Below are 57,671 nucleotides of genomic sequence, written 5' to 3' on the forward strand. Positions count from 1 at the left end.
GCCCCACGCGATCTCTGGGCGCAGGCAGAAGAGGCTGGCAAATTTACCGGGGCACCGGTTGATATTGCCGATGGCTATATCCATTTCTCCACCCATGAACAGGTGCGCGAAACAGCCGCCAAACATTTTGCCGGGCAAGCCGATCTGCTGCTGGTGAGCGTAGATGCTGGTGCTTTAGGCGACGCACTGAAATATGAAGTCTCGCGTGGCGGGGCGTTGTTTCCGCATCTTTATAACGTACTGCCAGTGTCGGCAGTGATAAAAGTCGAGCCATTGCTGCTCGACGACAATGGTCTCCATATCTTCCCGGAGCTTGAGGGTTAATGAGCGGATTTTTTGAAGCAATCGGTCGACGTGCATTGTTTACGCTCGACGCCGAGCAAGCGCATGGTCTGTCCATCGCCGGTCTGAAAACAGGCATCGTCACCTGTAGCCGCCCGCATGACCCGGCGCTGTCGGTGAAGATTGCTGGTTTGCAGTTTCCAAATCCGGTTGGCATGGCCGCTGGCTTTGACAAAAATGCCGAGGTGCCGGATGCGCTTTTGAAAATCGGCTTTGGCTTTACCGAAGTCGGCACCATCACGCCGCGTCCGCAGAGCGGTAATCCACGCCCGCGCATTTTCCGTCTGGTCGATGACCATGCCGTCATCAACCGCCTTGGTTTCAACAATGAAGGCCATGACGCAGCGTTCAAGCGCCTGTCGCAGCGCGCTGGCAAGACCGGCATCGTTGGTGTGAATATCGGCGCTAACAAAGATGCCGAAGACCGTATCGGCGATTATGTTGCTGGCATTCGCAAATTCTATCAGCTGGCGCGCTATTTCACGGTTAATATTTCATCGCCCAACACGCCAGGTCTGCGCAATCTGCAATCACGCGATGCGCTGCGCGAACTTCTCGCGCGTGTGCTTGCTGCGCGTGATGAAGAAGGCAAAATGTGCACGCTGAAGCGTCCGGTTTTCCTGAAAATCGCACCTGATCTTGCAGACGAAGAACTTGATGATATTGCAGCGGAAGCGCTTGAGCAGAAGCTTGACGGTATTATCGTTTCCAACACCACACTGTCGCGCAATGGCCTGAAAAGTGCTGATAATCGCGAAGAAACCGGTGGCCTTTCGGGTGCGCCGCTGTTTGAGCGTTCGACAATCATTCTGGCACGTATGCGTGAGCGCGTTGGTGCCGACATGCCGCTGATCGGTGTTGGTGGTATTGATAGCGCCGAAACAGCGCTTGCAAAAATCAGAGCCGGTGCTGATCTTATTCAGCTCTATACCGGCATGATCTATCGTGGTCCGGGCCTCGCATCCGACATCGTGCGTGGACTTTCCGATGCTGTGAAAGCGGCAGGGGTGGAAAGCATTGCTGATCTGCGCGACCGCGACACAAAGGATTGGGCAGCGCGCCGCTTGTTTGATTAAGGTTTAAAGAACTCAGCTTTATATCTGCGCGGCAACAACGCCAGAAGCGTGATGCCGCGGATCGACAGAAACAGATTGATTGCCAGCCAAAGCCCGTGATTTCCCATCACGGGCTTTACTGCATAAAGCACCGCCAAAAAGAATATCAGCGAGAAGAACATCATGTTGCGCATATCGCGCGACCATGTTGCGCCGATATAAACGCCATCCATATGGAATGCGAGCAGGCCAGTAAGCCCGGTTAATGCCGCCCATGGCAGGTATTTGATCGCCTCATCGCGGACATCGGAAGCCTTCGACAGAAGGCCGATAATCGCATCGCCAAAGACCAGCAAAATAAGTGCAATCGCACTTGCCATAACCAGCCCCCAGACGAAGGTAAGTTTGGCACCGCGCACAAAGGCGGGACTATAGCGCGCACCGACGGATCGACCGATGATCTGTTCGACGGCCGCGGCCATCCCATCAAGGAAAAAGCCGCAGATAAGAAAGAAGTTCAGCAGAACCGCATTTGCTGCGAGCGTTACCGGCCCAAGCTCTGACCCTGCGCGGGTGAAATAAGCAAAGGCTGTGAGCAGAAGGATCGAGCGGATCATAATATCGCGATTAAGCGCGATCATTCGCACAATGCCCGTCTTATCCATAATCTGCTTGATATCAGGATGCCGCCCGGTCTGCTTATGAAAATGTCGCATGACGAGGAATAGGCCGATGACTGCGGCCACCGTTTCACCCGTCACCGTTGCCCAAGCGACACCAGCGACACCCCAGCCGAGTTCCAGCCCGAGAATAATGCAGAGCACGATATTGATGCCATTGATCAGCACCTGAAGGCTGAGGCCCAGAATGCCCTGCCCGCGCCCAAGCAACAGGCCCAGCACCGAATAATTAATCAGCGCCACAGGCGCTGAAAGCATGCGGATCGAAACATAAGTGATCATCGCTTCCTGCGTGGCAGGGGTCGGATGAATGAAGTCCGATGCAATTTTTAAAGTCAGCGGCAGGCTCAGGATCATCAGGATGCCTGCGGCAATGGCAATGACGATTGCCCGCCAGAAGATCGCCTGTTCTTCCGCTTTATCGCCCGCGCCCATCGCCTGTGCGACGAGGCCGGTTGTGCCGGAACGCAGAAAGCTGAACATGGTCAGCAGGAAGTCAAACACCAGCGCACCAATAGCCAGCCCGCCAATTAGCTCCGCCTGCCCCATCTGACCAACCACGCCCATATCGACAAGCCCCAGCAATGGGGTGGTAATGGCAGCGAGCGTCATCGGCACGGCGATCATCATCACCATGCGATTGGTCACTTCAAATGGTCTGGAAACAATGCTCTGCTCGTGCAGCATCTGATCCCCGGCTTTCCCAAAATTCAAACAAGATAAGGGAAAGCTCTATTCTGGAATCATTCAAAACGACAGAGAATTCGGCCACCGCATTGTCGCAGCCCTGACAGCCTTATGTCAGGAGCGATGCGCGTTTAAGATATCTATAGGCCGAGCATCATCGCCCAATACAGGCGGCGCGGATTGTTTTCTGGCGTTGCCCATGCAAGCCCGTAATGGCTAAATGTCGGATCGAGCATGTTTTTGCGATGACCGGGTGATTTCATCCAGGCATCAAACACGGCCTGCGTGTTGGGCTGTCCGGCGGCAACATTTTCAGCCGCGGGGCCACGAATGCCAGCCTGCTTGAGGCGCGACACAAAACCATTGCCCCAACCGACCGAGTGGCCAATCTTGCCATGAGATGCCATACGGCGCGCCTGATAAAGTGCAGCCTTCTCAAGCTTGCTGTCCGTCGCCATAGACGACAGACCATTGGATTTGCGAATCTGATTAAACAGCGCCGTTGGATCAACATCGCCAGCAGCTGCTTCTGCAAAGCTTTTCGGCAAAGCTGCATAGGCCAGCGCGCCACCGGCGAGGATCAGAAAGCCGCGCCGGGAAAGAGTGAAGCCGCTATTCTGCTGCATATTACCAAATCCTAATCTTCTTAATTATTTCCGATAGCTCAGGATTCGGAGCAAAATAAAGACCGGAATGACAACCGCTGCACCGAGGATCAGATAATCCGCAAAACCGGCTATTGCCGAGAAGCCCATATTCCATAGGCGCAGGACAAAATCGCGGATACCATAGAGAATATCATAAGGCGTCCAGTGAAACGCGCTCATCACCACGCCAACCACAAGCGAGATCAGAATAAGCTTGATCAGCACACGCGCTGGCGTATCGCCAAGAAAACGGTTCACACCATCAGACATGCAAATCTCCTGCATTCAGCATCTGCCAAAGCGGCAGGTTCGATGCGGAAAATAAGAGGTCAGTGCAGGATTCGCAAGTAATCTAGAGCGTGTCGCGCCCATTTGCGCTTAATGCGCTCGCTCTAGCTTCTTTTTTCCGCATGTTGTTATCGGATCGAAGCGGGTTAAGAAATCAGTCCAGTGAACTGATTTCCCAGCGAAGGCGGCTCCCACTTTTCCGCAACATGCGCCCGACGTTCAATGTTCTTTGCGATAATCGCGTGGCGGCTTCTGCTTCTGGCGCACAAACGAGCGGTTCATGCTGCGCGTATCCGTAAAGCCGCTTGCAACAGCCACTTCGAGCAATGACAGCCCGGTTTCAGACAGCAGCTCCCGCGCTTTCTTAACCCGCAATTCTTCGCGCACCTCAAATGCTGTGCGGCCAATTGCCATGCGGAAACCGCGCTCCATCTGACGCACGGAAATGCCAAGCTTGCGCGCCACATCGATCATCGGCACCGGCTCTTCCAGCGTTTCTTCGAAAATACGGATTGCCTTGCGGATCATCGGCGAGCGAACACCGTTGAAGCTCAAGGCGGGTTGCTCCGAACGCACAAGCTCATACGGGATCATCAGGATGGACGCGCTTTTGCGTGCCAGTTCTTCCGAGATTTCATTCTGGATAATCGAGAGCGACAGCGACGCAGCACCCAGACCACCCGCGCAGGTGAAATGTCGTCCACTGCGGTGAAACAAGCTCGTGGTATCGGCTGAATAGCCATCGAAAAGATCGAGAAAATCGTCGCGGTGAAACCAGCTTACACAGCAGTTGCGATCATCGAGCAAACCGCCTTCAGCAAGCAAAAAAGCTGCCGTGCAAAGTCCAACCACGGTTTTTCCACGCTTGTCAGCGCGCTTAATGAGATCAATCAGCGCTTGCTGGCGCGGGCGATATTGTCCGAGAATACCGCCAACAACAGCCACATAATCGCAGTCGTCCAACTCGCCGATTGGCGCGGTTGGCTCGATCACCATGCCGGAGCTGGACGTAACCGGATCGCCTGACAGGGTGCAGATCTTCCATGCACATCTGATCTGGCGGCTTTTATCGCGGTCGTCGGCTGCCAGACGAAACGGATCAAGAAACAAGCTGAGTGCAGTCAGCGTAAATCCCGGCAATGCGACAATACCCACGGACAGACGACGCGCTGGCGTGTCTGTCGCGATTTCCCGCACCTCATCTTTCCCGTTTTTCACCAAAGCAATCCTCCACCTATTCCCTATTTTATAGAGACGGAACCGGGAAGAATGCAATCACCTGAAATGCTTGGAGAGCTTGAGCTGCTGCGCCTGATAGTTTGATCCAAGATCAAGGCCATAAAGCGCCTTCGGCCGTTTCAACATATGCTCATAAACAAGACGGCCGACAATCTGACCATGTTCGAGAATGAACGGGACTTCATGACTGCGCACTTCCAGAACCGCACGGCTCCCGGTTCCACCCGCAGCGGTGTGACCGAAGCCCGGATCAAAGAAGCCTGCATAATGCACACGGAATTCACCGACCAGCGGGTCAAAAGGCGTCATTTCGGCGGCATATAGCGGCGGTACATGCACCGCTTCGCGCGATACAAGAATGTAAAACTCATCCGGGTCCAGTACCAATTCGCGTGCACCACGGTCATAAATCGGTTCCCAGAAGTCGAGAACGTCATGCGCTGCACGCTTATCGACATCAACCACCGCTGTGTGGTGCTTGCCGCGATAGCCGATCAGCCTGTCTTCGCCACCCGAAAGATCAACCGAAAGCGCAATGCCGCCGCCGGAAATATTCGGCATTTCGGCTGCCACCAGCGTTTCAGTCTGATGCAGCACTGCAAGTTCTGCTTCAGTCAGCTGTGCGCGGCCTTGACGGAAACGGATTTGCGACAGGCGCGATCCAGTGCGCGCCACAATCGGGAAGGTGCGCGGGCTGACTTCAAGATAAAGCGGACCATTATAGCCAGCCAGAACCTTGTCGAATTCCTGCGCGCCATCGGTGATGACACGGGTAAAAATATCAAGGCGTCCGGTCGAGCTTTTCGGATTGGCAGAAGCCGACAGTTCCGGCGAAAGCGACAGGCTTTCAAGCAGCGGCACAATATAGACGCAGCCGGTTTCAAGAACCGCACCAGCGGTCAGATCGATCTCATGGAGCTTGAGGCGTTCCAGCTTGTCGATGACGGGCGTTCCCGGGCCGGGCATGAAAGAGGCGCGCACACGATAGGCTTTGGCACCCAAACGCAGATCAAGGCTGGCAGGCTGAATCTGATCGGCATCCAGCGGACGCTGAGACTTGAGCAAACCGCTTTCAAACAGCGCGGCAATATCCGCATCTGCCAGAATTCCTGCTTCCCTCTGCGTCATGCCACTCAACTCCGTGAATTACTTAAAATAGGTTTAAGACCATTGACTGCTTGAATGCCGCAAGACCAGCATTTTGAGTCTATTTCCCCAGCTTTCACGCGCTTAAAGGGATGTCAAATTGCTTATTTTCCAGCATGTGCGCATCTTCTGGCATTGACGACCCCGCTCAAGAGGCATAAGGAAAAAGTGTTCCGTGGTGATTTGGCCGGCCGGCTTGCAGCCACGTTAAAGAATTCGCTAAAATAAGGCCGCGGTTCGTAACCGGCCTTTTGTGTATTCGCAAGGCCGGTTTTTTATTGGCCGCCGAGGCAGAAACGCCCCGGCCGACCAGCTTTCGACAGGTTGGATAAAATGACGAATAAGACTACCCGTAAATTACGCCCAGCAACGCAACTCGTTCATGCAGGATCGCTGCGTTCGGGCTTTGCAGAGCTGTCCGAAGCTCTCTATCTGACGCAGGGCTTCCTCTACCCGACCGCAGAAGCTGCTGAAGCACGCTTCACTGGCGAAGACCCGGGTTTCATCTATTCGCGTTATGCCAATCCAACTACCGACATGTTTGAAAAGCGCATGTGCGCGCTCGAAGGCGCGGAAGATGCTCGTGCTTTCACATCCGGCATGTCGGCAGTCGCCGCATCCATTCTCTGTCAAGTACAGGCAGGCGAACATGTCATCTGCGCGCGCGCCGTGTTTGGCTCGTCGCGCTACATTATCGAAACACTGCTGCCACGCTATGGCGTTGAGTTCTCCATCATCGACGGTTCGAAGATTGAAAACTGGAAAGCAGCTGTTCGTCCAAACACCAAAGTCATGCTGCTTGAAAGCCCGTCAAACCCGACGCTTGAGGTTATCGACATTGCAGCCGTTGCAGAGATTGCCAATGAAATCGGCGCAAAGCTGATCGTTGACAATGTGTTTGCAACGCCGCTCTACCAAAAGCCGCTGGAACTCGGCGCGCATATCGTCGTCTATTCGACCACCAAGCATATCGATGGTCAGGGCCGTTGCCTCGGCGGCATTATCCTTTCCGATCAGGAATGGACCGAAGAAGTGCTACAGCCTTACTTCCGTCATACCGGCCCGGGCATGAGCCCATTCAATGCATGGATTATGCTCAAAGGCCTTGAAACACTCGGCGTTCGCGTGCGTCAGCAGACGCAGTCGGCGGCAGCAGTTGCCGATGCGCTTGCTGGTCAGGCAGGTGTGAAGCAGGTCATTTATCCGGGCCGTGCCGATCACCCACAGGCAGACATTATTGCAAAACAGATGACTGGCGGCTCGACACTGATCGCGCTCGAACTCGAAGGCGGCAAGGAAGCAGCGTTCAAGTTTGAAAACGCGTTGCAGGTCTTCAGCATTTCCAACAATCTGGGCGATGCAAAGAGCATCATCACCCATCCAGCTACAACCACGCATCAGAGCCTCACCGATGAAGCGCGCGCAGAACTCGGCATTTCTGACGGTATGCTGCGTATTTCGGTTGGTCTCGAAGATCAGGATGATCTTGTTGAAGACGTGCTGGAAGCGCTTGCCGCTGCTCGCTGATTGATAGTTCCCAATAGAGCAATTGCCGGAACATTCCGGCAATTGCAGCCACAAATCGTTGACCTTACCCGCAAGTTTGGCGATAGAAGACAATGACACGGTAAGATTTGAAGGCGGGTGCGCATGTACAGAGCGGTAACACGGGATATTGAGGTAACGGCTGAGCCGTTTTATCTCGAAGACCAGTCCGAGCCGGACGAAAACCGCTATGTCTGGGGCTACCGGATCACCATCGCCAACAATTCATCGCAGAGTGTCCAGCTCCGCTCGCGCTATTGGCAGATCACCGATGGTAATGGTCGTATTGAAGAAGTGCGCGGCGCTGGTGTGATCGGCGAACAGCCGACGCTTAATCCCGGCGATTCCTATCAGTATTCATCGGGATGCCCGCTGAGCACAACATCGGGCGTCATGGTCGGGCGCTATCAGATGCAATCGCCTGATGGAAATTCATTTGACGTCGATATTCCGGCCTTCTCGCTGGATATTCCAGAAACACGACGCACTCTGAATTAAAAAAGGCGGCTGGTTATTTATTCGCATTATCCTAAGCAAAACCGCTTAGCACTTTTGCTGGAAATGCTTCCAAACCGCCTTTTTCTTAATCTTACTTCGCAAACTGCGCCGGATCGAACTCGTAGGTCGTTGAGCAGAATTCGCATGTCACCGAAATCTTGCCGTCCTTGACGCTGTCCTCAATCTCTTCAGCCGAGAAATTATTGAACACGCCTTCAATCTTCTCGCGCGAGCATGAGCAATTATCCTCAACGCGGATCGATTCATACACACGCACGCCACGCTCATGGAACAGACGATAAAGCAGTCGTTCTGAGCCAACCTGTGGGTCGGTCAGTTCTGAGCTCTCAATCGTTCCAACCAGCGAACGTGCTTCATCCCAGCCATCATCTTCAGGGCCAAGAACGGCGGTGTTTTCATCGCCATCGCCACCCGGAAGATCAGGCATACGAGCGCGCATTTCAGATTCCGGCAGAAACTGAATCATCAGACCGCCAGCACGCCAGCGCTCAATCAGCTTGCCTTCACTGTCGCGTTCGACAAGCTTTGCAACGCTCAGCTTCATATCGGTTGCAATCTGCTCAGACTGGCGGAAATAGGTGCGTGCGATCTCTTCCAGCATCGAACCATCGAGCGCAACAATGCCCTGATAGCGCTGCGTATGCGCACCCTGATCTACGGTGAAAGCGAGTGTTCCGCGACCGAGCAGTTCTTCAGGGCGCGTTTTGCCAGCGCTCACCGCTTCCGCAACGCGCTCTGCATCAAAACGGGCATAAGCACGCACAGACTTCGGCGTGCGGAAATCTACCACCAGCATATCAACCGGACCGTCAGACTGCGTCTGGAAGATAAACTTGCCTTCAAACTTCAATGATGTGCCAAGAAGCGTGGTCAAAACCGTCGCTTCCGCCAGAAGGCGGGCAACATGTTCCGGGTAGTCGTGGCGCTTCAAAATTGCGTCAATGCTTGCGCCCAACTGCACGGCGCGACCACGCACGTCGAGCCCTTCCACCTGGAAAGGCACAACGGCGTCATCACCTGCGAACTCGAAGTTGTTCATATCGATATGAACAACTTCGGCTTCGTTATGCTCTGTGCTGATCTTGTCAGACAAAATATGCTCCCAATCAGCTGCCTTGCAGGCACCACGCCAGAATGGCCTTCTGGGCATGCAGCCTGTTTTCAGCTTCATCGAAGACGACCGATTGTGGGCCGTCGATCACTTCGTTAGTCACTTCCTCACCGCGATGCGCGGGCAGGCAGTGCATGAAAAGCGCCTTCGGGTCAGCATTAGCCATCAGACGTGCATTCACCTGATAGGGCATGAAAACATTGTGGCCACGCGCACGATCTTCCTGCCCCATAGAAACCCACGTGTCAGTGACGATGCAATCCACACCGTCTACTGCCTTGATCGGGTCCGCAGTGGACATGATAGTCGCGCCGTTTGCCTTTGCCCAATCGATGTATTGATGCTTCGGCTCGCTGCCTTCCGGCGTTGCGATATTGACGTTGAAATCAAAACGCGCCGCAGCTTCCACAAGCGAATGAAGAACGTTGTTACCGTCCCCCATCCAGGCAAAGGTCTTGCCTTTGATCGAGCCGCGATGTTCCTCATATGTAAGAACGTCAGCCATAATCTGACAAGGGTGCGTGTCGTCGGTCAGTGCATTAATTACCGGAACGGTCGCATGTTCGGCCAATTCCAGCATGCGATCATGCGATGTTGTACGGATCATGATCGCGTCGACATAGCGCGAGAGCACCTTTGCGGTGTCCGCAATGGTTTCGCTGCGACCGAGCTGCATTTCCGAACCCGTCAGCATAATGGTCTCGCCACCCAGCTGACGCATGCCGACATCGAACGATACGCGGGTACGCGTGGATGGCTTTTCAAAAATCATCGCCAGCACTTTGCCCGCGAATGGCTTTTCGATCTCGCCAGCCTTTGTGCGTGCCTTACGTGCCTTGGCGTCTTCCATGATCGCGCGCAGTTCCGTTGCCGGAACAGCTGAGAGGTCAATGAAGTGCTTTATACCATTATTCGCCATAATCTCACGCCGTCTTGCTGGTCGGATTTGCAACAGAAAGCCGCTCTACAGCTGCTTCAATACGTGCCAATGCTTCACGCGCTTCTTCCGGTGTTGTCACCAGAGGAGGAAGAATACGAACAACATTGTCGCCAGCGCCAACGCTGAGCAGGTGCTCATCACGCAGAGCCTGAATGAGGTTCACGTTTGGCACAACGCATTTGATGCCCATCAGCAGACCACGACCGCGCACTTCCGAAATAATATTTGGATAGCGATCGATAATCGACGCAAGACCCTGCTTCATGGTGAGAGCAGTTTCCTGAACGCTTTCTAGGAAGCCATCAGCCAGCACAACATCAAGCACAGCATTGCCAACAGCCATAGCGAGCGGATTGCCGCCATAGGTGGTGCCATGCACGCCAGCGGTCATGCCCTTGGCAGCTTCAGCTGTTGCAAGACATGCGCCCATTGGGAAGCCGCCGCCGATACCCTTGGCGACTGCCATAATGTCTGGTGTGATACCTGACCATTCATGGGCAAACAATTTGCCCGTACGGCCAACGCCGGTCTGCACTTCATCAAGGATCAGAAGCAGGCCTTTGTCATCGCAGATCTTACGCAGAAGACGCATAAATTCTTCCGGGAAACCGCGCAGACCGCCCTCGCCCTGCACAGGCTCAAGCAGAATTGCAGCCGTTTCATCGGTAATCGCAGCACGCAGCGCTGCTTCATCGCCGAAAGGAACCTGATCGAAACCATCGACCTTCGGGCCAAAGCCTTCGAGATACTTGGCCTGGCCGCCAGCAGCGATCGTGGCCAGCGTACGGCCGTGAAACGCACCTTCAAATGTAATGACACGAAAACGCTCAGGATTACCGTTTACATAATGATAGCGGCGCGCAGTCTTAATCGCACATTCCAGCGCCTCTGCACCGGAATTGGTGAAGAAAACCTTGTCTGCAAAAGTCGCATCGACCAGACGCTGACCCAGCTTTTCCTGACCCGGAACTTCATAGAGGTTCGACAGGTGCCAGAGCTTGTCAGCCTGATCTTTCAATGTATTGACGAGATGTGGATGCGAATGGCCAAGCGAGTTTACCGCAATGCCAGCCGCAAAATCGAGATAACGTTCACCGCTTTCGGTAATCAGCCAGATGCCCTCACCTCGCTCGAAGCGCAGAGCCGCACGATTGTAAGTGTCGTAAAGCGGTTGCACAGTCGTAACGTTGGTCATTGCAGTCAGGCCTCCATTAGCCTTTTTATTGCAGCGCCTCCGGCCAAGCCGGTCAGGCAGCGTTTCCCATATTTAAGCGGAAATAAAAAACCGCCCTCAAGGCGGCATTATTTAATCCCGCGCGTATATTGGCGTTCATAAAAAAAATGTCAATCAAAGCAAGCCCGGATAATCAAGCATCTTTCCGCATGATCCCATGCGAAACGCGGAGGTCTGGCGTTATAGGATATAAGATGGGAGCTATGTCGTCGAAGGGGTGGCATTTTGCAGAATGGGGCGATATAGAGACGCCAGAAGTTCTCCCTGACGGGGCGCACCTCTGAAAAGCTGCTGCAAAATACGCGCAGATGACTCAGAAAAACCGTCTTTAGCACCCAAGTTGGGGAAAACCATAAAAATGGAATCCGCCTGATAAGGCTATCCCTTGTCATGGCGTCGTTCAATAATGTAGTTTATTTTTAAAGTAAAAAACCACATTTTGTACGGCGGACCTAGTCACCCGGATAGATATAGTATTTGCACCCGAAGTAATTCGGGGGCGCTGGTGGATTCCGGATAACGAAGATTGATTGGAGCCCAGGGCAATGAACTGGACAGATGAGCGCGTCGAACTGCTTAAGAAGCTATGGAATGATGGCTTGAGCGCGAGCCAGATCGCAGCGCAGCTTGGTGGCGTCAGCCGCAACGCAGTGATCGGCAAAGTGCACCGTCTGAAATTGTCAGGCCGTGGTAAAACCACGACCGCTGCTCCGCGCAGCAAAAAAGTTAACACCGTTGCAGCGACCCCACGCCCAACGGCTACAGCAACGACCAGCAGCAGCAATGGTGCTAGCCGCCCGCAAGCGACCACCACCATTCGCACTGCAACCGTAACCCAGACTGTCGGTGCAACTGCACTCCAGATGGAATATGTCGAAGATGCTGTCACCGAACGCGTTGTTCGCCCGGCATCCGACGTTGTCGTGCCAATCTCGCGCAAGCTGACACTGTTGCAGTTGAGCGAACGCACCTGCAAATGGCCAATCGGCGATCCGCTCAACGAAGACTTCCACTTCTGCGGCAGTGAATCCGGTGAATCCAGCCCATATTGCGGCTACCACTCGAAGCTGGCTTTCCAGCCAACAGCAGAACGCCGCCGCGCACGCTGATCAATTTCGACAGGGTTTAAATTAAAACCCCGGCAGCGTCTTCGCTCCGGGGTTTTTCTTTGCGTGTCAGAATGTGTCTGGTTTATGCGCGCTTTGGCAAACGCACCATAAAAGTTGAACCTTCGCCGAGCTGCGAGCGCACGACTAGACGTCCGCGGTGACGGGCGAGAATGTGCTTAACAATGGCCAGCCCGAGGCCTGTACCCTTTTGGGCGCGGCTGGTCTCTACATCAATGCGATAGAAGCGCTCCGTCAGACGCGGCAGATGTTCCGCTGCGATGCCCGGTCCAAAATCCTGCACGGACACCACGACTTCAGATACGCCTTGCGATACTTCTTCATTCAGGTTCACGATAATGCGCTTGCCGCCCTGACCGTATTTACAGGCATTTTCGACCAGGTTCTGAAACACCTGAATGAGCTCGTCGCGCGTGCCGGTGACGTTTAGCGGATGATCTGGCAGATGGCGCTCAATGACCACATCCAGACCTTGTGCCAGCGGGCTTAGCGTATCAGCCACATGATTAAGCACGGCTGTCATGTCGACGCATTCAGTCACCGCCAGATGTGCGCGCATTTCAAGCCGGGACAGCGACAGAAGATCATCGATCAAACGCGACATGCGCTCGGCTTGCTTCTGCATAATGCCAAGGAAACGCTCGCGTGCGCCCGCATCATTGCGCGCCGGCCCTTGCAGCGTTTCAATAAACCCAAGCAGCGAAGCCAGCGGCGTGCGCAATTCATGGCTTGCATTGGCGATAAAGTCCGAGCGCATGCGGTCAATACGGCGCGTTTCACTCTGATCGCGAAACAGCAGGACAAACAATTCTGGCTTGCCATCGGCACCCCGAAGCGCCTTCACCATGGCTTTATACCAGCGGTCAATCGGCACGCGCTCGAAATAGTCGATGCTGCGCGGCTCGCCATCGGTGATCACACCCTGAATAAGTGCATGCATCTCCGGTGCGCGGAAGCGCAGATAAAGCCCGGTATCCTTTTCAAGCGACTGAAAAGCATCCCGCGCTGACACATTGGCAAAAAGCACCGTCGCACGATGGTCAAAGACAATCATCGGATCCGTCAACAGGTCCGAAAGACGTTCGCCCGTGACATTGTCCATCTCGCTGACAATGCTCTCACTTTGCGGCTTTTGCTCAACGACATCGTCGGTTGTGGCACTGGCAACCCAGATCGCACCCACGACGATCAGCAGCAGCAGCACAATGCGGAACCACAATGGCAGATCCAGCACCATGACGCAGATGATCACAACAAGGCTTGCAATCAGCACACCTTTAACCCTGAGAAGCGGCGCGAAAAAAGATTCATCCGCATTTGAAACGGCTGCATCCTGACTGTTGTTTTCACTCATTCGTACTTCTCTCAGTTTTATAACGCGCGCTTTACCATGAAGACGCAGATGCGCCAAAAATCAGCATTGCGTCCTTTACGTCCATCACAATCAGCCCATATCATGTAAACAACAGGGATGGGCATGTTTGAAACATGCTTTTGTCTATATAGCAAAGGAGCTTGCGGTGGGTGACAGTTCAAAGACAGCTAACAAAAAGAATGCCGATAAGGGCGACACAAAACCCATCAAGCTGAAAATTAATGGCAAGACGCAGAAGTTCGACATCAACGATCCAAAACTCCCGGATTGGATTGAGGACAATGCGCTGCAATCGGGTGGCTATCCTTATCCCGATAAAATGAAGGTTAAGGATTACGAGGAAATGCTGGAGCGACTTCAAATTGAACTGGTGAAGCTGCAATACTGGCTGCAAGAGACTGGCGGTCGCGTCATCAATGTTTTTGAAGGCCGCGATGCTGCTGGAAAGGGTGGCACGATTTTCACCCTTCGCGAGTTCATGAACCCACGTACTGCGCGCAATGTCGCCTTGCCAAAGCCAACCGAGACAGAGCGCGGACAATGGTATTTTCAGCGCTATACCCAGCATTTTCCAACATCGGGCGAGTTCGTCACCTTCGACCGCTCGTGGTATAATCGTGCAGGTGTTGAGCGCGTCATGCAGTTTTGCACACCAGAACAGCTAGAAACATTCCTGACAGAGACGCCTGACTTTGAGCGTATGGTGGTGACGGAAGGCATTCACCTTTTCAAATTCTGGCTCGATATTGGTCAGGAAATGCAGCTCAAGCGCTTTCATGAGCGCCGTCACAGCCCGCTTAAAAGCTGGAAATTTTCACCGATGGACGTGGCAGGCATCTCGCGCTGGGACGATTATTCAGCTGCACTCCATACCATGCTTGAGCGCACGGATACTGGCTATGCGCCATGGACAATCATCCGCTCCAACGACAAACGGCGCGCCAGACTGGCTGCAATCCGGCGCGTGTTGCTGACATTGCCCTATACGGGCCGTGATCTCGAAGCCATTGGTCCGGAAGATCAATCCATTATTGGTCGTGGTGCTGAATTTCTTGCATCCAGTATGCCAAAACCTTCCTCTTCGGGCACATAGAACAAGCTCGGCTGGTGCGGAGTTTTCTCCCATAAATGGGGTCTCCACACCAGCTGCCAAACGGCGCGCCATGCAGAGAGCGAAATGAGAACCCAATAAACCGGAATTGCCAGAATATAGGCATAGCCGCCAAGCTCTGTTGGCTCCATTGTTTTTGACCCAAGCACATAAAAACTCAGATAGGCCAGCAGGATATTCACCATATCAATGCGCAGGAGCCAGATATTTTCGGCATCAAGCGGTGCAAAAAACAAGCTTCCGAAAAGCAACAGAACGGTCATCAACATAAACGGATGCAAAAGCGCCGAACCGATAATACCCAAGGTATAAATTTGATTGATGGCAAAACGCCACCACCCAAGTTCACGTGATGCGGCATAGGGATTGCGACCGTGAACCAGCCAGGTTTGCATCCAGCCCTTGATCCAGCGGGTGCGCTGCTTGTTCCATACGCTGAAATCTATTGGTGCATCTTCAATCGTTCCCCGACTAATAACATCGATACCGTAGCCAAACCGTGCCAAACGCAGGCCCATATCAGCATCTTCGGTCACATTATAGGCATCCCACCCCCCAACTTCCTCCAGACAGGAACGGCGGAAATGATTGGATGTGCCGCCCAGCGGAACAACCAGCCCTTGCGACGCAAGCCACGGCAAAAGCCCCCGAAACAATGCCGAATATTCAAATGCAAACATCCGCGTCAGCAGATTTTGGCGGAAGTTTCCGATAATCAAAGGAGCCTGAACACAAGCAAGTTTTCTGCCTTCACGCTGAAATGCCTGCCAAGCCTCAAGCAGCTGATCCGGATGCGGGCGATCCTCTGCGTCAAAAACGGCCACAATTTCCCCACGCGCAAACTGCAAGGCATAATTAAGCGCTTTTGGCTTTGTCCGCGGCCCGCCTGATGGAACGAGGATGATTTCATAATTGCTCGGCAGCCTGCAACTGCGAATGGCAGCGATTGTATCGAAGTCATCCTTTTCGCAGACGAGCTTAATGTCGAGTTTACTGCGCGGCCAGTTGATCTGATCTAGCGCTGAAATCAGTTGTCCGACGACAGCTTGCTCGCGATACAGCGGAACGAGCACGGAATAGACCGGCAAGTCACGTTTCTTGAATGGATGAATTTGTGACAAACGCAGCCTTCGACTGGAAACAGCAGCTGATAATCGTATGAGCACGCAGCCCAAAAAGAATAATGTCAGGCTCGTATGCAATACAAATATCGTTTGCATTGGCCAACCGACAATGCAGGCGATAAAGGCGTAAAGGCCCATAGCGATGAGAAATGCCTGCGGTGTTTCAAGCACACGAGCGGCCGAGAATGGCTTAGGCGTCATCAAGTGCGCACGTTGAATCAATTCGTCTTGATGTCGTTGTCGCAATATCTGCTTGAGCAAGGAGTGCGTACATATCCGAATGCGCGCTCGCAGCTCTGGCGAACGACGAAGATGTTCCAGAAGCCGTGCAGTCCGACGCTCATTCGGCGCAAGATAAAGATAACTTGAACCGTCTGGCCCCAAGACCAGGGCTTGCCCGACCTCAACGACGGTTGCCGCTGCTTCCCCAGAAACAAAAACCCGAGACGGCAATATCTCCGATGTAAACGGCAGCTCAAGATAGTCCGCGATAGCCTCGAAAAGCATCGTCTCCGTGACATCTTTCGCATGTTGAATTTCTTCGCAAAAACTCGTTCCGTTAATCAGAGCCCTTTCATATGCATGTTTAAGACACGCCCGCGACACACCTCGTCGCTCCAATCTCGCAGATATGGCTGTGCATACCGCAAGATCGAACCCAATCGACCCCTTACTCATAGCGCCCCCGCACCATTAATAATTATTTTTAATTTTTCTAATATATAATTTGTATTTATGTATATTATACATATCTTTCTAAATTATATATTATGATAATAACCCTCACCATCCATATGTATTTCGTTTTTATTTAAACAGAAACAGAGTAATTTTTGCAATGCCAATTATTGCGACAATATCGAGCCGTATTCACTTGAGATTTTATCTAACGCGCCACATCATAGATCGTTAACGCGAAATTATAGGATCGCATCTATATAAGAAATCGATGAAATGGCACCTCTTCGGCATAGCACTTACTGCTTGTTGGCTTTTTGGCACCCCTTCCACCAACGCGCAGACCACGCTTAAAGCTCCGTCCTTTTTTAACGAGAAGGAACGACTGGCTTTGCCCGCTTTAAACGGGCTGAACAGACTACGCTTCGTCACAACACTTGATTTCCCACCTTTCAACACAGTCAATGATGCCGGGCAGCTTTCAGGTTATAATGTCGATCTCGCGAGAGCGCTCTGCAGCCAAATGAGATTAAGTGACATTTGCCAGATCGAGGCAGTGCCATGGAGTGAACTCGAAGCCAAGCTGGAAAGCGGTGAAGCGGAAGCCATTATCGCGGGCGTGGGCATCAGCGAAACGAACCGCGAAAAATTCCTATTCACCCGCCCATATATGCGCCTGCCTGCACGTTTTATGACGAAGACGGCAAACACATTCGCGGATCCGGCAGCAGTTGCAACCAAAAACAAGAATATTGGCGTCATCGCCAACAGCGCACACGAGCAGCTCCTCAAAGCTTATTTTCCAGCAACCACGGCGCAGACCTATCCCGACAGAGCCAGTCTGCTGACTGGATTAAAAACCGACCAGGTTACCGCCATTTTTGACGATGGAATGGCCCTATCGTCTTGGCTCGAAAGTGAAGAGGCCAATAATTGCTGCTCGTTCACTGATGGGCCTTATCTTGCGCCGCAGTTTCTTGGCCAAGGAATGAGCATAGCCGTTGCACCAAAAGATACGGCTTTGGCCAGCGCATTTAATAATGCACTTCAATCACTGCAACAGCAGGGCAAGCTTACGGAACTTTATCTGCGATATTTTCCAAATAGCTTCTACTAATAGACTCCAGGGTATATTTCCAAAAGGCTCACGCAGCATCAAGCCCGCCATTAATCACGCACGTGGCGTCGTCACGGCGCCAACAATTTTGTGCCATTTTGTCGCACCTAAGTGCGCAACCTCATCTGAATTTTCAGTGATTATTGAAAATACCGATTATTCGATACTTACAGTACATAAGTAAAATTATTTGAAATCAAAATATTGAATGGAGATTCTTTGATTTATACGGGGCTATCAAGCGCATAATTCCGTAAATTCCGTGTCGCTTTTATCATATTTTCTCAATAAATCCAGATATTTATTTGCACTTGCAGATTCTTTCTTTTGATCGATAATAAAAATCAGGGATAAGGAGGAATAATTCATGTACCAAGGCATCAGTACTCATTGGCACAAAGCTCCTGCACAGACACAGCGCTCGCCGAACGAAGCAACTTATGTATTCTTCGGTATCTTTTTGGCTTGCCTGACAGTTCCTGCGGCAATCATTCTTTGGGCAATTGCGCAAAGCGTGATGACGCATTTCTGAGGCGCCACTTGAAGGTGTAAAGCTTTTGCTGGCTTGCATTCTGTTTTATGAAAGCCGCGTGAAAAATTTCACTCGGCTAGAATTTTGGGGCCGATTTAACAATTCATCGCCAACTGAGTGGTTTATCAGCCAATCTGAAGTGACAGGGTTCTCCTAACCGATAGCATTCGATGACTATGGGTGCGGAAGCTGTGGCAAGTGTTATTTAATGTTATGTGCGAACCATATGACATGAACCGCATTTCGAGCGCTGAACGCTATGCCTTGGATTTTGAAATATTTCTTCAATAAAAAAGCCCCGCTGCATAAGCGGGGCTTTTTTGTTCAGGTATCGTCCCGGTGGTGAACTGAGCAGCCCACCGGGATTAGTTTTAATGGGCAGAGCCGCTTCCATCGCCCGGCGCTGCTGGTGCAGGCGCTGGTGCCACAGCCGTATCGTCAGGACGCGTTTTGGGCGGCTTACGAGCAATGAGGCTGTAGAACATTGGAATGAAGAAGGTTGCAATAAAGGTTGCAGCCAACATACCACCGATAACGCCCGTACCAATCGAGTGACGGCTTGCCGAACCCGCACCCGAGCTGATTGCCAGCGGAACCACACCGAGGATGAACGCCAGCGACGTCATCACAATTGGGCGGAAGCGCAGGCGTGCAGCCTCGGCAGCGGCCTCAATGGCCGATTTGCCCTCTTCTCGTTGCAACACGGCAAATTCCACAATCAGAATCGCGTTCTTCGCCGCAAGGCCTATCAGCGTCACCATACCAATCTGGAAGTAAACGTCGTTGGTAAGACCACGCAGATCGGTTGCCAGAAGCGCACCGAAGATAGCGAATGGAACAGCCGTGATAACTGCCAGCGGAAGGCTCCAGCGTTCATACTGGGCAGCAAGGATCAGGAACACCATTATCAGACCGAAGATCATAGCCTGCGTGCCACTGCCGCTTGTCGAGACTTCCTGATAGGCGGAACCCGTCCAGGCAATCTGGAAGCCCTGCGGAAGCACTTCCGTAGCCACAGCCTGCATCGCCTTAATGGCGTCGCCCGATGTGTAACCCGGAGCCGGATTACCCGTAACCTTGGCTGCGTTAAACGCGTTGAAGCGTTCAAGCTGATCAGGACCGACGATACGCTTCACCGTTACCAGCGCGCTCAGCGGGATCATGCTGCCTGAATCGGCGCGCACAAACACATGCTTGAGATCGCTTGGGTCACGGCGGAACTCAGCTTCCGACTGCAAGTTGACCTGATAGTTACGGCCATAGAGAGTGAAGTCGTTGACATAAACGCTACCGAAAGTCGCCTGCATGGCGGTGAACACCGAATTGATCGGCACACCCATCGCCTTGGCCTTCTGACGGTCAAGCTGAATGTCATATTGCGGCACATTCGGATCAAACGTCGTACGAACACCGGCAAGCTCTGGACGCTTGGCAGCGGCCTCGACCAGAAGGTTCGTCGCATCGGTCAGCGACTGAACGCCACCGCCTGTACGATCCTGAACATAAAGCTCAAAACCGCCGGTCGTGCTGAGACCCAGAATTGGTGGCGGATTGAATGCCAGAACCAGACCATCCTGAATACCCGCATTCATGCCCATGATTGCACCGGGAAGATTACGCGCATCGACGTCAGGCGTTGTGCGTTCTTTCCAGTCCTTGAGCATGATAAACATCGTGCCTGCACTGGTTTTCAAACCACCCGAAAGAAGATCGAAGCCAGCGACTTCAAACACGCTTTCGATAGCAGGATGCTTGCGGATATTTTCACTGGCTTCATGCAGAACCGCACTTGTGCGCTCCAGCGATGCAGCCGGCGGCAGGATAGCCACGCTGAAGAGGAACCCCTGATCTTCATCAGGAAGCAGCGAACCCGGCACTTTCTGGAAAAGATAATAGGTGCCGCCCAGAATACCTGCGAAAATCAGCAGACCGATTGCAGCGCGTTTCAGGAAGAAGCGAACGCCAGCGGTATATCCGTTCGTCAACCGATCAAAGAAGCGGTTGAAGATGCGGAATGGCAGCATTGGCTCATGATGGCCAGGCTTGAGGATCAGCGCGCAAAGTGCGGGCGTCAATGTCAAAGCCACGACACCGGAGATCGTCACCGAAATCGCAATCGTAACAGCGAACTGCTTATACATTTCGCCGACCAGACCGCCCATGAAGGCGACCGGAATAAACACGGCGCAAAGCACGAGAACAATCGCGATAACCGGGCCTGTCACTTCGCTCATTGCCTTGATGGCAGCTTCGCGCGGAGGCAGTTTTTCGGTCGTCATGATACGTTCGACGTTTTCCAGCACCACGATGGCGTCATCGACCACGATACCAATCGCCAGAACCAGACCGAACAATGTCAGCAGGTTGATGGAGAAGCCAAGCACATACATGCCCGCGAATGTACCAATGATCGAGATCGGAACCGCGATGACCGGAATAAGCGTTGCACGCCAGTTCTGGAGGAAGATGAAGACCACCAAGACAACGAGGATAATCGCCTCGATGAAAGTGTGGATCACTTCTTCCACCGAGACCTTAATGAACTTGGTGGTGTCGAAAGGAATGGAATAATCAATGCCTTCAGGGAAGCTGGTCTTCAGTTCCGCCATGCGGCTCTGGATCAGTTCCATCGTGTTGAGCGCGTTTGCGCCCGGCTGAAGGTAGATCGCAATCGGAACAGCAGGCGTGCCATTGAGCACACTGTCAACCAGATAGCTTTCTGTGCCGAGTTCCACACGCGCAACGTCTTTCAGAAGAAGCGTCGCCGCATTCTTATCTGAACGAAGGATGATGTTTTCAAACGCCGTCGCATCCGGCAGACGACCCTGTGTGGTCGCCGTATAGGTGAACGGGCCTGCCTGCGGATCAGGCTGATCGCCAAAGCGACCGGCCGCGAACTGCGCGTTCTGTTCCTGAATAGCCGTCTGCACATCTGATGGTGTCAGATTATACTGTGCCAGCTTGTCAGGGCGCAGCCAAACGCGCATCGAATATTCGATATTACCAAGCAACTGAACATCGCCCACGCCGGACAGACGCTTGAGATCGTCAATGACGTTCAGAAGCGCATAGTTACCAACATAGGTACGATCATAACGGTCGGTGGTCGAGAACATCGCCACCATGCCGAGGATGGTGCTGGAACGCTTATCGACGGTGACGCCGAGACGCTGCACTTCCTGCGGCAGAGACGAGGTTGCACGCTGCACACGGTTGTTGACGTTGATCGTAGCCTGATCCGGGTCAGTACCCAGAGCAAAGGTCACGGTCAGCTGCATGGTGCCGCTGCCAAGGCTCGAGGACTGCATATAAAGCATGTTCTCGACGCCATTGATCTGCTGCTCAAGAGGAGCCGCAACGGTCTGTGTTACTGTTTCAGCACTGGCACCCGGATAGGTCGCGCTAACGACAACCTGCGGCGGCGTCAGCTCGGGATACTGCGCGACCGGCAGAATCCGCATGGCAATGAGGCCTGCCAGCACGATGACGATGGAGATGACCGCCGCAAAGACCGGACGATCGACGAAGAACTTATTCATTGCTTGTCTGCCGCCTGTTCTTTACCGGCCTCTGCTCCAGCTGCATTTTCGGCTTTCGCCTCAACCGGCTGCACCGTCTTACCCGGAGCCGCCTTGATCACGCCTTCGGTGATGATGCGGTCGCCGGCCTGTAAGCCTTCGCTGATCAGCCATGCATCGGTGAGCTCGCGCGCGATCTTGATCGGACGAACTTCTGCAACATTGTCCTTGTTGACAACATAGACGAACTGGCCCTGCGGGCTCTGCATCAGGGCTGCTTTTGGAACCAGAATGGCGTCGTCGATGGTAACACCCAGAATAGCCGCACGAACGAACTGGCCCGGGATCAGACGCTGATCCGGATTGTCAACGACAGCGCGAGCACCAAGCGTTCCGGTTTCGGTATCGAGCGAGGAAGACGTAAAGTCGATGGTGCCTTCCTTGTCATAGGCCTGACCGTCACCGAACAGGATTTTGATACGAAGACGATCGGCGTCCTGTCCCGTCGCGCCACGTGCTTCGCGCAGCTTGCGAATTTCAGCAGCTTCCGAATCCGTGAACGAGAAGTTTACGTAAACCGGGTCGATCTGGGTGATCGAGGTTAGCAGGCTCGACGTTGCATCGGTGCCAATCAAGCTGCCTTCGGAAACCTGCTCAAGGCTCGTGATGCCGCTGATCGGTGCCGTAACCTTGGTATAGCTGAGGTTGAGTTCTGCTGTACGCAACGACGCCTTGGCAGCCGCAACAGCGGCCTTGTTGAGGTCGCGGGTTGCCAATGCAGTATCGCGGACTGCCGCGCTCTGCACCTTCTGCTGCACCAGCTGTTCAGCGCGCTCTGCATCGCGGATCGACTGCTGATACGTCGCTTCGGCCTGCGCGACCTGAGCCTGCGCACGCGCAACTTCTGCTTCATAAACTGCCGGATCAATCTCGAACAGCAGGTCGCCAGCTTTGACTTCCGTACCTTCTACGAAATTACGATGCAGAAGAATGCCACCAACACGGGCGCGCACCTGAACATCACGGAATGCGCTGACGCGCGCCGCATATTCATAAGGCACTTCCACATTTTCGACTTTAATCTCGGTGACGGTAACTGGCGGCGGCGGTGGCGTAGCACCTCCCGGTGCCTGCGCGAGAGCAGATTGCCCCGCTAGAATGAAAAATGCGGCACTCGCCGCAAAAATCCGGATGGAACTGGTCATGGTCATAGTGGGAGCTGCCCTTGATGTCGCACGGTGCGGCCGAATAAACATACACGAATGTTTGTAAATACGAATTACCGTGTTATAGTCAATCACCTAATGTTACGTATCACGAATGAGTTACCCTGTTTGTGAACGAAAAATCCGTTTTATCCTGACCTTTGGCTCACGATGGGAATGCTAAGAGAACCGGAATGCGAAGGACGAAGGCCGAGGCCGCAGAAACACGCGATGCTATTCTGAGAGCCGCCGAGCAGGTATTTCTGGACCGCGGACTAACCCAATCGACTCTGATGCAAATCGCATGCCAGGCAGGCGTAACCCGCGGTGCGATCTATTTCCATTTTCAAGATAAACTCGACATATTTCAAGCAATTCTGAACCGCACATGCTTTCCGCATGAAGAAATTATGCGCCATGCTGCGGAATGCGACCACCCTAACCCGCTTTATGTTCTTGAGCAATCAATCCTGACGGCACTTGGGCATTTTATAACCAATGAGCGACAGCAGAATGTTTTCACAATTATTCACCAGCGTTGCGAATATGTTGGCGAAATAGCACCCGTTGTCGATCATCTTCGCGAAGCACGTGGAAATGTATTGTCGCTTTTTTCCGGTCTGCTTGAAGTTGCGGAACGCCGTGACGAGCTTTCCAAAGAGTGGACGGCCATCTCTGCTGCACAAATTTTGCTCGCAGTGCTGGGCGGTTTGCTGAATGAATGGCTTCGCAGCGAGCGAGACTTTGATCTTGTGGGTGATGGCGGAAAAGCGATTAAAACGATGATCCAGTCCATGCGCCGCATCAGCTGACATTTGCCTGCTACACACATCGCTTACTTTCAAGAATGTATGCCTATTCGAAACACGTATCTTGGTCCGAAAACCGCTTCGCACTTTCCGCGATGCGTTATGTATTGAATTTTTAATTTACGCTTACGTCAATGTAACTCTTGCGATTAAGACGAAAGTCGACCACATTCACTATTGAGGAGCACCTGACCTGCATTCAAGGACGGGTCGTATTGGGAGAAGGGTGGCGGCTTGCTGCTCAAACATTGGACGGAGCAATCCGGGGAGAAGGCATGGCAAAAAAAGCGACCGAAGCAAAACCCACGTCGAGCAAGGCAACCAACACTGCGGCTTTACCAGACAAGATCTGGCTGAAATCTTATCCAAAAAGCGTTCCGCATGAGATTGATCTCAGCAAAACCACTTCCATTGGCGACATGATCTCAAATGCGTGCCGCCAGTTTGCCGAGAAGCCAGCCTTTACCTGTATGGGCAAAGACTTGTCCTACAAAGAACTGGATGAAAACTCGCGCGCACTCGCTGCATGGCTGCAATCACGTGGGCTGGTCAAGGGTGACCGCGTTGCGATCATGATGCCGAACATTCTGCAATATCCGGTGGCAATTGCCGCGATCCTGCGTGCTGGATTTGTAGTCGTGAATGTGAACCCGCTCTACACACCGCGCGAGTTGCAGCATCAGTTGAACGATTCAGGCGCGCAGGCTCTCATCGTTTTGGAGAACTTTGCCGCGACTGTGCAGAAATCTCTCGCCTCCATCCATGTGCCGAACATCATTATCGCCTCGATGGGCGATATGCATGGTTTGAAAGGCCACATCATCAATCTGGTGGTACGCAAGGTCAAAAAGCTAGTACCGGAGTGGAATATTCCGGGTCATGTGCGCTTTAAAGATGCGCTATCTCAAGGCCGTGGAAAATCATTCAATCCAGTTCCTGTTGACAGCTCTGATCTCGCTTTTCTGCAATATACTGGCGGCACGACCGGCGTTTCCAAAGGCGCAATGTTGAGCCATAAAAACATTCTGGCCAATGTCGAGCAAATGCAGTTCTGGATGGATGTTGCATTCCAGAACAAAGGCAAACCGAAGGAACTCAACTTCGTCTGCGCCCTGCCGCTGTATCATATTTTCGCGCTTACCGTGAATGCGATGATCGGCCTGAAACTTGGCGCACGCAACATTCTCATTCCAAACCCACGCGATATTCCGGCCTTTGTCAAAGAGCTACAGAAATATCCATTCCATATTTTCCCGGGCCTTAACACGCTGTTCAACGCGCTGATGAACAACGAGGATTTCAAAGCCCTGAACTTCAAGCCACTGGTGCTGACGCTTGGCGGCGGCATGGCCGTGCAGCGACCAATTGCCGAACGCTGGCAGCAAATGACGGGTTGCCACATTACCGAAGGCTACGGCCTCTCCGAAACATCGCCCGTCGCATCTGCCAATGCGCTTGATGCAACGGAGTTTAGCGGCACCATCGGCTTGCCAATGCCTTCAACTGACATTGCTATTCGCGATGACGATGGCAAGGATTTGCCACTCGGCGATGTCGGCGAAATCTGCGTGCGTGGCCCACAGGTCATGATGGGCTACTGGAACCGACCCGATGAAACCGAGCGCGCTATTATGGCCGACGGTTTCTTCCGCACCGGCGATATGGGCTTTATGGATGAAGGTGGCTTCACCAAGATTGTGGACCGCAAGAAGGACATGATCCTTGTTTCCGGCTTTAACGTCTATCCGAATGAAATTGAGGAAGTCGCAGCCGAACATCCGGGCATCGTAGAATCAGCAGCAGTCGGCGTGCCAAATGAACATTCCGGCGAAGTGGTAAAGCTCTACGTCGTACGCCGTGATCCAAACCTGACGGAAGAAGACGTCAAATCCTTCTGTGCACAGCGCCTCACCAATTATAAGCGCCCGCGTGAAGTGGAATTCCGCGACGCCTTGCCGAAAACCAATGTCGGCAAAATCTTGCGCCGTGAGTTGCGTGACTAAAATGGAAAAGGCCCTTTTATCTCTAACAGGGCCTTTTCATTTTACCTGAATAAGTCTGGCAGATCTGCGATGGAATTGAGCACCACATCGGCATGCGGTTCCAGCGCTTCGCGTGGGCTGTTTCCGGACAGAACGCCAACGCCGAGACCGGCTTTTGCAACCTGTGCTGTTTCAAGATCATGCAGATTATCGCCCACCATGGCGATCGCGCCCGGCTCAAGACCGACCTTTTGCGCAAAATAAAGCAGCGGATCAGCATAGGGCTTCGGGCGCGCGGCTGTGTCATAACCGATCACCACATCAAAGAAGTGATCAATGCCCAGCGCCTTTGCAGTCGCGTGCGCGCCTGCCTCGGAATCATTGGTGGCGATACCCAATATAAAACCCATAGCGCGCAGGGTTTCCAATGTTTCCCGCAGACCTTCAATCGCCACCGCAGAACGCGCGCCTTCAGCCACCGTATAGCTATCAAATTCGGCTATTTTGGCTTTGAAGCCCGCCGCATCAATATCCGGGTGCCAGAGTTGCACAATGTCTTCGACCGTTCCGGCAGCAATCACCGAATTGGCGCGAAAGCGCTTTTCCTGCCAGTCATAGCCGCCCGCATCAAGCAGCGAACGCGCGCGATGCTCATCGCCATTGGCGGTGCGCTGCGCAAGGTTCCACGACACGGCAAACCATGTGCGATCGAAATCAATCAGCGTGCCATCCTTGTCGAACAGGATGGCACGGATCGCTTTTAGTTTCTCAGGAGCAGGCAATGCACTCATGCTTCTAACGCGCCGGAACGCTTCTTAACTGCCGATGGCTTTGGGCCCAGCAGTTTAAGCAGATCATCGCCGCGGCGCACATAGCGCAACGTGCGGCGGGTCAGAATACGCCCCGCCTGCGGTGCGGTCAGCGTGATGTCGCCTTCAGGCTCACCCGGCTTGGTGACGACAGTAACAAGCTTTGCACCGGCTTCGACAATGTCGCCCGGAGCGACATGATAAAGCACCATGCCACCTTCCGGCGCACGCAGCATTTCCACATTTTCAAGCGGCGTGATGAGGCCCTTATAATCGAGATCAAGCTTCACGCTTTCATCGCGGATCACACCACGATGAACGAGGAACTTATAAAGACCTTCCGCATCACCCTTGCCCATATCGGCATAGACATCGCTCAAGCCACGGAATTCAACTGTGGTGACGGCACGGCGCTTCATATTGCGCTTGTCGGCAGGCAATTGCAGAACCGGATGCGCGCAGGCTTCTTCGAAAGCTGCGTCTGCTGTCGTGTCCCAAGCGAGGATCGCGGTTGAGCCAAGTGCCACGGCCAGATCCTTCATGTCGTCCACGAATTCCTTAGCGATATAGACGTAGTTTTCGCTTTCATCGTCGCAGTGAAGATCAAGCACGATGTCATTGGCAAGAGCCATCTTCAAAAGCGTAGCCTTCAAGCGCTGTGCAAGTGCAACAGGTGCATCAGGGCCGGGCAATTCAGACGTGTCGAAATCTGGCAGAAGCGGGAAAGCGCGGTTGAAATTGACCGCAGAGAAAAACTCAAAACGACCAAGATGCTGATGTGCCTGCCACTGGTTCGATCCAATCGGATTAGCCTGTGGGATAACGGTGATGTTGCCGAGAATGCGGCCTTCATCGGATGCTTTTTTTAGCATAGGCACGAGAAAATGCAGAGCGGCCTGCCCCGGCAGTTCACCGCCATGCAGTGACGATTGCAGATAGGCGGTTGGCGCATCGCTGTCTTTGCCTGCAAAGCGCAACACACGCAGTTCAATGGCGTTACCCGGTACATCGCCGGCAAACTCGATAATCTCGGTCTTCATTTCTCATCCCAGTTAATGCGCACAAAAAAAGCCGGGCAGAGCGCCCGGCTTGCCTTATTGATTTGCCTTAATATCAGGCTTTGCGGCGTGCATGCAAATGCGCAACGAGACCAACTGTCGAAGCGTCTTTGCCTTCAGCAGATTCGGCACCCGAAACAACCGGCAGAAGCTCGGTTGCGAGTTCCTTGCCAAGCTCCACGCCCCACTGGTCAAACGCATTGATGCCGAAAATCTGCGCTTCAACGAACACGCGATGTTCGTAAAGAGCGATCAGGCGGCCGAATGCAAACGGGTCCAGCTTGTCATGAACCAGTGTCAGCGATGGGCGGTTGCCCGAGAACACGCGATGCGGTGCAATGCGCTCAACTTCGCTTTCAGGCAGATTCTTAGACTGAAGCTGCGCGCGGGCTTCATCCAGTGTGCGGCCCTTCATCAGCGCTTCCGACTGGGCAAGGCAGTTGGCGAGCAGCATTTCATGCTGATGATCGAGGTGCTTTTCATGGCCTTTTGCCGCAACGATGAATTCGAGCGGAATGGTATCGGTGCCCTGATGCAGCAGCTGGAAGAAAGCATGCTGACCATTGGTGCCGGGTTCGCCCCAGACAACTGGACCGGTTGGACCGGACACAGGCTTGCCATCTACCGTCACGCTCTTGCCGTTTGATTCCATATCAAGCTGCTGGAGATAGGCTGGAACGCGCGCCAGACGCTGATCATAAGGAATAACCGCACGGCTGGAATAATCGCAGATTGCGCGGTGCCAATAGCCGATCAGACCGAGCCAGATTGGCAAGTTCTTTTCGAGTGGTGCATCGCGGAAATGCACATCCATTGAATGCGCGCCCGCAAGGAACTTGCGGAAATTATCGGCACCAATCGCGATCATCACTGGCAGGCCAATCGCCGACCAGACCGAATAGCGACCGCCAACCCAATCCCAGAAACCAAAGACGCGCTCTTCGCCGATGCCGAATGCTGCAACCTTATCGAGAGCGGTCGAGACGGCAGCAAAATGTGCACCAACCGCATCTTCGCCCAGCGCATCCGCAATCCATTTGCGCGCGGTCTGCGCGTTGGTCATGGTCTCAATAGTGGTGAAGGTCTTCGACGCAACGATGATGAGCGTGGTTGCCGGATCAAGCGCATTCAGCGTGTCGGCAATATGGGCACCATCAATGTTCGATACATAATGCGCGCGTGGGCCGTCATGGTAAGGCGAAAGCGCAATCGTTGCCATGACCGGGCCGAGATCGGAGCCGCCGATGCCAATATTGACGATGTCGGTGATCTTCTTGCCAGTCGCACCCTTGATGGAACCGGAACGGATGCCATCCGAAAACGCAGCCATACGGTCGAGCACTTCCTTCACGTCTGGCAGGACGTTATGGCCATCGACCAGCACTTCCTTCGACGTGGTGTCACGAAGCGCAACATGAAGCACAGCGCGGTCTTCAGTGTTGTTGATGTGCGCACCTGCAAACATAGCAGCGCGGCGACCTTCAACATCAGCGGCTTGTGCAAGCTCGGTCAGAAGCGCAACTGTCTCATCATTGACGCGGGCTTTCGACCAGTCAAACAGCAGATCGTCAAGCGACAGCGAAAAGCGCTCAAAACGGCCCGGATCGGCTTTAAATGCTGCACGCATGTCTTTTGGTGCAGCGTCCGACCAATGCTTTTTCAGCTTGGCAACCGTTGCTTCAAGCTTCGCCGTATCTCTTGCCATGATGGTACTCCAGTCAATCAAATCGATTTAATTGTCTTCATAGAGCATTTTAGTGGAGAAATGCATCCGTTAAATTACAGAAATTTTCCATTTTGATGCTGTTAGATATAAGCATGGGCATCAATTTAGGTTGATCAGGAGAAGTGTAAAGCATGGACCTCACCGGAGAAGAGAGAATTAGCGCACCCCGGCAGGCCGTGTGGGATGCGCTTAACGACATAGAAACCCTGAAAAACTGCATTCCCGGATGCGAGGATCTGGAACGAATTTCAGACACGGAAATCCGCGCAGCACTCAAAGTCAGCCTTGGTATTATCAAGGTTCGCTTTCATGGAATGCTCGAACTCTCCAACATGAACCCGCCTGCATCCTATACGATTTCCGGACGTGGTGAGGGGTCAATTGCGGGTTTCGCTCATGGCGATACGGATGTGACACTGACCGAAGACGGTCACGAGACAATTCTCAGCTATGCGATCAATGGCGATGCAGGCGGCAAGATCGCGCAGCTCGGCTCGAAACTGCTTGGCTCAGTGGCGCGCAAGATTGCGGATCGCTTTTTTGCTAATATCGGTGCTGCGGCAGCACAAAAAGCGGCAGATAATGCCGCTGCAAAAACGGCATAATTTCATTCCAAGATGGTATGGGAGGAGACGCGAAAGAGGTTTCGCTTTTCACTCCTATCAGATAGTCGGTAATCCAGCAGCATAATGAAGGCCTATCGGCATGAAACCCAGAGACGTCGCCACTTATATTTTTCTTGCTATAGCATGGGGGCTTTCGTTCCTCGTGGTGTTGCGCGTCGTCGAAGCCTTTGGCTGGGTGGGTGCCGTCGCCTTCCGCTCGTTCATCGCAGCGGGAACATTGTTTGCAATCGCCAAGCTCTCCGGACGCAGCCTTGATTTTCATGCGGGCTGGAAGCCGTTTGCGATTGTTGGCGCGACCACCGTTGCGGGCCAGTTGATCGGCCTCTCCTATGGTACGCCACTGATTGGCACTGCAATGGCTGCGATCTGCGTTGCATCTATTCCACTTTTCTCGATGGTTATCAGCCAGTTATGGGGCCTCGAGCGCATCACCTCACGCGGACTGGTTGGACTGCTGCTTGGTGTGACGGGTATCGTGCTTCTGGTCGGCTTCCCTGCTGTGGCCGTAACGCCTGAATTTATCATGGGCTGCATTGCCGTAATGTTCTCATGCTTTTCCGCAGCCTTCGGCAGCAATTACGCAAGCCGCCGTCTGTCAACCACCGGCTCGTGGGAAACCACTATTGGCGCGTTCGTTTTCGGCGGCATTCTGACGCTGCCGCTGATCTTCGCCATTCCTGTACCAACAACACCGGGACTGGTTGATTTCATCTATCTGTTGGTTTCAGCCTGCGTGATGAGCGCACTTACCTATGTGCTTTATTTCAAACTGGTGGGAAATGTCGGACCGACAAAGGCTATCAGCGTCGAATTTGCGGTCACCGTGATTGCGGTTCTGGTGGGTGCTGTATTCCTGAAAGAACAGCTCTCCTTCATCCAGTTTATCGGCGCTGCCGTGATCATTGCAGGCTGCGCACTGGTGCTAAGCTCGCGTCCATCGCTGCCAAAGGAAGCTGAAGCTTTCCCTAGTGCTGAGATAGATGAAACGTCTGACAACAATATTATCAAGTCCGAGACCATCTGATTTTATACTCCCATCAAGTTTCAAAGGCCCGTGCTTCTAAAGCCGGGCCTTTCGCTATTTCTGGTGTCTAAAAGTCATAAATTGACCAGATGATAAAAAATTTGACCTTCCGTGAAAATCTGTCATCCTGTCTGTAACGGGCACCACGCGACGGCAAAGATCGCAGCCCGGAACAGAGTTCAAGGTGCGCAAAGGGAACCCGCGCCTTAACAAGCAAAAATGGGAGATGCGATCGATGAGATCAGCAGAGAATTCGCCTATTGATGCAATTGATAATCCGGGACACGCGAACGGGCCTGATATTCACGGCTCGCGGCTGGAAAAGGCCGACTATGCGCATGTTTTTGATGATCTGCATCCACCGCTGAACAAGCATGAAGCCCTCGTTGAATCCGACCGTTGCTATTATTGCTATGATGCGCCCTGCATGAATGCATGTCCGACGAGCATCGATATTCCGCGTTTCATTCGCCAGATTAATACCGGCAACGCAATCGGTGCGGCCAAGACCATTCTCTCAGAAAATATTCTGGGCGGCATGTGCGCCCGCGTCTGTCCGACCGAAACGCTCTGCGAAGAAGTCTGTGTGCGCGAAACGTCTGAAGGCAAACCCGTCAAGATTGGTGAATTGCAGCGTTATGCGACCGATGTTCTGATGGAAACCGGCAATCATCCATTCAAGCGTGCACCTGAAACCGGCAAGCACATCGCTATTGTTGGCGCGGGTCCAGCGGGTCTTTCTGCGGCGCACCGCCTTGCAATGCATGGACATCAGGTGACAATTTTTGAGGCGCGGTCCAAGGGCGGCGGTCTCAATGAATATGGTATTGCCGCCTACAAGACGGTCAATAATTTCGCACAGCGCGAACTGGAATTCGTGCTGAAAATCAGCGCGATCCATATCGAATATAACCAGACGCTCGGTCAGGACATCACCATTGAAGCCTTAAAAGCGGGCTTTGATGCCGTGTTCCTCGGCATGGGCATGCCGGGTGTCAATGGTCTTGGTCTTTCGGGCGAAGACGCGCCCAATGTGATTGATGCTGTGGACTACATCGCCAATCTACGTCAGGCAAAAGACCTCGCGTCTCTGCCTGTTGGCCGTAATGTTGTGGTTATCGGTGGCGGCATGACCGCAGTGGACGTTGCCATCCAGACCAAGAAGCTCGGTGCTGAAAACGTGACTATCGTTTATCGTCGCGGTCAGGAAAGCATGAATGCCAGCGCCTATGAGCAGGAATTGGCGCAGATTCATGGCGTAGTGATCCGTCACTGGTTGCAGCCACACGCGCTTGAACGAAGCGAAGACGGCACGGTCAACGCCATTGTATTTGAATATACCAATGCCGATAGCGGCAAGCTTTCCGGCACCGGCGAATATCTCATTCTTGAAGCCGATCAGGTTTTCAAGGCAATCGGTCAGAAGTTTGAACCGGAACCCATTTCAGGGGCTGGCATCGGGCTTTCCAAAGGACGCATCAGCGTCGATGACGAGCGTCGCACATCCGTTGAGGGCATATGGGCGGGGGGCGACTGCGTTGCAGGTGGACAGGATCTGACCGTTGCATCTGTGGAAGACGGCAAGGTAGCCGCCGAATCTATCCATGCGACGCTGACGAAACGTCCCGAAGCCGTTGAAGGCTTTGCCGATGCGGTGCTTTCGGGCGGTGCACTTCATGCGCCAACCCCGTCTACTTACCGCGACCGCAGCGTGCCTTTGGGCCAGGAACAGGGCTGAGGAGAGTAAACATGGCTGATCTTTCAACGAACTTCCTCGGCATTAAATCTCCAAACCCATTCTGGCTGGCTTCGGCTCCGCCGACCGACAAGGCGTACAATGTCGAGCGGGCTTTCAAGGCTGGCTGGGGTGGCGTGGTCTGGAAAACGCTGGGTTCCGAAGGCCCGCCGGTGGTCAATGTTAATGGTCCGCGCTATGGCGCGATCCATGGTGCTGACCGGCGCTTGCTTGGTCTTAACAATATCGAGCTTATCACCGACCGTCCGCTCGAAGTGAACTTGCGCGAAATGAAAGAAGTGAAGATGCGTTGGCCCGACCGCGCATTGATCGCTTCGATCATGGTGCCGTGCGAAGAAGAAGCATGGAAAGCCATTCTGCCACTGGTGGAAGAAACCGGCGCTGACGGCATTGAGCTCAACTTTGGCTGTCCGCACGGTATGAGCGAACGTGGCATGGGGGCGGCTGTCGGTCAGGTGCCGGAATATGTCGGCATGGTCGTGAAATGGTGCAAGCAATATAGCCGTATGCCGGTGATCACTAAGCTGACGCCAAACATCACTGACATTCGCAAGCCTGCACGCGGCGCAAAGGCCAATGGCACCGACGCAGTATCGCTGATCAACACGATCAATTCTATTGTGTCTGTCGACTTGGACAGCATGTCGCCGGTTCCATCCATTGATGGACGCGGCAGCCATGGCGGTTACTGCGGTCCCGCAGTGAAGCCGATTGCACTCAACATGGTGGCGGAAATTGCACGCGACCCGGAAACCTATGGTCTGCCGATTTCAGGCATTGGCGGCATCACCACATGGCGCGATGCGGCCGAATTTATCGCGCTTGGTTGTGGCACCGTTCAGGTCTGTACGGCTGCGATGACATATGGCTTTAAGGTCGTTGAGGAAATGATCGACGGTCTTTCCGACTGGATGGACAGTAAGGGCTATCAGACGCTTGATGATTTCCGCGGCATGGCTGTGGGGCATGTCAGCGACTGGCAGTATCTCAACCTCAACTATGTCACCAAAGCGCGGATTGATCAGGATTCCTGCATCAAGTGCGGTCGTTGCCATATTGCCTGTGAAGATACTTCGCATCAGGCAATCACCAATCTTGTGAATGGTGCGCGGCACTTTGAGGTGATCGACGAGGAATGCGTTGGCTGCAATCTTTGCGTCAATGTCTGCCCGGTCGAGGATTGCATCACCATGGAGCAAATCGGCGATTTCGATCCACGCACCAAGGCACCGATCCCGGCGCAATATGCCAACTGGACGACCCATCCGAACAATCCGATGGCCGTGAAAGAGGCTGCGGAATAGAGCGCATCCCGAAAAGTGGGAACCGGTTTTCGGGATGCGCGTAGAAAAAATGTCAAAAACGCCGGGCAAAAGCCCGGCGTTTTTCATTTCAGATAAGCGATTTAGCGGCTGACGCGTTTACCTTTTTCCGGCTCGAACACATGACTGGTTGCCGGATCAATAGCAATGGTCAGCACATCGCCCGGACGCACGGTCAGACGCTCGCGGAACAGGCAGGTAATCGGCTGATCGCCAAGCTTGCCCATCACCATGATTTCCGAACCTGTTGGCTCGACAATATCAACTGTGACCGGAACGCCCTGCTCAGCAATCTTCATATGCTCAGGGCGCATGCCATAAACAGCCTTGCCCGAAAGGCTTGAATAGTCGCCTTCCGGCAGCGCCATGCGGAAGCCACCGTCAGCGACAAACGAGCCTTCTTCGATCTTGCCATTGACGAAATTCATCGATGGCGAACCGATGAAGCCCGCGACAAACATATTGGCCGGACGATCATAAAGATCGAGCGGCGCACCGATCTGCTCCACCAGACCATCGCGCATGACGACGATCTTGTCGGCCATGGTCATGGCTTCGATCTGATCGTGGGTCACGTAGATCGTGGTGGTCTTCAGACGCTGATGCAGACCCTTGATCTCGCCACGCATCTGCACACGGAGTTTAGCATCGAGGTTGGAGAGCGGCTCATCGAACAAAAACACCTGCGGATCGCGGACAATCGCACGACCCATGGCCACACGCTGGCGCTGACCACCGGAAAGCTGACGCGGAAAGCGGTCAAGCAGCTTGTTCAGGCCAAGAATTTCTGCCGCACGATTGACGCGGCTGTCGCGTTCTTCCTTCGGCGCGTTCTTCAGCATGAGCGCGAAGCCCATATTGTCAGCCACCGTCATATGCGGATAAAGCGCATAATTCTGGAACACCATGGCAATATCGCGCTCTTTTGCGCGCAGATCATTGACCACGCGTGGACCGATGGCGATTTCGCCGTCGCTGATTTCCTCAAGCCCTGCGATCATGCGCAAAAGCGTTGACTTGCCGCAACCCGATGGGCCGACCAGCACGACAAACTCGCCGTCCTGAATATCCACTGACACGCCATGCAGAACGCCAACATTGCCATATTTCTTGATTGCATTTCGGATGGATACAGATGCCATCTTAAACCTCAATTCTTATTTGACGGCGCCTGCTGTCAGACCTGCAACGATCTGGCGCTGTGCGAAAACGGTGAGCAACAGGACCGGCAATGTGACCACGAGGGCTGCGGCTGCAAGCGGACCCCAGCTGACCTGTTCAAAGGACAGCATGTTGTAAACTGCGACCGGCAGGGTGCGTGTCTCGCGGCTTGCAAGCACGATGCCGAAAACGAAATTGTTCCACGAGAAGATCACCGCAAGGATGAGCGACACCACAACGCCGGGCTTGGCAATCGGAAGCGCTACCTTCATAAACACCTGCAACGAGGATGCACCATCGATAATAGCGGCCTCTTCAAGCTCCATAGGCGTCGTCTCGAAATAGCCGATCATGATCCAGATCACGATTGGAACAGTCACAACCAGATGGATGATGATCTGCGGCCAGAGCGTACCGAGCAGTCCGAGCGTTTGGAACAGCAGGAACAACGGGATCAGATAGGACAGGCCGGGCGTCATACGCGCAATCATGATGACGATTGCAGACTTGTTGGCGCGCAGACGGGCGATGCCGTACCCCGCCGGAACACCAACCAGCAGTGCCAGCAAAGTGGCGGTTCCGGTGACCAGAATACTGTTCCAGAAATAGAGCAGGAAGTCGTTGGTCTCAAAAATCCCGGTATAGTTCGACCACGCGATGCGGTCGGGGATCAGGATTGGCGGATAAGCGCCGTTGTCGATTTCATATTTCAACGAAAGCGACAGCATCCAGACGAAGAAGAAGATTGCGGGCGACACGATCACAAAAACCATGAGTGCCGTGCCAAGCTTGGAAAGAATTGACTTGCGTGCCATGGTCGGTCCTCACGAGTTCCACTTGGTCCGCTGGCGCAGGGCCAGAAGAACCATCGACATGGCAATAATGACAATGAAGAACACCACGGCAATCGCCGAGCCATAGCCAATGTCGTAATAGGAAAACGCCACGTTATAGAGATAGATATTGATGGTTTCCGATGCAGTTCCGGGACCGCCCTGCGTCATCGCATAGATGATGTCGAAGCTTTTCAGCGCATCAATCGAGCGGATGATAACAGCAACCATGATAAACGGCAGGATCATCGGAAGCGTGATATAGCGGAATTTCTGCCATCCATTGGCGCCGTCAATTTCCGCACTTTCAAACGGATCGCGCGGCATGGAAGCAAGCCCCCCCAGCACAATCAGCATGACGAGCGGCGTCCACTGCCAGGTTTCAACCAGCACCAGCGACGGGATAACCGTGCTCTGATTAAAGATCCACTCTTGTGGCGCAATGCCGATCAGCGAGAGAAGATAATTCAGCACACCCAACTGCGGGTGATACATCATGGTCCAGACAAGGGCGACCGCAACCGGCGTTGCCATCATCGGCATAACGAAAATACCGCGCAACAGGCCGCGCATCGGCAATTTGCTGTCAAAGACCAGTGCTGCAATCGTGCCCAAGATCATCGGAGCCACGACCGAGAGAACCGTATAGACAACCGTGTGCCACATGGATTCCCAGAAGCGCATATCGGCGGCAAGGCGCAGATAATTGTCGAAGCCGACAAAGCTCTGCTCACCGCCGAGCTGCCACTGATTGGCACTCATCCAGAGTGTAAACACCCATGGGAAAACGATCACCGCCCCGACGGTAATCAAGGCTGGAAGAACGAACGGCCAGTAACTTGGCCGCAGGCGACCTGTGACCGGCTTGGTGGCAGGAACAGCTCGCGCTGCTCCTGTTTTTGCACCTATCGGGGCGGCAGATGTCATTTTCCTTCGCTCCGTGCGAGGACCGGACGGAATTCTTCCGTCGCGCGTTTCATTTCAGTTTCTGCGTCAGCACCATTCAACAGATTGGTGAGGCCAACACCGATAATGTCGCGGAATTCCGTGACAGGTACGATGACTGGCAGGCAGAGCTGGCTGATTGGGGCAGACTTCGAGAGCGCCTCCACCCAGCCTTCCGGCATGGTGACGCCCTTGCGGACTTCAGCGTCGTCGATGATCGACTTGCGGAACGGAACGCCTGATCCCGATTGCAGAAGACGCGCGCCCATTTCCTTGGAAATGGCCCACTGGCAATAAAGATATGCGGCTTCCTTGTTTTTCGAAGCTTCGGTCACGCCGATGCCGTCGCCGGTGGTCGGTGCGGCCTGTGCATTCGGGCCTGCTGGCATAACGCCATAGCCAACCTTGCCGACAACACGCGATTTGTTCGGGTCTTCGAGTGGTGGCGCAAAGCCGATGCCGTCGAGCCACATACCAACGCGGCCCTGAAGGAAATTCGACTGACATTCTGCCCAGTTGAAGCCAGCAACACCGGGAGGTGCGGATTTTGTCATCAGGCGCTGATAAAGCTTGGCTGCTTCAATGCCTTCAGGAGAATCCGTCTGGACATTGCCATCGGCATCCACCGACTGCTTGCCATAACCAAGCAGAAGGCTGGTATAGACCGGCGCATTGGCATTTTTCATGCCTCGCGCAACGAAACCATAAGTTCTGGTTGCAGGGTCAGTCAGGGCTTCGGCGGTTGTGACCAGCTCTTCAAAGGTCTTAGGGAATTCAAGACCCTTCTCCGCGAAGAGGTCTTTGTTCCAATAGATGATCCAGTAATCCACCGAGAATGGCAGCGCGCCGAAGCGACCATTGGCATCCTTGGCGAAAGTCAGACCAGCGCTCGCAAAATCATCTTCTGTGAGCGACGCATCGGTCAGCGTCGGGTCTTTCAGGAACGGGGTGAGATCGGCAAGCCAGCCGCCCTTTTCAAACTGACGCTTCTGAACGTGATAGCTGATGTGAATGACGTCGAAGCTCGGACGGCCCGAGGTCAGCTCGATCACTGCCTTCTGGCGCTGCTGCTGTTCCGGCGTCTGCTCAGAATTGACCTTGATGCCGGTCAGATCTTCAAATTCCTTTTGATGCTTCTGAAGGAGTTCACCGCGCGGGCTCTTGATAAGGTTCACTTCAAGCGTCGTGCCGGCATATTTCTTCCAGTCAACATTGGACTGGGCAAATGACGGCGTGAAGCCTGTTATGCCGGTTGCAGCAATTGCTGCGGTTCCCGCCATAAACTGACGGCGTGTCGGACGTAATAAATTCATTGCTTACTCCTCCCCTGTTGTGTGTTTGGTTCGGCGACTCCTCTCGCCAAACCTTCAGAGCGTTTCCTTTTTGATAGAATGATAGGAAACGCTCTAATTTTTTATTTTTCGCATTATCCTACGCAAAACCGCTACGCACTTTTGCTGGAAATGCTTAGTCTCAAATATGCAAAGCCAGCTTCCGTGCGTTGTTGATGTGAACGGCGATAGCATCCATGGCAGTCTGTGGATCGCGGGTTTCGATTGCCGACAACACCGACAAATGTTCCTGCATGACCGGGATCACGCGCCCGGTAATACGAAAACGCTCCTGATTGATCAGACGCATCTTGATCGTATTTGTTTGATAGTTTCGCCAGATGATTTCATTGTCGAGCGAGCCGACAATCGTGTCATGCAGGCTCCAGTCGATATTCTGCGCCTGCTCTTCAAGCTCCGGCGTCTCACCTTCGCTCATGGCACGATTGAGCGTTTCTTCGTGCGCTGCACGAAGCGAACGCAGCAATGTATCGGAAGCCGACTGACAGAAAATCGCAACCGATTCCTTTTCGATAAAAAGGCGAAACTGAAACGCCTCGCGGATCAGGTTCAGATCGATATGGGCGATCTGCAGTCCGCGCTGCGGCACAGTCTTAATCAGACCTTCCGTTTCGAGACGCGGGATTAATTCGCGGATCGCGCCCAGCGGCAGACCCGTCATTGTGACAAGCTGGCGCTGGGAAACGAACTGGCCCGGATGAAAATCACGCGCCAGCAAATGCTCGGTGAAGCTCTGATAAGCCTTATCCCGCAATTTTACTGGTTCGTTGTGATCGTCCGCCAAAGCCATTCCCTTTTTGCTACTAGAGCTTATGCAATGGTCAAGCCGCTTTTGCCATATGCAAACGGTCGAATACACTACCAATTGCATCGAAATCCGCATCATTCAGCGAAATCAACGGTGCGCGCACGCGACGCCATTCCTTGTCACCCGTATGACGCGCAACCATAGCTTTGACCGCAGGCGTGACCGGATAATTAAGCAGCTGGCGCACTGCAGCAACCAGCTCGTTGTCATCCAGACCCTCATTGATCATGCGCAGAAGACGATCCGGGAACAGGTTTGCCATGCCGGAAATCGCACCCTGTCCGCCAAGGCGTACACCGGCTGCAAGATCACGCTCATCGCCGATCAGGATCGCAATATCCTTGTGGGCTGCAAGCAGCTTTTCCGTATAGGACCAGGTGCCGGAAGAGTCCTTCACACCGATGATGATGTCACCGAACGCTGCACGCAGACGGGTGATAAGATCGACCGACAGTTCAACAGCCGTCACCGACGGAATATTGTAAAGGATGATGCTGCGGGCATCGGCGCCCAAACCCTTGAACACAGAAGAGAACCAGTTGAACAGACCTTCATCGGAGAGGTTTTTGAAATAGGACGGTGGCGCGAGAAGGATAGCCTTGCAGCCGCGACGCAGCGCATCAGCAGACTGTGCGGTTGCATCGGCAATCGAGTTTTCCATCACGCCGACGACGATGTTGGAAGCAGCAAATCCCTGAGCGATGAAGGCATCGAGAAGCGCTGCGCGCTCGGCGTCACCAATGGAAGAACCTTCGCCGGTCGTGCCAAACAATGTGACGCTTGAGCAGCCATTATCAAGACGAGCGCGGGCATGCTTCAGTGCGCGGCTGACGTCGATATTGCCATCAGCATCGAACGGTGTCGTGAGTGCTGCAGAGAGGCCGAAGCGCTCCTGCCCAGAATGATTATGTGCCAAAACTGGCTCCTCCCAAGATTGAACTGTAAGTTTGCACATACTAACATGTTAGTAAATAGTCAATTTGATGTTGAAGCTTGAATGTTCAATTTTGAGGGAGGTTTTTAATTATTGTGCGGGAACGATACCCGTTTCGATGAAGGAAAGAACTTCCTTCTGGCTGGGCGAACCAGCGCGACCGCCAAAGCGTGCGCATTTGATGGCGGCGGCGGCATTGGCAAAGCGGATGATGTCGGTCATCGACTTGCCCTCCACAAGACCATGCGCGAAAGCGCCATGGAACACATCGCCCGCAGCCAGCGTATCGACCGCAGCCACCTTAAAACCCGGCACATGCAAAACCCGTTTGCCAGCGCCTTCCGTCCAATAACAACCATCCGCACCGCCGGTTACAGCTGTAAACACGTCGTAACGGTCGGCAAGAATGCGTACACATTCGCGCAAATCCGCGGTGCCTGTCACGCTGATTGCAGCCGGTTCTGACGCAACAATATGGGTTGCAAGCGGAAGCAAGGTTTCAAGCAATTCAACAGTTGCGGTATCCGCATCCAATATTGCCGGAATGCCTGCATCGCGCGCGGCACGCAGCGCAGTTTCCGCCGCCCATGGCCAGCGCACATCGGTCATGACGGCAGCATAACCACCTGCCGCAATTGGCGGCACGGTTTCAGCCGGGCTGGCAAGCGTGCGATCATAAAACGGCACGATGATGCGTTCGCCATTTGCATCGACAAGGATCGAAGAGAAAGCCGTGCGTGTGCCTTCCAGCCGCCTGATATACGAACAATCAATGCCCTCAGTGATAAGCTCTGCGACAGCGCGACCACCCACCGGATCAATCCCGGCAGAAGCCCACAGCGCCACCTCGCCGCCAAGCCGCGCAATGGCAGCGGCGGCACTCGAAGCCATACCGGCTGCGATTTCAACAGCCTCACGCGGCAGATATTTACCTGCCGCATGTGGGAGCGTATCAAGGCGGAGAATGGTGTCCATGGTGAGAGCACCGACACAGAGAATCTTAGTCATCATGATTACGAAATGAGGCCTTCGGAACGTAAGGTCTGCCAGAATTCACCCGGGATCGACTGCTCGAACCAGACGACATTCTGCCTGATCTGTTCTGGCGAACGCACACCGATCAGGATGGAGCTGACGGCCTCATGCCGCAACGGAAACTGCATGGCAGCAGCGGCCAGCGGCACATGATACTCATCGCAAATATCGTGCAGGCGATTGGTGCGCGCAATGATGTCAGCAGGCGCATCGGCATAATCGAACTTCTGTTCGCCGCCGCGCGGCGCTGCGAGAATGCCTGAATTGAACACACCGGCGATCACCAGCGCCATGCCACGCTTTTGCGCCAGTGGCAGGAATTCTTTTTCCGAAACCTGATCGAGCAGCGAATAGCGGCCAGCGAGAAGCGAGCAATCAAGATCAGCTTCTTCCAGCGCATCGCGAATGATCTGCCATTCGTTCACGCCAAGGCCGAAGCCTTTGATGTTGCCTGCTGCGCGCAGTTCGGCCAGTGCGCGAAAACCGCCGCCTTTTGTCAGCGCACTCCAGTGAAAATCGTGCCGGTCGGCATGGGTCACGCTGCCAATATCATGGACATAGAGCAGGTCGATTTCCGGGAAACCGAGACGCTGCTGGCTATCATCGAAGCTGCGCATCACGCCGTCATAGCTATAGTCAAAGACTTCACGAAAATTGAGACCATTGTGCCAACCCGAATCGAGCGGATTTTTCGGCGGCGCTGGGGGTAAAGTACGACCAGCGCGCTCATTGGTCATCAGGCGTCCGACCTTAGTGGACACAACCGCGCGTTCGCTTTTTTCGCGCAGCATATCGCCAAGCAGATGCTCGCAACGGCCATAGCCATACATCGGTGCGCTGTCAAAATAACGGATGCCACTGTCCCAGCCAGCTTCCAGCAAAGCGCCCGCGTCAGCTCGCGAAACTGGCGCATAAAGCCCACCTAGAGGGGCCGTTCCCAGACCAAGAGCTGTTACGCTGAGACCAGTATGTCCAAGTAAACGCTTCTCGGATGCTTTGAATTGCATGGATATCTCCTCCAGAATCTATGCTTTTGCGCCTTAGAGCGCGGAGAGACTGATAAGAGGAAGATAATAAATGCGCAAACGAAAAACTTATTCATCGGCGAGTGGCTTGCGTTCTATCCGTTTATGCAAAGCGGACCTGAATGTTTTGTGAAAGCTGCGCAACCGGACGCGACTGATCGCCTGCAGCAACCCAGATCAGCTCCTCGATCTCGCTGGAAGCGGCAGGCACCTGCCCTTCCCTCAAAGTGAGATGAAACAGCTCAGCCTCGACAATTGAATCTGTTTCATTGGCAGCGGGTGCGGACATGCGTGCGGCATGGCGCAATTGGCTTTCATCGATGCGAATGCCAAGCTCTTCTTCGATCTCGCGGATGAGGGCGATTTCAGGCGCTTCACCCGCATCGATTTTGCCGCCGGGCTGGAAGAAAATATCGCTACCACGCTTGCGCACGAGGAGGAAACGGCCCGCTTCATCACGGACAATGGCTGCTGCAATAAGAATCGTTTTCATAAGGGCGAAACATCGTCACGAACACGCACACCGTCAAGAATAATTGCCGCTATCGATCGTGCGGTCTGCTCATAAAAATCGGGCTGTCCAGCACGGTTGCCAAGAATGGCTGCGACCTGAACAGAGAAGTCGGAATAATGCTGCGTCACCGCCCAGATCGTGAAAATAAGATGATAGGGATCAATCGGTGCGATGCGCTTTTCTTCGATCCAGCGATGAATAACCTGCGCCTTTTCATCGACAAGATCTTTCAAATGACCTTTGAGAAAATCGGTAATGGCCGGAGCGCCATGCAGGATTTCATTGGCAAATAGCCGCGATGCTGCGGGCCGCTTAGCCGATAACTCAAGCTTCTGCGCGATATAGTTTCGCAGCTCTTCAAGCGGATCGCCATCCGGATTGATACTTTCAAACGGACCAAGCCATTCGGTCAGCGTTTCTTCGAGAACAGTCACATAGATATTTTGCTTGCGTGGAAAATAATAAAGCAAATTTGGCTTCGACATGCCTGCCTTTTCGGCAATCTGGTCAACAGTGGTGCCACGAAAGCCATAGGCAGAAAAAACATCAAGCGCTGCATCAAGAATAAGCCTGCGGTTGATCGCCTGAATGCGCGTCGCACCTTCCGCCTTATCGCTCGCACCTGCTTCGGCAGGGGCATTCGCGGGGGCTGTCGCATCTGTGACCATTTAGCACCTTCTCGTGAGGCAAAATTTCTTAAAACCGCTTGACCACTGCCGAACGCTCTTCTAGCCTGCATTTTGACCAACTAGTCAAGTTTTTGCAATCATCCCAACAAGATTGAGGGCAAGAAGATTGAGGCCAAAGAGCCGGGTCGCGGGAACAACATAACATGTGAAACGCTGGCAGCAATGCCACTGTTATTGCATACTTGAAATGTGGAGGCAGAGCATATGGCGCTCAGCAGCAATCTCAAGGTCAATGGCGACAGGCTGTGGGACAGCCTGATGGATATGGCGCAAATTGGCCCCGGCTTGCGCGGTGGCAATAATCGCCAGACGCTGACCGATGAAGACGCCGAAGGCCGTCAGCTTTTCCAAAAATGGTGTGAACAAGCCGGTCTGTCGATGACCGTCGACACCATGGGCAATATGTTTTTCCTTCGCCCCGGCGAAGATGCCGATGCTGATCCGGTCTATATGGGCAGCCATCTCGATACACAGCCGACCGGCGGCAAATATGATGGTGTGCTCGGCGTGCTGGGCGGACTTGAAGTCATGCGCACGCTGAACGACACCAATATCAAGACAAAGCGCCCTATCGTCGTGGTCAACTGGACCAATGAGGAAGGTACGCGTTTTGCACCTGCCATGCTCGCTTCCGGCGTTTCTGCAGGGGTCCATGAGCAGGACTGGGCCTATGCGCGCACCGACGCCAAGGGCAAGAAATTCATCGATGAGCTGGAGCGCATTGGCTGGAAGGGCGACGAGCCAGTGGGCAAGCGCAAAATCCATTCGATGTTTGAGCTTCACATTGAGCAAGGCCCGATTCTCGAGATTGAGAACAAGGATATTGGCGTCGTCACCCATGGTCAGGGACTGTGGTGGTTGCAGGTAACGCTAACTGGCAAGGAAGCGCATACCGGCTCGACGCCGATGAAAATGCGCAAGAATGCAAGTCTGGGTCTCGGCAAGCTGCTGCAGCTCGTCAACGAGATTGCCATGTCGCATCAGCCGGATGCGGTTGGCGGTGTGGGCCATATTGAAGTATCGCCAAACTCACGCAATGTGCTGCCAGGCCAGATCGTTTTTACCGTCGATTTCCGCTCGCCGGATCAGGCAACGCTTGACGCCATGAAAGCGCGCTTTGAAGCCGAGGCGCCAAAGATCGTAAAAGACCTTGAAATCGGCATCGAGATTGAAGTGGTAGGGCATTTTGATCCTGTCACATTCGATGAAGGCTGTGTCACAGCAATCCGCAATGCAGCCGAACGGCTTGGTTACAGCCATCGCAACATTGTTTCCGGTGCTGGTCACGACGCCTGCTGGATCAACCGCGTTGCACCGACCGCCATGGTCATGTGTCCATGCGTGGATGGTCTCAGCCACAACGAAGACGAAGAAATTTCTAAAGAATGGGCATCGGCTGGCGCTGATGTGCTTCTTCATGCCGTATTGGAGACTGCTGAAATTGTGAGTTAATTTCCAGCCCATCCAATACCTGTTCGAAACAAAACCAAAAAGGGGAACGCGAACATGGGTAGTTCTGGGGCAAGTAAGGTCATCAAAGGCGGCACCGTGATTACGGCTGACCGCACCTTCAAAGCCGACGTTCTTATCGAAGGTGAGAAGATTGTTGCCGTGGGCGATAATCTGACCGGCGATGAAACCATCGATGCGACCGGCTGTTACATAATGCCCGGCGGCATTGATCCGCATACGCATTTGCAAATGCCCTTCATGGGCACCTATTCATCCGACGATTTCGACACCGGTACCGCTGCAGCACTTGCTGGCGGCACAACGATGGTTGTCGATTTCGTACTGCCGGGACCGGAAGGCAATCTGCTCGACGCATTGCAGGAATGGTTCCAGAAGGCAGGTAAGGCGCGCACCGATTATTCGTTCCACATGGCGATCACCGGCTGGAGCGAACGTGCCTTCAACGAAATGCCGGAAGTGGTGAAACGCGGCATCAACACCTTCAAGCACTTCATGGCCTATAAGGGCGCATTGATGGTGAATGATGACGAGATGTTCGCATCATTCCAGCGCTGTGCAGAACTCGGTGCCATGCCGCTGGTGCATGCGGAAAACGGCGATATTGTTGCGCAATTGCAGGCAAAACTGCTTGCTGCTGGCAATGACGGACCGGAGGCGCACGCCTATTCACGACCGCCGGAAGTCGAGGGTGAGGCCACCAACCGCGCCATTATGATTGCAGATCAGGCTGGTGTGCCGCTTTATGTGGTGCATACATCCTGCGAGCAGGCGCATGAAGCAATCCGCCGCGCACGCCAGAAAGGCATGCGGGTTTATGGCGAGCCGTTGATCCAGCATCTGACATTGGATGAAAGCGAATATCACAATCGCGACTGGGATTATGCCGCGCGCCGCGTCATGTCGCCGCCGTTCCGCGACAAGGTCAATCAGGACAGCCTCTGGGCCGGGCTTGCCGCCGGAAGCCTGCAAGTGGTGGCGACCGATCATTGTGCCTTCACCACCGAACAGAAGCGCAATGGCATTGGCAATTTCACCAAAATTCCGAACGGTACGGGCGGGCTTGAAGAACGATTGCCCGTGCTCTGGACGCGCGGTGTTCGCACCGGGCGTTTGACGCCAAACGAGTTCGTGGCTGTGACCTCAACCAATATTGCGAAGATCCTCAACATCTATCCGCAGAAGGGTGCAGTCCTGCCGGGTGCCGATGCTGATCTGATTATCTGGGATCCGGAAGCGACCAAGAAGGTCTCCGCCAAGACGCAGCATTCTTCCATTGATTACAACGTCTTTGAAGGCTTTGAGCTGAAGGGCCTGCCCGTCAAAACATTCTCGCGCGGACGTCTCGCCTATGACAATGGCCATGTGACTGCACAGCCGGGCGATGGTCGTTTTGTCGAGCGCGAACCCAATGGGGCCGCCAACAAGGCACTGTCGCAGTGGAAAGAAATCGTCGCACCCCGCAAGGTGGAACGCAGCGCCGAACATATGCCGATAGGGGTCTGAACCATGGCTCTGGCTCAATTTCGGGAAATGCGCATGAATTCAGAAAACAGCGTTGCCCCGGAAAGGGGCCTGAAGACTGCTGAGACAGTCATCGACATTAAAGAACTGTCGCTGGTGTTTGAAACCAATGATGGTCCGGTTCATGCCCTGTCCGAGATCAATCTCGCCATTCAACGTGGCGAGTTTGTTTCTTTCATTGGTCCGTCTGGTTGCGGCAAAACCACCTTGATGCGTGTGGTGGCTGATCTTGAACAACCAACTTCTGGCTCCGTCACCGTTAACGGCAAGACGCCTGAACAGGCGCGGCTAGATCGCTCTTATGGCTATGTGTTTCAAGCGGCAGCGCTTTTCCCATGGCGCACGATCGAAGACAATATCAGCCTGCCGCTTGAGATTATGGGCCATTCAAAAGCCGAGCGAAAAGCCTGTATTGAAAAGAATCTGGCACTTGTGAACCTCACCGGTTTTGGCAAGAAATTTCCGTGGCAGCTTTCCGGTGGAATGCAGCAACGCGCATCGATTGCGCGTGCGCTGTCGTTTGACCCGGACATGCTGCTGATGGATGAGCCTTTTGGCGCGCTTGATGAAATCGTGCGCGACCATCTTAATGAGCAACTTTTGAAACTCTGGGCGGCGACACAGAAAACCGTGATTTTCGTGACCCACTCCATTCCTGAAGCCGTATTCCTTTCGACCAAGATCGTGGTCATGAGTCCACGTCCGGGCCGCATTCATGAAATCATCGACTGCGATCTCGGACCAGACCGAACACTGGACATTCGTGAATCGGAAGCATTTCTGAAAATCGCCCATCGCGTGCGCGAAGGCCTTCGGCTGGGGCACATCCATGATTAAACAGCGGGGGCAACAATCGGGTGAAGGGGGGCGGCAATGACAGCCTTTTTTCGCGAAAAATTTATTCCGGTTGCGACCATTCTCGCGATCATTATTGCGATCTGGTATGCTTTTGCAGTCTATCTGAATGCGCCGTTTGAACGTGATCAGGCGCAACGTGCCGGAACAGAAATCGGGTTTTCAACGCTTGTAGCCAATACAATGCAGCAGGACCGACCGGTGTTGCCTGCTCCACATCAGGTGGCAAATGAACTCTGGAAAACAGTCTTTGCCGTCAAGCCAAGTTCCAAGCGCAGCCTCGTCTATCATGGCTGGGTGACGCTCTCATCAACGCTGCTTGGCTTCGTGCTTGGCTCGGCGCTCGGCGTGCTGTTGGCGGTCGGCATTGTACACTCGACAACGCTTGATAAAAGCCTCATGCCTTGGATCATCACCTCGCAGACCATTCCCATTCTGGCCATCGCACCGATGATCATTGTGGTGCTGAATGCGATTGGCATTTCAGGGCTGTTTCCGAAGGCCGTCATTTCCACCTATCTGTCGTTCTTTCCGGTGGCGGTGGGCATGGTCAAAGGTTTGCGTTCGCCCGATGTGATGCATCTTGATCTGATGCGCACCTATAATGCCTCGAAAAATCAGGTGTTCTGGAAGTTGCGCTGGCCTGCTTCGATGCCGTTTCTGTTCACCTCGATGCAGATTGCAGTTGCGATCAGCCTTGTCGGTGCCATCGTTGGCGAATTGCCGACAGGTGCAGTTGCCGGGCTTGGTGCGCGCTTGCTGGCCGGTTCCTATTACGGGCAGACAGTGCAAATCTGGGCGGCACTGGTGCTTGCGGCCTTCATGGCATCCATCCTTGTCGGTCTGGTCGGCATTGCAGCCACGATGGCCAAACGGCGCATGGGCATCAAGCCGGAAAAGGCGGCATCATGATCATCAACATTGCTATCATCATCGCTCTGATTGCCGTGTCATGGTTTGTCGTGCAGGGGCTGGCAAGCGTTAAAATCCGCAATGCGCAAGGACAAAAGCTGCTCGACATTGCGGTGCCCGCACTGTTTGGCATTGCCATGCTGGCGCTATGGGAAGTCGCTGTGCGGATTTTCGAGGTTCCGTCAGTGCTTTTGCCAGCACCCTCCGTCATATGGGCACGCATAACCAGTTCCGTACCGATCCTCTGGGCCGATTTTCAGCAGACTTTCTTGAAAGCCGTCATCATTGGCTATGTGGCAGGCTGCGGGCTTGGCTTTATTACCGCGATCATTGCAGACCGCATTCCGTTTCTGCGCAAAGGCTTGTTGCCGCTGGGCAATCTTGCCGCCGCCCTTCCTATTGTGGGCGTGGCGCCCATTATGGTGATGTGGTTTGGCTTTGACTGGCAGTCGAAGGCAGCCGTTGTGATCATCATGACCTTCTTTCCAATGCTGGTAAATACGGTTGCGGGGCTTGCTGCCAGCGGTGCTATGGAACGCGATCTCATGCAGAGCTATGGTTCCAATTACTGGCAAACGCTGATCAAGCTGCGCCTGCCTGCTGCCATGCCCTTCATCTTCAATGCGCTGAAAATCAATTCAACATTGGCGCTGATTGGTGCGATTGTGGCTGAATTTTTCGGCACGCCGATTGTCGGCATGGGCTTCCGCATATCGGCTGAAATCGGGCGCATGAATGTAGACATGGTCTGGGCTGAAATCTTTGTAGCCGCTCTTGCGGGGTCGCTCTCTTATGGGCTGATCGCGCTGATCGAGCGCAGAATGACATTCTGGCACCCTTCATACAGGAGGGCATGAGCCTGAATATATGGCATCCGCAAAAATAAGGTGGAGCCTTTAACAAGAGGAGAACTGAAATGAAAAAGGCAATATCTTTATGCCTTGGAACAGCCGCACTGGCGCTTGCACTCATGAGCAGCTCGGCAATGGCAGCGGACAAGCTGACCTTGCAGCTCAAATGGGTGACGCAGGGCCAGTTTGCTGGCTATTACGTCGCCAAGGACAAGGGCTTCTACGAAGAAGAAAATCTCGATGTAGACATTAAGCCGGGTGGCCCGGACGTGGCTCCCCCACAGGTGATTGCCGGTGGCGGCGCCGATGTCGTGGTGGACTGGATGCCATCAGCACTCGCGACTCGCGAAAAGGGTGTTCCGCTCGTCAACATCGCACAGCCGTTTAAGAAATCCGGCATGATGCTGACCTGCCGTAAGGAAACCGGCATTACCAAGCCGGAAGATTTTAAGGGCCGCACGCTCGGCGTCTGGTTCGGCGGCAATGAATATCCGTTCCTGTCATGGATGAGCCATCTGAAAATCCCAACCACAGGCGGCGCAGATGGTGTGACCGTGTTGAAGCAGGGTTTCAACGTCGATCCGCTGATCCAGAAGCAGGCCGACTGCATTTCGACCATGACCTACAATGAATATTGGCAGGTCATTGATGCCGGTCTTCCTGCGGATCAGCTCGTCGTGTTCCCTTATGAAGAACAGGGCGTAGCAACACTTGAAGATGGGCTTTATGTGCTTGATAAGAGCCTTGAAGACCCGGCCATGGTCGATAAACTCGCCCGTTTTGTCCGCGCATCGATGAAGGGTTGGCAATATGCCTCTGAGAACCCTGCGGAAGCTGCCGAGATCATTCTTGAAAATGATGCATCGGGCGCGCAGACACAGGAAGTTCAGGAGCGCATGATCAAGGAAATCGCCAAGTTGATCGATGGTTCGGATGGCACGCTTGATGTGGCAGCAGCCGACCGCACAGTCGATACATTGCTGGGTGGTGGTTCCGATCCGGTCATCACCAAAAAGCCGGAAGGCGCATGGTCGCCTAAGATAACCGATGCTTTGAAGAAATAACAAAGCAAGTAAAAAGCCCGGTCTCGCGACCGGGCTTTTTTCATTTCAGCTTTTCTTCCAGAGCCACAGCTCGGACCAGTTCGCGTTCCAACCGTGCTTCTTCTTCAACCTTTGGCTTGGTGAAGCGTCCAAGCAGAAGATAGGCAACCGGCGTTACGAACAGCGTTGCGATAGTTGCAAGGCCAAGGCCACCGACAATCACCCAGCCGAGCGCAACGCGTGCTTCTGCGCCCGCACCGCTCGCCAACACCAGCGGCACACCGCCGAGAACCGAACAGATCATCGTCATGCAGACCGGACGCAAGCGGATATTGGCCGCTTCTTCAATAGCCTGCCGCACATTCATGCCCTTGTCGCGCAACTGATCAGCAAATTCGACGATCAGAATACCGTTCTTGGCCATGATGCCGACCAACAGCACAAGCCCGATCTGGCTATAAACGTTGAGGCTGGTGCCGGTGAGGATCATCGCAAACACAGCACAGCCGAGACCGAGCGGCACCGTCGCCATCACGATCAGCGCACTGACGAAGCTTTCAAACTGCGCAGCCAGAACCAGCATAATGATGATGATTGCAAAGCCGAACACCAGCGCAATACCCGTTGAGGTTTCGCTCAGTGTCGAGGCTTCCGCCAGCGGAATAATGTGCGCGCCGGGCGGCAACAGCGGGGCCGCGATTTCCAGCGCTGCCGCATAAGCATCACCCAAGGCAAAATCACTGCGCAGATCGGTGGTGATCGCAACCGAGCGCAAACGCTCTTCACGGTTCAACTGCGGTGGAACTGCTTTTTCGACAACCGTCGCAATCGACGACATCGGGACATAACGACCATCAGTCGTCTTGAGGAAGACGTTTTCAAGATCGGTCGGGTCATTGATCGGATTTGTGGTCGAGACAAGCTTCACGTCGAAGCTTCTATCGCCCACATAGACCGAGCCGATTTTACGGCCATCAAGAACCGACTGCACCGCATTGGCGAGCCCGGTAATATCAATGCCCAAATCGGATGCGCGTTCACGGTTGATCTCAACGGAAAGCTGCGGTTGTGTTGGTTCAACCGAGAGACGCGGCTGCACAAAACGCGGATCTTTTTCGAGAGCCGAGACAATGGCATCGGTTGCAGGGCGCAATTTTGCATAATCGCTGCCAAGAACAGCAAACTGCAAACCGTTACCCGCACCACGGATACCAAGACTGTTTGGCTGAGCCGTGAAGATACGCACGGCAGTAATGCCCCGCACTCGCTCGTTAATATCAGCCATAATTTCTTGCTGCGAGCGGGCGCGCTCCTTCCATGGCGCAAGCGTCATTACCACGAAGCCGTTATTGGACGAACCGCCGGAACCGGCAATGGCATAAGTGGTCTCTATTTCACCGCTGTCACGCAGAGGCTGGATAGCCGCTTCAATCTTATCGAGCTGCGACTGAAGGAACTCCACGCTGATGCCCTGCGGTCCGTTGATGCGCAACAATGCAACAGCGCGGTCTTCCGTCGGGGTCAGCTCCTGCCGGAGTGTGCCAAAGCCGACATAGGACGCACCTGCAAACAGTATCGCGACCATCACCACAATGAAGGGAGCGGACAAGCAGGCATGAAGGCTCCTGCGATAGAAACTTGCCAGACCGCCGCCGATGCGTTGCAGGAATTGGGGGCCATGCCCGCCCTCACCGGCCTCGCTGCCCTCTTTGAGAAAGCGCGATGCCAGCATCGGGCAAAGTGTCAGAGCCACGACCGACGACAGCAGAATGGCAATTGCCAACACGAAACCAAATTCGCGGAACAGACCACCCGCCTGCCCCGGTAGAAACGAAATCGGCACAAAAACTGCAACAAGCGTGAGCGTGGTGGCAACCACCGCGAAAAACACTTCCTGCGTGCCAAGGACGGCTGCCGCACGCGGCCCCATGCCCTGATTGCGTCGGCGCACAATGTTTTCGAGCACCACAATCGCATCATCCACCACAAGGCCAGTGGCAAGCACCAGCGCCAGAAGCGTGAGAATATTGACCGAAAAGCCGCTGAGATAAATGGCAGCAATCGTTCCAATCAATGCAACTGGAATAGCCAAAGCGGGAATAAGCGTCGCGCGAATATCCCACAAAAACATGAAGATGATCACGACAACGATGATCACCGAAGCGATCAGTGCGATTTCAACTTCGTGGATCGCGCCTTTGATGAAGTTTGCATCATCACTTGTCACAGTGACGCTGACACCGGCTGGCAATGTATTCTTCAGATTTGCAACGGCGGCGCGAATGCCTTCGGAAATATCGAGTGTGTTCGACTGTGCCTGACGCACAATGCCAAGGCCGATTGCTGTCTTGCCGTTGGAGCGCACGGCAGAGCTTTCAATATCTGGTCCGAGGGTTACTGTTGCGACATCGCGAATTTGGGTGCGGCCTTTGATATAGACGTTTTCAAAGTCCTCGGGCTTTTCCAGATTGGCTGTCGCACGCACGACAATCGATTGATCAGAGCTGCGCAAGGAACCCGCTGGAGCATCCAGCCCCATCGAAGACAGTGCGCTCGAAATATCGGCAATGGTCAGGCCATAGCTCGCAAGCCGCGCCTGATTGATATCGATGCGGAAAATCTTGTCGCGATCACCATTGATCTGTACGTCGGCGACACCCGGAACCGCAGACAAGACGTCTTCGATCTGGTCTTCAACCAGAACCGTCATGTCATCTACCGACATGGTGTCGGACGTAACGGCAAGACGCATCACAGGATCAGCGTTTGAGTCCGCCTTGATGATGCGTGAAGGATCGGCCTCTTCTGGCACATTATTGGCCACACGCGAAATCGCATCGCGCATATCGGCAGCAGCGACATTGAGGTCCACACCGTCGTTAAACTCAACCGTCACACGGCTGCGCTCAAAGGATGACGAAGACGAAATCGACTTCACGCCTGAAACACGCGCAACGGCGTTTTCCAGTACCTGTGTCAGCTGCCGGTCGATGGTTTCTGCGGATGCACCACTGAAATCAGTGCTGATGGTGACAACCGGACGGTCAACATCCGGCAGTTCACGAATATCGACACCGGTAAAGGCTGCAAGGCCTGCGACGATAATCAGAACATTGATAACAAAAGCAAACACTGGACGGCGAATGAAAAGCGCCGTCGATCCGCCTTGATTGCTGGGATTCGAATTAGGATTGCTCACGCTTTATCCTCACCCTGCAACGCGGGCTTTGGCAGCCGGATCGATGCGCGCTGTGCCCTGCTCATCCTGCAAGCGCACAGGTGCATCATCACGCACGGTCTGCACGCCCTGCGTGACGATCATATCACCCTGTTTCACAGGCCCATCAATCAGGATATTGGTGGAATTGCGCTGCACAATACGCGCCGCCACTTTCTTAGCTTTGCCTTCTTCGACGCGCCAGACATAAGAACCATCCGCTCCCCACTGGATCGCCAGCGGATCAACCGAAGGAAAACTGTCGCCGGGGAAAAGAACCGTCACTGAGAAGGACATGCCAGCACGCAGACGGTCTTCGTCATTGTTGACCTCAGCACGCACATGCAGCGTGCGGCTTGCCTCATCAAGCATATTATCCACGGCATTGATTGCACCCTTGTAGCTCACGCCGGGAAAAGCAGTCGATTCTGCGGTCAGTGGCTGACCAACCTTGATCTGCGGTGCAAAACGTTCCGGCACCCAGATATCAATCAGTACTTTCGAGCGATCATCAATGCGCGCAATCGCGGTTTGTGCAGTCACATAGTTACCGGCATTGACCGGAAGAATACCGACGACGCCGGAAATTGGCGCACGCACCGTACGGCGGCTTAATGCCAGCTGCGCGTCATCAAGAGCGAGCTTTGCATTTGCAAGCGCAAGATCAGCTTCCACTTCCTGCACGACGGTTGCCGTGTTGGTGGCACGCAAACGCGCAATGCGCTGACGGGTCGTTTCGGCGTCTTTCAGCGCGATCTGCGCTTTATTGACGGCGATGGTTTCCGTTTCATTGTCAAGAATAGCAATCGGATCACCCGACTTGACGGCATCACCTGCCTTCACAAGCAGCTCATTCATATAGCCGCTCGAATAGGGCGTGACCGAAACCGTGCTCAATGCGCGTGCAGAGCCAATTGCCGTGAGCCGATTGTTGATCGTTTCTTCACCTGCTGGCTCAACCACAACAAGCGGTGCCGAACGACCGCCAGCACCGCCATGCGACTGCTGTGCGGGAGCATTGCCTGAAGCAGTCTGTGTTGAAGAGTCTTTGTTTTTATAGAGATACCAGCCACCCGCGGCAGCTCCGATAATAAGCAGGCACAGAACAATCTGCTTCCAGGACTTCATTCAACTCTCCGACAGAGCGCTATCGAGTGTATCGAAAGGCATCTGATTTAAATATTTGCATTCATGCTGACACTTTCATGCCTGCAAAGAGTATCAAAATGATGATCGCGCCAATAGGTTGCATAATCGTGCACGTGTTGCGTCATCACGGATTTTCCCATTTGCGATTTTGCACGTGGCGATTCCGCACGTCGAGTTAAATTTCGGTAATGCTCGCAATGCTCCAGAACCAGCCAGAACCAGATTGTTTAAACTCAGAACTGCAATTGCCGTTGGAATTATCTTTTGCGGGCATATATAGATGGCAACATTTGTAACTATATTATTTATTCAGAAACTACCCTGATGGAATGTTGCATCTCCTGCGAACAATCCGTCGATATGGATTGTGCGTATGACGGCCATTGAAAAGACCATGGAATCCGGTGGAGTTGCAGCAGAGATTGCTGCGCGAGCACCGGCTATGGCCTCAGCGCAAGACGACAAAGTTTCGCCCACGCATTTCACAAGACTGCCTTGGCGCAACCGTCTATCCAACAAACTTCTCATTCTGACAGCGCTCGCCGTACTCATCGCCGAAGTTCTGATTTTTGTACCCTCCGTCGCCAATATGCGTGTGCGCTGGATGAACTCGCGTCTTGATACAGTGGAAGCGGTCAGCGAAGTGCTCGTTGCCAGCGGCAATATAGATATTCCGCGTGAAGTGCAGGACAAGGTTCTGCTTGCCACCGGCACCAAAGCAATTGCTTTGCGGAGTGCAGGCGCCTCCAATTTGCTTGCTATGAGCGAAATGCCCGGCCCAATCGATCAGGTGATCGATCTTAACAATATCAGCGAAGCGGCTGCCATTTGGGATGCTTTTGGCACTCTGTTTAACGGCGGCAACCGAACTTTGCGAATTTATGGATCTGTTCCACCCAATGATCCATCAGGGCAGATTATTGAAATCGTTACCTCGGACGCACCGCTTCGCCACGCGATGCTTAGCTACGCGATCAACGTCGCTCTGATCTCCTTGCTCATCTCGATTATTGCGGCGAGCCTTATCTATCTCATCATCCATGAGATGCTGCTGCGGCCTGTCCGCCTTATGCATCGCAATATGATTGACTTTGCGTTATCGCCCGACAATCCAACCAAGATTCTGGTGCCAGAAGATCGCAAAGACGAGTTTGGTGTGGCTCAGCGCCAGATCGCGCATATTCAGGCAGACTTGCAACGCACACTCAAAGAACAGAAACATCTTGCTGATTTGGGTCTTGCCGTTTCCAAGATCAACCACGACATGCGCAACATTCTGGCATCGGCACAGCTCATGTCTGACAGGCTTGCCGACACGGAAGACCCCGCAGTCAAACGATTTGCGCCAAAGCTCATTCATACATTAAGCCGTGCGATCAGCTATTCCGAGAGCGTGATGGCTTATGGCCGCTCACAGGAACTGCCGCCTGCCCCGCGCCGCGTCAAGCTGCACACTATCATTGAGGATGTGCGTGAGACACTGAACGTCGACAAAGAAAACGGCATTGAGTTTGAGAATCTGGTTACCGAAGATTTTGAGCTCAATGTCGATTCCGAACAGCTCTTTCGTGTTCTCTGCAACCTATGCCGTAATTCGGTACAGGCCATGGAACGTGACAGACCAAGCGACGTATCAACCGTTAAGCGGCTAACCCTTTCCGCAGGGCGTATTGGGACAACAGCGATCATCGGTGTTGAGGACACCGGCCCCGGCCTACCACAAAAGGCACGCGACAACCTTTTCACTGCGTTCAAGGGATCGACCCGCAGCGATGGGACGGGCCTTGGTCTGGCCATTGCTCAGGAACTGGTTCGCGCGCATGGCGGAACCATCGAATTACGCGAAGATCGGCCTATTGGAGCGCATTTCGAGATTCGTCTGCCTGACTTGTCCAATTGGCATGACAAAAAGCATAGCCGCTCTGAGGCAACTTAGCCTAATTTTGCCTTTCGCCGAAAAAATGCACGTAAAATCATAACGTTGAACCACTGATTCCCATCAGAAATGATAGCTGTGTGAGCATCTGGTGAGGTTTCTTCCATTGCTACCTAGTTTTCCACATTCTAAAGTATGCGGGAAAAGCCCGGAAAACCGGGCTTTGACAAAAAAACTTCACAGAACTTCATTTTTTTCCAAGAAGGCGCTTGCTTTTAGCATTGGGGCCGATTATCAACCGCCCATCGCCGCAGACGACGCGGCACACAGGCAAGCACCCGTAGCTCAGCTGGATAGAGCACCAGACTACGAATCTGGGGGTCAGAGGTTCGAATCCTTTCGGGTGCGCCATTCTTTTCAATAGGTTAAGCAAATAAACAACAGACACCGCTCCAGCGGCCGTCGGTTACTATTCGCTCGGCTTATTGTTTAAAATCACAATCCACATCGAACAAATGACCCATACGATTTTTCGTGGTTGAAACCTGCGCGATTAAAAAAATCAAAAAGCCAGAGTGCTTTTCACACTCCGGCCTCTCAAACTGATTCCGCTTTCACAGATCAGATAATCAATGATGCACCATGTCGTGCGCGATATCTTTGCCGCTTAATGAAGACGGATAATAAGTCGGCCAGTTTGTAACTTCTTTGAGCAGAGCCGCACGATCATTGCCCCAATAGAGATGGTAGTGATCGGCCTTTTCCGGCGCTATGCGGTGATCGCTGAACTGCATATATTCAGGCGCAGAACTATCGCCCTCAACCTTCTTAAAGATGAAACGAACGCCGCGATTTCCCTTGGCATAGGTCAGAACTTCATGGCCATCGCTGGCGTATTTGCCGGTGGACGCTTTATCGCCTTTATAAAATGAAACTTCGTCACCCTTAATGACGATGCGGTCCACATCCGTCCGATAACCAATCTCATAATAGTCGGCATATTCCTTGGCGCTCTTATCGCCATGCTCCGCCTTGTGCGCGAAAACAGCATCAAGCGTTCCGTCTTTCAAATATGGATAAACTGACTGCCAATCACCCGCCCAATCGGAAAGCTGACGGTCCTTGACCTGATTGTCCTCGAAATAA

General features: G+C 53.6%; 49 protein-coding genes, 1 tRNA gene and 1 riboswitch (2 of these 51 cut by a window edge). Of the genes, 22 read left to right on the forward strand and 28 right to left on the reverse strand.

The features are described 5' to 3' along the window. A protein-coding gene (locus tag J2782_RS07215) for a DUF952 domain-containing protein (protein ID WP_310010917.1) crosses the window boundary here: on the forward strand, positions 1-324 show its 3' portion. 27 nt of this gene lie to the left of the window's left edge; only the last 324 of its 351 coding nucleotides appear in the window; its start codon lies beyond the left edge, outside the window; the stop codon is at positions 322-324. Continuing rightward, positions 324-1,418, forward strand: coding sequence for a quinone-dependent dihydroorotate dehydrogenase (locus tag J2782_RS07220; protein WP_310010918.1), 1,095 nt, complete (start codon positions 324-326; stop codon positions 1,416-1,418). Before J2782_RS07215 ends, J2782_RS07220 begins: the two co-directional genes overlap by 1 nt. Here the strand turns inward: J2782_RS07220 and J2782_RS07225 are convergent. The 5 genes from J2782_RS07225 to J2782_RS07245 all read right to left on the reverse strand — a co-directional run bounded on the left by J2782_RS07225 (position 1,415) and on the right by J2782_RS07245 (position 6,066). Then, positions 1,415-2,764 carry an MATE family efflux transporter gene (locus J2782_RS07225; RefSeq protein ID WP_310010919.1) on the reverse strand — a complete coding sequence of 450 codons (1,350 nt, stop codon included), beginning with the start codon at positions 2,762-2,764 and terminating at the stop codon, positions 1,415-1,417. The two genes, J2782_RS07220 and J2782_RS07225, sit on opposite strands and share 4 nt — an antisense overlap. Before the next feature lie 140 nt (positions 2,765-2,904). After that, complete coding sequence (locus J2782_RS07230) at positions 2,905-3,390, reverse strand: CAP domain-containing protein (protein WP_310010920.1); 486 nt, start codon at positions 3,388-3,390, stop codon at positions 2,905-2,907. A gap of 24 nt (positions 3,391-3,414) precedes the next feature. Beyond that, entirely contained in the window at positions 3,415-3,681 is a 267-nt protein-coding gene (locus tag J2782_RS07235; protein WP_250040055.1) for a DUF6460 domain-containing protein, read from the reverse strand. Positions 3,682-3,918: 237 nt separating this feature from the next. Next, the gene (locus J2782_RS07240; RefSeq protein ID WP_310010921.1) at positions 3,919-4,917 is read right to left on the reverse strand and encodes a GlxA family transcriptional regulator; all 999 of its coding nucleotides are present in this window, start codon (positions 4,915-4,917) and stop codon (positions 3,919-3,921) included. Positions 4,918-4,974: 57 nt separating this feature from the next. Then, positions 4,975-6,066 carry a 2'-deoxycytidine 5'-triphosphate deaminase gene (locus tag J2782_RS07245; RefSeq protein WP_310010922.1) on the reverse strand — a complete coding sequence of 364 codons (1,092 nt, stop codon included), beginning with the start codon at positions 6,064-6,066 and terminating at the stop codon, positions 4,975-4,977. Positions 6,067-6,249: 183 nt separating this feature from the next. Continuing rightward, positions 6,250-6,330: riboswitch (SAM riboswitch) on the forward strand. Positions 6,331-6,417: 87 nt separating this feature from the next. On the opposite strand from J2782_RS07245, the gene J2782_RS07250 reads away from it, so the two are divergent. Together J2782_RS07250 and apaG are read left to right on the forward strand one after the other, a co-directional pair. After that, on the forward strand, positions 6,418-7,611 hold the full coding sequence (locus J2782_RS07250; protein WP_310010923.1) for an O-succinylhomoserine sulfhydrylase: 1,194 nt from the start codon (positions 6,418-6,420) through the stop codon (positions 7,609-7,611). 123 nt (positions 7,612-7,734) lie between these two features. Next, positions 7,735-8,127 carry a Co2+/Mg2+ efflux protein ApaG gene (gene apaG, locus J2782_RS07255; RefSeq protein ID WP_250040049.1) on the forward strand — a complete coding sequence of 131 codons (393 nt, stop codon included), beginning with the start codon at positions 7,735-7,737 and terminating at the stop codon, positions 8,125-8,127. A gap of 91 nt (positions 8,128-8,218) precedes the next feature. Here apaG and J2782_RS07260 read toward each other — a convergent pair whose 3' ends face one another. Genes J2782_RS07260 through J2782_RS07270 form a run of 3 tightly spaced genes read right to left on the reverse strand, consistent with a single transcriptional unit; the run spans position 8,219 to position 11,394 of the window. Continuing rightward, positions 8,219-9,241, reverse strand: coding sequence for an Hsp33 family molecular chaperone (locus J2782_RS07260; protein WP_310010924.1), 1,023 nt, complete (start codon positions 9,239-9,241; stop codon positions 8,219-8,221). 13 nt (positions 9,242-9,254) lie between these two features. Further along, the gene (gene argF / locus J2782_RS07265) at positions 9,255-10,178 is read right to left on the reverse strand and encodes an ornithine carbamoyltransferase (protein ID WP_250040046.1); all 924 of its coding nucleotides are present in this window, start codon (positions 10,176-10,178) and stop codon (positions 9,255-9,257) included. A gap of 4 nt (positions 10,179-10,182) precedes the next feature. After that, positions 10,183-11,394, reverse strand: a complete 1,212-nt coding sequence (locus J2782_RS07270; RefSeq protein ID WP_310010925.1) for an aspartate aminotransferase family protein — start codon at positions 11,392-11,394, stop codon at positions 10,183-10,185. Between the two features lie 584 nt (positions 11,395-11,978). On the opposite strand from J2782_RS07270, the gene J2782_RS07275 reads away from it, so the two are divergent. After that, positions 11,979-12,542, forward strand: coding sequence for a GcrA family cell cycle regulator (locus J2782_RS07275; RefSeq protein WP_250040037.1), 564 nt, complete (start codon positions 11,979-11,981; stop codon positions 12,540-12,542). An 82-nt stretch (positions 12,543-12,624) separates the two neighbouring features. On the opposite strand, the gene J2782_RS07280 is transcribed toward J2782_RS07275, so the two are convergent. Beyond that, complete coding sequence (locus J2782_RS07280; protein WP_310010926.1) at positions 12,625-13,914, reverse strand: ATP-binding protein; 1,290 nt, start codon at positions 13,912-13,914, stop codon at positions 12,625-12,627. Between the two features lie 166 nt (positions 13,915-14,080). Between J2782_RS07280 and ppk2 the strand changes: the two genes are divergently transcribed. Then, complete coding sequence (ppk2, locus tag J2782_RS07285) at positions 14,081-15,028, forward strand: polyphosphate kinase 2 (protein ID WP_310010927.1); 948 nt, start codon at positions 14,081-14,083, stop codon at positions 15,026-15,028. Here ppk2 and J2782_RS07290 read toward each other — a convergent pair. Continuing rightward, positions 14,956-16,848, reverse strand: coding sequence for a glycosyltransferase family 2 protein (locus tag J2782_RS07290; protein ID WP_310010928.1), 1,893 nt, complete (start codon positions 16,846-16,848; stop codon positions 14,956-14,958). The two genes, ppk2 and J2782_RS07290, sit on opposite strands and share 73 nt — an antisense overlap. Before the next feature lie 271 nt (positions 16,849-17,119). Between J2782_RS07290 and J2782_RS07295 the strand changes: the two genes are divergently transcribed. After that, positions 17,120-17,965 carry a transporter substrate-binding domain-containing protein gene (locus tag J2782_RS07295; RefSeq protein WP_310010929.1) on the forward strand — a complete coding sequence of 282 codons (846 nt, stop codon included), beginning with the start codon at positions 17,120-17,122 and terminating at the stop codon, positions 17,963-17,965. A 367-nt stretch (positions 17,966-18,332) separates the two neighbouring features. Then, entirely contained in the window at positions 18,333-18,497 is a 165-nt protein-coding gene (locus tag J2782_RS07300) for a hypothetical protein (protein WP_310010930.1), read from the forward strand. Between the two features lie 371 nt (positions 18,498-18,868). On the opposite strand, the gene J2782_RS07305 is transcribed toward J2782_RS07300, so the two are convergent. Together J2782_RS07305 and J2782_RS07310 are read right to left on the reverse strand one after the other, a co-directional pair. Then, the gene (locus J2782_RS07305) at positions 18,869-22,036 is read right to left on the reverse strand and encodes an efflux RND transporter permease subunit (protein ID WP_310010931.1); all 3,168 of its coding nucleotides are present in this window, start codon (positions 22,034-22,036) and stop codon (positions 18,869-18,871) included. Beyond that, entirely contained in the window at positions 22,033-23,226 is a 1,194-nt protein-coding gene (locus J2782_RS07310; protein WP_310010932.1) for an efflux RND transporter periplasmic adaptor subunit, read from the reverse strand. Before J2782_RS07310 ends, J2782_RS07305 begins: the two co-directional genes overlap by 4 nt. A gap of 188 nt (positions 23,227-23,414) precedes the next feature. On the opposite strand from J2782_RS07310, the gene J2782_RS07315 reads away from it, so the two are divergent. After that, on the forward strand, positions 23,415-24,032 hold the full coding sequence (locus J2782_RS07315) for a TetR family transcriptional regulator (protein ID WP_310010933.1): 618 nt from the start codon (positions 23,415-23,417) through the stop codon (positions 24,030-24,032). A 272-nt stretch (positions 24,033-24,304) separates the two neighbouring features. Continuing rightward, complete coding sequence (locus J2782_RS07320) at positions 24,305-26,032, forward strand: long-chain fatty acid--CoA ligase (RefSeq protein ID WP_310010934.1); 1,728 nt, start codon at positions 24,305-24,307, stop codon at positions 26,030-26,032. A 41-nt stretch (positions 26,033-26,073) separates the two neighbouring features. Here J2782_RS07320 and J2782_RS07325 read toward each other — a convergent pair whose 3' ends face one another. From J2782_RS07325 to pgi, 3 genes are all read right to left on the reverse strand, one after another. Next, complete coding sequence (locus tag J2782_RS07325; protein ID WP_310010935.1) at positions 26,074-26,802, reverse strand: HAD family hydrolase; 729 nt, start codon at positions 26,800-26,802, stop codon at positions 26,074-26,076. Next, positions 26,799-27,860: a M14 family metallopeptidase gene (locus J2782_RS07330; protein WP_310010936.1), complete on the reverse strand. Its 1,062-nt coding sequence runs from the start codon at positions 27,858-27,860 to the stop codon at positions 26,799-26,801. Before J2782_RS07330 ends, J2782_RS07325 begins: the two co-directional genes overlap by 4 nt. Positions 27,861-27,933: 73 nt before the next feature. Then, positions 27,934-29,583, reverse strand: coding sequence for a glucose-6-phosphate isomerase (gene pgi / locus J2782_RS07335; protein WP_310010937.1), 1,650 nt, complete (start codon positions 29,581-29,583; stop codon positions 27,934-27,936). Between the two features lie 152 nt (positions 29,584-29,735). On the opposite strand from pgi, the gene J2782_RS07340 reads away from it, so the two are divergent. The 4 genes from J2782_RS07340 to preA all read left to right on the forward strand — a co-directional run bounded on the left by J2782_RS07340 (position 29,736) and on the right by preA (position 34,314). Continuing rightward, positions 29,736-30,209: an SRPBCC family protein gene (locus tag J2782_RS07340; RefSeq protein WP_310010938.1), complete on the forward strand. Its 474-nt coding sequence runs from the start codon at positions 29,736-29,738 to the stop codon at positions 30,207-30,209. A gap of 100 nt (positions 30,210-30,309) precedes the next feature. Beyond that, positions 30,310-31,254, forward strand: a complete 945-nt coding sequence (locus J2782_RS07345; RefSeq protein WP_310010939.1) for a DMT family transporter — start codon at positions 30,310-30,312, stop codon at positions 31,252-31,254. 226 nt (positions 31,255-31,480) lie between these two features. Continuing rightward, positions 31,481-32,992, forward strand: a complete 1,512-nt coding sequence (locus tag J2782_RS07350; RefSeq protein WP_310010940.1) for an NAD(P)-dependent oxidoreductase — start codon at positions 31,481-31,483, stop codon at positions 32,990-32,992. Positions 32,993-33,003: 11 nt separating this feature from the next. After that, positions 33,004-34,314 (forward strand): NAD-dependent dihydropyrimidine dehydrogenase subunit PreA, encoded by a 1,311-nt coding sequence (preA, locus tag J2782_RS07355; RefSeq protein ID WP_007873474.1) that lies wholly within the window; start codon positions 33,004-33,006, stop codon positions 34,312-34,314. A gap of 101 nt (positions 34,315-34,415) precedes the next feature. Here preA and J2782_RS07360 read toward each other — a convergent pair whose 3' ends face one another. The 10 genes from J2782_RS07360 to J2782_RS07410 form a co-directional block, all read right to left on the reverse strand. Next, positions 34,416-35,474, reverse strand: coding sequence for an ABC transporter ATP-binding protein (locus J2782_RS07360; RefSeq protein WP_310010942.1), 1,059 nt, complete (start codon positions 35,472-35,474; stop codon positions 34,416-34,418). Positions 35,475-35,489: 15 nt separating this feature from the next. Further along, positions 35,490-36,308: a carbohydrate ABC transporter permease gene (locus J2782_RS07365; protein ID WP_250039997.1), complete on the reverse strand. Its 819-nt coding sequence runs from the start codon at positions 36,306-36,308 to the stop codon at positions 35,490-35,492. Between the two features lie 9 nt (positions 36,309-36,317). After that, positions 36,318-37,253 carry a carbohydrate ABC transporter permease gene (locus tag J2782_RS07370; protein WP_310010944.1) on the reverse strand — a complete coding sequence of 312 codons (936 nt, stop codon included), beginning with the start codon at positions 37,251-37,253 and terminating at the stop codon, positions 36,318-36,320. Next, complete coding sequence (locus J2782_RS07375) at positions 37,250-38,584, reverse strand: ABC transporter substrate-binding protein (RefSeq protein ID WP_310010945.1); 1,335 nt, start codon at positions 38,582-38,584, stop codon at positions 37,250-37,252. The genes J2782_RS07370 and J2782_RS07375 overlap by 4 nt, the downstream gene beginning before the upstream one ends. Positions 38,585-38,744: 160 nt before the next feature. Beyond that, on the reverse strand, positions 38,745-39,407 hold the full coding sequence (locus tag J2782_RS07385; RefSeq protein WP_094506568.1) for a GntR family transcriptional regulator: 663 nt from the start codon (positions 39,405-39,407) through the stop codon (positions 38,745-38,747). A 37-nt stretch (positions 39,408-39,444) separates the two neighbouring features. Further along, entirely contained in the window at positions 39,445-40,347 is a 903-nt protein-coding gene (locus tag J2782_RS07390) for a dihydrodipicolinate synthase family protein (RefSeq protein WP_310010946.1), read from the reverse strand. A gap of 108 nt (positions 40,348-40,455) precedes the next feature. Further along, complete coding sequence (locus J2782_RS07395; protein ID WP_310010947.1) at positions 40,456-41,376, reverse strand: PfkB family carbohydrate kinase; 921 nt, start codon at positions 41,374-41,376, stop codon at positions 40,456-40,458. Between the two features lie 2 nt (positions 41,377-41,378). Continuing rightward, positions 41,379-42,407 carry an aldo/keto reductase gene (locus J2782_RS07400; RefSeq protein ID WP_310010948.1) on the reverse strand — a complete coding sequence of 343 codons (1,029 nt, stop codon included), beginning with the start codon at positions 42,405-42,407 and terminating at the stop codon, positions 41,379-41,381. A 121-nt stretch (positions 42,408-42,528) separates the two neighbouring features. Continuing rightward, a complete protein-coding gene (locus J2782_RS07405) occupies positions 42,529-42,918 on the reverse strand; it encodes an NUDIX hydrolase (protein ID WP_310010949.1) in 390 nt (129 codons plus the stop codon). After that, positions 42,915-43,607, reverse strand: coding sequence for a TetR family transcriptional regulator C-terminal domain-containing protein (locus J2782_RS07410; protein ID WP_310010950.1), 693 nt, complete (start codon positions 43,605-43,607; stop codon positions 42,915-42,917). Before J2782_RS07410 ends, J2782_RS07405 begins: the two co-directional genes overlap by 4 nt. 225 nt (positions 43,608-43,832) lie before the next feature. Here J2782_RS07410 and J2782_RS07415 point away from each other — a divergent pair, with 225 nt between their 5' ends. Genes J2782_RS07415 through J2782_RS07440 form a run of 6 tightly spaced genes read left to right on the forward strand, consistent with a single transcriptional unit; the run spans position 43,833 to position 50,304 of the window. After that, positions 43,833-45,080 carry a Zn-dependent hydrolase gene (locus tag J2782_RS07415; protein WP_310010951.1) on the forward strand — a complete coding sequence of 416 codons (1,248 nt, stop codon included), beginning with the start codon at positions 43,833-43,835 and terminating at the stop codon, positions 45,078-45,080. A 54-nt stretch (positions 45,081-45,134) separates the two neighbouring features. Continuing rightward, positions 45,135-46,604: a dihydropyrimidinase gene (hydA, locus tag J2782_RS07420; RefSeq protein WP_310010952.1), complete on the forward strand. Its 1,470-nt coding sequence runs from the start codon at positions 45,135-45,137 to the stop codon at positions 46,602-46,604. Between the two features lie 33 nt (positions 46,605-46,637). Then, a complete protein-coding gene (locus J2782_RS07425) occupies positions 46,638-47,459 on the forward strand; it encodes an ABC transporter ATP-binding protein (RefSeq protein WP_310010954.1) in 822 nt (273 codons plus the stop codon). 36 nt (positions 47,460-47,495) lie between these two features. Next, positions 47,496-48,389 carry an ABC transporter permease gene (locus tag J2782_RS07430; protein ID WP_310010955.1) on the forward strand — a complete coding sequence of 298 codons (894 nt, stop codon included), beginning with the start codon at positions 47,496-47,498 and terminating at the stop codon, positions 48,387-48,389. Then, positions 48,386-49,246: an ABC transporter permease gene (locus J2782_RS07435; RefSeq protein WP_310010956.1), complete on the forward strand. Its 861-nt coding sequence runs from the start codon at positions 48,386-48,388 to the stop codon at positions 49,244-49,246. The genes J2782_RS07430 and J2782_RS07435 overlap by 4 nt, the downstream gene beginning before the upstream one ends. 59 nt (positions 49,247-49,305) lie before the next feature. After that, positions 49,306-50,304, forward strand: a complete 999-nt coding sequence (locus J2782_RS07440) for an ABC transporter substrate-binding protein (protein WP_310010957.1) — start codon at positions 49,306-49,308, stop codon at positions 50,302-50,304. Between the two features lie 40 nt (positions 50,305-50,344). Here J2782_RS07440 and J2782_RS07445 read toward each other — a convergent pair whose 3' ends face one another. Both J2782_RS07445 and J2782_RS07450 read right to left on the reverse strand, forming a co-directional pair. After that, entirely contained in the window at positions 50,345-53,482 is a 3,138-nt protein-coding gene (locus tag J2782_RS07445) for an efflux RND transporter permease subunit (RefSeq protein WP_310010958.1), read from the reverse strand. Between the two features lie 9 nt (positions 53,483-53,491). Continuing rightward, positions 53,492-54,628 carry an efflux RND transporter periplasmic adaptor subunit gene (locus J2782_RS07450; RefSeq protein WP_310010959.1) on the reverse strand — a complete coding sequence of 379 codons (1,137 nt, stop codon included), beginning with the start codon at positions 54,626-54,628 and terminating at the stop codon, positions 53,492-53,494. 415 nt (positions 54,629-55,043) lie between these two features. Between J2782_RS07450 and J2782_RS07455 the strand changes: the two genes are divergently transcribed. Together J2782_RS07455 and J2782_RS07460 are read left to right on the forward strand one after the other, a co-directional pair. Then, positions 55,044-56,585 (forward strand): sensor histidine kinase, encoded by a 1,542-nt coding sequence (locus J2782_RS07455; RefSeq protein ID WP_404989610.1) that lies wholly within the window; start codon positions 55,044-55,046, stop codon positions 56,583-56,585. 274 nt (positions 56,586-56,859) lie between these two features. Then, a tRNA-Arg gene (locus tag J2782_RS07460) sits at positions 56,860-56,936 on the forward strand. A gap of 218 nt (positions 56,937-57,154) precedes the next feature. Here the strand turns inward: J2782_RS07460 and J2782_RS07465 are convergent. After that, on the reverse strand, positions 57,155-57,671 hold the 3' portion of the coding sequence (locus tag J2782_RS07465) for a metal-binding protein ZinT (RefSeq protein ID WP_310010962.1). The gene runs 152 nt beyond the window's last position; only the last 517 of its 669 coding nucleotides appear in the window; its start codon lies beyond the right edge, outside the window — the gene reads right to left on this strand; the stop codon is at positions 57,155-57,157.

The sequence above is a fragment of the Brucella pseudogrignonensis genome, from assembly GCF_031454375.1.
GTDB classification, from domain to species: domain Bacteria; phylum Pseudomonadota; class Alphaproteobacteria; order Rhizobiales; family Rhizobiaceae; genus Brucella; species Brucella pseudogrignonensis_A.

Excerpts from the sequence above, each read along its gene's own strand:
- J2782_RS07220 (WP_310010918.1), top strand. The coding sequence starts at position 324 with ATGAGCGGATTTTTTGAAGCAATCGGTCGACGTGCATTGTTTACGCTC.
- J2782_RS07225 (WP_310010919.1), bottom strand. The coding sequence starts at position 2,764 with ATGCTGCACGAGCAGAGCATTGTTTCCAGACCATTTGAAGTGACCAAT.
- J2782_RS07230 (WP_310010920.1), bottom strand. The coding sequence starts at position 3,390 with ATGCAGCAGAATAGCGGCTTCACTCTTTCCCGGCGCGGCTTTCTGATC.
- J2782_RS07235 (WP_250040055.1), bottom strand. The coding sequence starts at position 3,681 with ATGTCTGATGGTGTGAACCGTTTTCTTGGCGATACGCCAGCGCGTGTG.
- J2782_RS07245 (WP_310010922.1), bottom strand. The coding sequence starts at position 6,066 with ATGACGCAGAGGGAAGCAGGAATTCTGGCAGATGCGGATATTGCCGCG.
- J2782_RS07250 (WP_310010923.1), top strand. The coding sequence starts at position 6,418 with ATGACGAATAAGACTACCCGTAAATTACGCCCAGCAACGCAACTCGTT.
- apaG (WP_250040049.1), top strand. The coding sequence starts at position 7,735 with ATGTACAGAGCGGTAACACGGGATATTGAGGTAACGGCTGAGCCGTTT.
- argF (WP_250040046.1), bottom strand. The coding sequence starts at position 10,178 with ATGGCGAATAATGGTATAAAGCACTTCATTGACCTCTCAGCTGTTCCG.
- J2782_RS07270 (WP_310010925.1), bottom strand. The coding sequence starts at position 11,394 with ATGACCAACGTTACGACTGTGCAACCGCTTTACGACACTTACAATCGT.
- J2782_RS07275 (WP_250040037.1), top strand. The coding sequence starts at position 11,979 with ATGAACTGGACAGATGAGCGCGTCGAACTGCTTAAGAAGCTATGGAAT.
- J2782_RS07280 (WP_310010926.1), bottom strand. The coding sequence starts at position 13,914 with ATGAGTGAAAACAACAGTCAGGATGCAGCCGTTTCAAATGCGGATGAA.
- J2782_RS07290 (WP_310010928.1), bottom strand. The coding sequence starts at position 16,848 with ATGAGTAAGGGGTCGATTGGGTTCGATCTTGCGGTATGCACAGCCATA.
- J2782_RS07295 (WP_310010929.1), top strand. The coding sequence starts at position 17,120 with ATGAAATGGCACCTCTTCGGCATAGCACTTACTGCTTGTTGGCTTTTT.
- J2782_RS07300 (WP_310010930.1), top strand. The coding sequence starts at position 18,333 with ATGTACCAAGGCATCAGTACTCATTGGCACAAAGCTCCTGCACAGACA.
- J2782_RS07305 (WP_310010931.1), bottom strand. The coding sequence starts at position 22,036 with ATGAATAAGTTCTTCGTCGATCGTCCGGTCTTTGCGGCGGTCATCTCC.
- J2782_RS07310 (WP_310010932.1), bottom strand. The coding sequence starts at position 23,226 with ATGACCATGACCAGTTCCATCCGGATTTTTGCGGCGAGTGCCGCATTT.
- J2782_RS07315 (WP_310010933.1), top strand. The coding sequence starts at position 23,415 with ATGCGAAGGACGAAGGCCGAGGCCGCAGAAACACGCGATGCTATTCTG.
- J2782_RS07320 (WP_310010934.1), top strand. The coding sequence starts at position 24,305 with ATGGCAAAAAAAGCGACCGAAGCAAAACCCACGTCGAGCAAGGCAACC.
- J2782_RS07325 (WP_310010935.1), bottom strand. The coding sequence starts at position 26,802 with ATGAGTGCATTGCCTGCTCCTGAGAAACTAAAAGCGATCCGTGCCATC.
- J2782_RS07330 (WP_310010936.1), bottom strand. The coding sequence starts at position 27,860 with ATGAAGACCGAGATTATCGAGTTTGCCGGCGATGTACCGGGTAACGCC.
- pgi (WP_310010937.1), bottom strand. The coding sequence starts at position 29,583 with ATGGCAAGAGATACGGCGAAGCTTGAAGCAACGGTTGCCAAGCTGAAA.
- J2782_RS07340 (WP_310010938.1), top strand. The coding sequence starts at position 29,736 with ATGGACCTCACCGGAGAAGAGAGAATTAGCGCACCCCGGCAGGCCGTG.
- J2782_RS07345 (WP_310010939.1), top strand. The coding sequence starts at position 30,310 with ATGAAACCCAGAGACGTCGCCACTTATATTTTTCTTGCTATAGCATGG.
- J2782_RS07350 (WP_310010940.1), top strand. The coding sequence starts at position 31,481 with ATGCGATCGATGAGATCAGCAGAGAATTCGCCTATTGATGCAATTGAT.
- preA (WP_007873474.1), top strand. The coding sequence starts at position 33,004 with ATGGCTGATCTTTCAACGAACTTCCTCGGCATTAAATCTCCAAACCCA.
- J2782_RS07360 (WP_310010942.1), bottom strand. The coding sequence starts at position 35,474 with ATGGCATCTGTATCCATCCGAAATGCAATCAAGAAATATGGCAATGTT.
- J2782_RS07365 (WP_250039997.1), bottom strand. The coding sequence starts at position 36,308 with ATGGCACGCAAGTCAATTCTTTCCAAGCTTGGCACGGCACTCATGGTT.
- J2782_RS07370 (WP_310010944.1), bottom strand. The coding sequence starts at position 37,253 with ATGACATCTGCCGCCCCGATAGGTGCAAAAACAGGAGCAGCGCGAGCT.
- J2782_RS07375 (WP_310010945.1), bottom strand. The coding sequence starts at position 38,584 with ATGAATTTATTACGTCCGACACGCCGTCAGTTTATGGCGGGAACCGCA.
- J2782_RS07395 (WP_310010947.1), bottom strand. The coding sequence starts at position 41,376 with ATGATGACTAAGATTCTCTGTGTCGGTGCTCTCACCATGGACACCATT.
- J2782_RS07400 (WP_310010948.1), bottom strand. The coding sequence starts at position 42,407 with ATGCAATTCAAAGCATCCGAGAAGCGTTTACTTGGACATACTGGTCTC.
- J2782_RS07405 (WP_310010949.1), bottom strand. The coding sequence starts at position 42,918 with ATGAAAACGATTCTTATTGCAGCAGCCATTGTCCGTGATGAAGCGGGC.
- J2782_RS07410 (WP_310010950.1), bottom strand. The coding sequence starts at position 43,607 with ATGGTCACAGATGCGACAGCCCCCGCGAATGCCCCTGCCGAAGCAGGT.
- J2782_RS07415 (WP_310010951.1), top strand. The coding sequence starts at position 43,833 with ATGGCGCTCAGCAGCAATCTCAAGGTCAATGGCGACAGGCTGTGGGAC.
- hydA (WP_310010952.1), top strand. The coding sequence starts at position 45,135 with ATGGGTAGTTCTGGGGCAAGTAAGGTCATCAAAGGCGGCACCGTGATT.
- J2782_RS07425 (WP_310010954.1), top strand. The coding sequence starts at position 46,638 with ATGAATTCAGAAAACAGCGTTGCCCCGGAAAGGGGCCTGAAGACTGCT.
- J2782_RS07430 (WP_310010955.1), top strand. The coding sequence starts at position 47,496 with ATGACAGCCTTTTTTCGCGAAAAATTTATTCCGGTTGCGACCATTCTC.
- J2782_RS07435 (WP_310010956.1), top strand. The coding sequence starts at position 48,386 with ATGATCATCAACATTGCTATCATCATCGCTCTGATTGCCGTGTCATGG.
- J2782_RS07440 (WP_310010957.1), top strand. The coding sequence starts at position 49,306 with ATGAAAAAGGCAATATCTTTATGCCTTGGAACAGCCGCACTGGCGCTT.
- J2782_RS07450 (WP_310010959.1), bottom strand. The coding sequence starts at position 54,628 with ATGAAGTCCTGGAAGCAGATTGTTCTGTGCCTGCTTATTATCGGAGCT.
- J2782_RS07455 (WP_404989610.1), top strand. The coding sequence starts at position 55,044 with ATGGAATCCGGTGGAGTTGCAGCAGAGATTGCTGCGCGAGCACCGGCT.